The following is a 54,882-nucleotide window of genomic DNA, read 5'->3' as shown; positions in this document are numbered from 1 at the left end:
CCATAGGAGCTGAATATGGGTGGATGGGGCTGTCCTCATGAAAGCAAGGGCCTCTGCGGTCATCTGGATGATCGGCCTTGTGAGCCGGGCATGAAGGGCTGTGTGCTCGCTGGGCGCTTTGTCTTCAGTAACCCGGAAAAGAACACGGCCCGCGCACTGCGGGAAAAGGCCGACGAGGAGCGCCGCCGGAAACTTTCACGTTCCTGAACACCCTGTCGTCGTCGCCCTTTCACGACGCTTGGCGCACCCACCGGTAGAACTCGGGTCAACGCGCCGCAACCGTCAACCAGGAGGTTTCATGAGCGACCATCCGATCGCTACCCGCTCCGGAAGTTTTCAGCAGAACGTGGCCCTGATGCTGGATCGGGCCCTCAAGGAAGTCAAACTGGAGCCCGGCGCTGATCGCGCCCTGAAGACCTGCAACGCCACCCTGCAGGTCTCATTCCCCATCAAGCTACGCGGCGAGGTACGCACCTTCACCGGCTGGCGAGCCGTGCACAGCACGCACCACCTGCCCGCCAAGGGCGGTTTGCGCTTTTCTCCGGCCGTGGATCAGGACGATACAGAGGCCCTGGCTGCACTGATGACCTACAAATGCGCCATCATGGACGTGCCCTTCGGCGGCTCCAAGGGGGGCCTGTGCATTGATCCCAGCCAGTATGATCGGGACGAAATGGAACTGATCACACGGCGCTTCGCCCGGGAGCTGGCACGTCGGGGATTCCTCAGTCCGGCCACCAACGTGCCGGCCCCCGATGTGGGGACTGGACAACGGGAAATGGCCTGGATTCTGGACACCTACAAAAACCTTTATCCGGAAGATATCAACTATATGGGCTGTGTGACCGGCAAGCCCGTGGACCTGGGCGGGATGCCAGGAAGACTGGAGGCCACGGGGCGAGGCATCCAGTACACCCTTCGGGAGTTCTTCCGCCACCCCTCCGAGGTGCAGGAGGCAGGTCTGCAGGGCTCCCTGGAGGGCAAGCGCATCATCGTTCAGGGTCTGGGCAATGTGGGATATCACGCCGCCAGGTTTCTGCAGGAAGAAGACGGTGCCCGCATTATCGGGATCATTGAGCGCGAAGGGGCGCTGGTCAATGAGCGTGGCCTCTCGGTGGAATCGGTGCGCTGCTACATGAACGAGCATGGCACGGTATTGGGTTACCCCAACGCCCGGTTTGTGGATAAAGGGGCGAGCGTGCTGGCGGAGGATTGTGACGTGCTGATCCCCGCCGCCCTGGAAGGGTGATTCACAAGGACAATGCTGAAGGTATCCGCGCTCCCTTGATCATCGAGGCCGCCAATGGCCCCATCACCTATGAGGCCGATGAGATCCTGCGTCGCAAGGGGGCGGTGATCCTGCCGGACATCTACGCCAATGCCGGCGGCGTGGTGGTGTCCTATTTCGAGTGGATCCGTAACCTCTCCCATATGCGTTTCGGTCGCCTGCAACGTCGTCTGGATGAGACACGAGGCGAACACATCGTCTCCGCGCTGGAGACGATGAGTGGTGAAAAGACGCCCACCTGGATGCGTGAGAACCTGATCCGTGGCGCGGAAGAAGTGGACCTGGTGCGCTCCGGCCTGGACGATGCGATGCGGGTGGCGTTCCAGGAAATCGCCCGTTTTCGGCGCGAAGGCGGGCCACACCTGGATCACCGCACCGCCGCCTATGCCCTCGCGGTTTCCCGGATCAATCGCGGTAGTCTGGATCTTGGGGCGTACTGAAGCGCTCCTCCAGCCAGGCGAATACTGCACGCACTCCCAGAGCCTCGCCACCCTTGGGGCGTCCCGGGCGCGCCCGGGTGTTCCAGGCCATCACGTCGAAATGAATCCAGGGTTGGGTCTGAGGCACGAAGGCCTTGAGAAACAGCCCGGCGGTGATTGCCCCCGCGTACGGGGTGCTCCCGCTGTTGGCCAGATCCGCCACGGAACTCTCCAGCAATTCCTGGTAGGGCTCGTGCAGGGGCAGCCGCCAGCAAGGATCTTCCTGTTTCTCGGCATGACGATACAGGCCATGGACCAGCTCACTGGCATCGGTCAGGAAGGCCGCGATCTCCGTGCCCACCGCCACCCGAGCCGCCCCCGTAAGCGTGGCAAAGTCGATGATCAGGGCGGGGGTCTCCTCGCAGGCCTGGGTGAGCAGATCACATAACACCAGGCGACCCTCGGCATCGGTGTTATCCACTTCCACGGTGAGCCCCTTACGGGTGGTGATCACGTCCCCCGGCCGAAAGGCGTTGCCGTCAATGGCGTTATCCACGGCGCCAATCAGCACCCGCAGACGCACCGGCAGGCCCGCGGCCATGATCAAGTGCGCCAGGCCCAGCACATGGGCGGCGCCCCCCATGTCCTTTTTCATGAGACGCATGCCGTTGCTCGGCTTGATATCGAGCCCCCCGGTATCGAAACACACGCCCTTTCCCACCAGAGTCACTTGAGGATGTGCATCATCCCCCCACTGCAGATCGATCACCCTCGGGGCATGATGACTGGCCCGACCCACCCGGTGAATGCTGGGATAATGCGCTTCCAGCAGGTCATCCCCCACCACCTGCCGCACCGTGGCACCGAAAGTCTTGCCCAATTGTTCCGCGGATTCGGCCAGGTGTTCGGGCATCATGTCCTCAGCCGGTGTGTTGATGAGATCTCGCACCAGACCGATGGCAGCGACGGTGTGCTCAACCCGTTTCACCTGATCATTGTCCAGGCCCGCAAGACTCAGGCGCGCACGCGGTGCATCTGAACGGCGATAGCGCTCGAACCGGTAGCTGCCCAGTCCCCACCCGATGGCCGCCTGAACCCGGCGCTCCGGCGTCCAGTCACAGTCCAGGGTGTACACCCCTTCTCTCAGTTTTCCCGGCAGGTCTGCCACTGCCCAGGTAGTGGCCTCCAGGTCGATGCCCACCAGAATCCGCCTTACGCAGCCGTCGGTTTCCGGTAATGCCAGATGGTGGCCCGCCCTGGCCTGAAAGCGAGAGGCCTTCACCCAGTTGCGCATCCGCTCCGGTTGCCGTTCCAGCCAGGCGTCAAAAAGGTTGGCATCCAAAGGGATCAGGGTGGTCGCCTGTGCGGCGTTGTGGAGTTCGAAACAGTCGTTCATGGGTCCGGGTCCAATGAGTGTATCCCGATAATTTATCATCCCGACCCGGGGAAACGGATCTGTTAAAATCCCTGGCTTGCCCATCTCCCGGAGCGGATCACGGATTGCCAATGTCTCACGCCCTGTCCATCCAGCACCTGACCAAGACCTACAAGAACGGATTCGAGGCCCTCAAAGGCATTGATCTGCAGGTGGCACCCGGCGATTTCTACGCCCTGCTCGGCCCCAACGGGGCCGGAAAATCCACCACCATCAGCATTGTGGCCTCCCTGGTGAACAAGTCCGGGGGCAGCGTCTCCATCTTCGGTCACGACCTGGACAAGGACCTCTACGCCGCCAAACGTTGTTTGGGGCTGGTGCCCCAGGAGTTCAACTTCAACGTGTTCGAGCCCGTGGAGGAGATCGTCGTCAATCAGGCCGGGTATTATGGCATTCCCCGCAAGGAGGCCTGGAAACGAGCCGAGAAATATCTGGTGGAGCTGGGCCTGTGGGACAAGCGCAAGGGGATGGCCCGGCTGCTTTCAGGGGGCATGAAACGCCGCCTGATGATTGCTCGTGCCCTGGTGCACGAACCCCGGTTGCTGATCCTGGATGAGCCCACGGCGGGAGTTGATATCGAGATCCGGCGTTCCATGTGGACCTTCCTGCGGGAGATCAACCGTGAGGGCTGCACGATCATCCTCACCACCCACTATCTGGAGGAGGCTGAGAGCCTGTGCCGCAATATCGGCATCATTGACCATGGGCGCATCATCGAGAACACCACCATGAAGGGCCTGCTCCACCAGCTCAACACGGAAACCTTCATCCTGGATCTGAGCCAACCGCTGATGCAGTTGCCCACCCTGCCCCAGCATCGACTGCGCTGGGTGGATGAGCTCACCCTGGAGGCGGATGTGGATCGTGACGTCAGCCTGAATCAACTCTTCGTGGACCTCAATCAGGAGGGTGTTCAAGTGCGCAGCATGCGCAACAAGACCAACCGTCTGGAACAGCTCTTCATGAGCATGGTGGACAAGAGCCGTAACCCGGGAGTGGATACGCAATGAGCGGCTATACCAACTGGGTGGCTTTCAGGACCATCCTCACCAAGGAAATCCTGCGTTTTTCTCGCATCTGGATCCAGACCATCCTGCCTCCGGTGATCACCATGGGGCTGTATTTCATCATCTTCGGCGGGCTGATCGGTTCACGCATCGGGGATATGGAAGGGATTCGCTACATGGACTTCATCGTGCCCGGCCTGATCATGATGGCGGTGATCACCAATGCCTACTCCAATGTGGTGTCCTCTTTCTATAGCGCCAAGTTTCAGCGGCACCTGGAGGAAATGCTGGTCTCACCGGTGCCGAATTATCTGATTATTCTGGGGTTCGTGGGCGGTGGTGTCTGCCGTGGTCTGGCAGTGGGTATCGCTGTGACACTGGTGTCCATGGTCTTCAGCCCGCTGGCCATCCACAACCTGGCGGTCACGCTGTCGGTGGTGGTGCTCACAGCCACACTGTTCGCCCTGGCGGGGCTGATCAATGGCGTCTTCGCCCGCAGTTTCGATGACATCTCCATCATTCCCACGTTCATCCTGACACCCTTGACCTATCTGGGAGGTGTGTTCTATTCGATCACCCTGCTACCGGAGTTCTGGCAGGGCGCCTCCATGCTGAATCCGATCCTGTACATGGTGAATGCCTTTCGCTACGGCTTCCTGGGTGTGGCCGATATCGGTCTGGCGACCTCCTACGGCATCATTATCGGCTTCGTGCTGATCCTGTATGGGGTGGCCCTGTTCCTGCTGAACAAGGGCATTGGTATCAGGAACTGATGCCAATGGGGCTGGCGCCAGAAGCCTGCCAGTAGCGGTTCTTGCCCAGTGACTTGGCCTCGTAAAGGGCCTGGTCCGCCGCCCCCAGCAAGGATTCATAGGTCTCGCCATGGTCGGGGTACACACTGATGCCGATGCTGGTGGTGACCGTGCAGGCACGACCCTTGGCCTGTATTGGTCTGGCAAGCACTTCCAGGATTTTTTCGCCGATGCCCCTGGCCAGTTCCGGGTCCGGCAGGTTTTCCAGCAGGATCACGAATTCATCACCGCCGACCCGGGCCACCGTGTCCGAATCCCGTACCGACTCATTGAGCCGTTGCGCCACTTCGCACAGTACCGTATCCCCGGCATCGTGACCCAGAGCGTCATTGATGGGCTTGAAGTTGTCCAGGTCGATGTACATCACGGCAATCCGACTCTGCTCCCGTCGTGCCTGAGCGATGGCGTGAACCATGCGATCCCTGAGCAGGGTACGATTGGCCAAGCCGGTCAGCGCATCGTGCAGGGCCATGTAGCGCATGTTGTCCTGGGCCTTCTTGCGCTGGGTGATGTTCACGGATAGCCAGATCACTGCCGGGCGACCCATGACGTGTTTCCCCAAGGGGGTGAGGCGTCCCTCGAACCATTGGGTGCCAGCGGGGCCGCTTTCCGGTTCAACGCCGTCCACTTCCTCCACCGAGAGGGGGTATTCAATGGATTGGAGCTTGCCGGTGCGCAGGGTCTCGTGAATTCGGGCCAGGAACAGGTCCGCTTTATCCTGGGGCATGACCTCGTGCAGGGTCCGCCCCACCAGGGCCTGATGACTGGTGTGGTATACGTCGGGGTCATGGCCGCCAAACACTTCCAGGTAACAGCCTTCGGCATCCAGGATGAAGCAGATGTCCGGCATGGCTGCGATAGTGGCCCTGAGGCGCTCGCTGAGGCTTTGATGCGATGCTTGAGAAACTCGAACGCGTTCGGATTGCTGAGCCATGCGCCAGGCCAGGGCACCGGCTGTCAGCACCAAGGCGATCCCGGTGAGATGCCAGGCCAGGGGCCGCGTGGTGACGGCTGCCCATCCTCCCTTGGGTCGACCGGCCAACTCCCAACGCCCGCCCTTGATGATGACCTCCTGGCGCAGGCTGTCTGCGGTAAAAAGTTCCGGGTCACCAAAAAACACGGCACCGGCCGGGCCTCGGCCATCGCGCCCGCGAATGGCGATATCCAGCCGTTCCTCCAGATCGAGCAGGCCCGTGATCTGGTAAATGGCCTCCATGTCGATGGGAATACTGGTCAGCCCCCAGTAGGCCTCGGGATCATACCTGCTACGATCCGAATTCAAGTACACGGGCGTGCGGATGATCAGCCCTTCCCCTCCCTGAACCAGCGTCCAGGGGCCGGCCAGTACCGTATCAGCGGCCTGCATCATCCGATACACCGACTCACCCTGTTCCGGGTGGGTCTCCAGGTTCAATCCCAGGACGGCCCTATTGCCTATTCTCGGGTAAATGAATCGAATGACGTTATCCGGTGCCAGGGTGATGTTGTAAATCATATCGCCCCGTTGACGATAGAGTTCCCTCGCCACCCGTCGGAACTCACTCTCGCCCATGTCGGGATGAATACCCGCGTAGGTGGCCATGACCATGGTGAGATGGATCGTGGCATTGAGCTCGCCTTCCAGACGGGCCCGGACGGTGGAGAGTTCACCAATAACCTGCCCCCGGGCCCGATCTTCCAGGCGCTGCTCCAGCATGTTGTCCACACCGGTAAAGACCGCCACGGCCACTACCATGGCCAGCGCACCTGCCAGCAGGGGGCGTGACCCCAGCCGACCACGCGGTGTGGATTGACGTCGCGCGAGGGCTAGGGTGGGAGGAGTAGGCATCCGGGTTTCGCGATTGGAATGCGTCTAGCCTGCCAAAAGGCAGGTCGCCTTTCAAGATAAAAAAACCCGTGCATTTGGGCACTTGCCGGTGTGACCGGTAGAAACTGGCGGTTAACTTCAGGATAATGCTGGCAAGTCACCGGGCCAGCGCCCGTTTTCATCGCACAACACTTCCCCAAACAGGTTTTATATGGCCCAATATATCTACACCATGAATGGTGTGGGCAAGGTCGTCCCGCCCAAGAAGGAAATCCTCAAGGACATCTCGCTGAATTTCTTCCCGGGCGCCAAGATTGGCGTACTGGGCTACAATGGCGCGGGTAAATCCACCCTACTGCGCATCATGGCAGGACTGGACAACGAGTACATCGGTGAAGCCCGCCCACAGCCGGGCATCCATATCGGCTACCTCTCCCAGGAACCCCACCTGGATCCAGACAAGGATGTGCGCGGCAATGTGGAGGATGGTGTTGGCGAAGTGAAGGCCCTCGTGGATCGCTTCAACGCCATTGCTGAAGAATTTGCCAATCCGGATGCGGATTTCGATACCTTGCTGGCTGAGCAGGCGGAACTTCAGGATCGCATCGATTCCGCCGGTGCCTGGGATCTGGATCGCAAACTGGAAGTGGCCGCCGATGCCCTGCGTCTGCCGCCCTGGGATGCCGACGTCACCAAGCTGTCTGGTGGAGAGCGCCGTCGCGTGGCCCTGTGCCGCTTGCTGCTCTCAGCCCCCGACATGCTGATCCTGGACGAGCCCACCAACCACCTGGATGCCGAATCGGTGGCGTGGCTGGAGCGTTTTCTCTCAGAATTCAGCGGCACCGTGGTGGCGGTGACACACGACCGTTACTTTCTGGATAACGTGGCGGGCTGGATTCTGGAACTGGACCGCGGGCACGGCATCCCCTGGCAGGGTAACTACTCCTCCTGGCTGGAACAAAAGGAGAAGCGCCTGGAAATCGAGGAGAAGCAGGAAAGCGCCCGCCGCAAGAACATGGAATCCGAACTGGAGTGGGTACGCAGCAACCCCAAGGGGCGTTCCGCCAAAAGCAAGGCCCGCCTCAAGCGCTTTGAGGAACTCTCTTCACAGGACTACCAGAAACGCAGTGAGACCAAGGAGATCTATATCCCGCCGGGCCCGCGTCTGGGCGACCTGGTCGTGGAGTTGAACGGTGTAACCAAGTCCTATGGTGATCGGGTGCTTTATGAAGACCTTTCCTTTTCCCTGCCCCGCGGAGGCATCGTCGGCGTCATCGGCCCCAACGGTGTGGGCAAGTCCACCCTGTTCCGCATGATCGTCGGCCAGGAGACGCCGGACTCGGGTGAGATCCGCGTTGGCGAGACCGTGCAGGTGGCCTATGTGGACCAGACACGGGATGCCCTGCAGGATCAGCGCACGGTCTGGGAGGAAGTCTCGGATGGCCAGGACATCATCCATGTGGGCAGTTTCCAGATGCCCTCACGGGCCTATGTGGGCCGCTTCAACTTCAAGGGCAGCGATCAGCAGAAGCTCATGAAGGAACTCTCCGGCGGAGAGCGCAACCGCGTGCATCTGGCCAAGCTGCTGCGCAGCGGTGGCAACCTCCTGCTGCTGGATGAGCCAACCAACGATCTGGATGTGGAAACCCTGCGGGCCCTGGAAGAGGCCATTCTGGACTTCCCCGGCAGCGCCGTGGTGATCTCGCACGATCGTTGGTTCCTGGACCGTATCGCCACCCACATCCTGGCCTTTGAAGAGGATGGCAACGTGGTCTTCTTCGAGGGGAATTACCAGGATTACGAGGAAGATCGCCACAAGCGCCTGGGCAGTGACGCGGATCAGCCCCACCGAGTAAAATATCGTCGTCTGGAGGCTTGAGTCCATCGACACCCAGGACCGCTGCCTTGTCGTCAGGGGTGCTGGGTGGATTGCGGCATATCAGTTCAGGCCTTGGACTGTCCCGTGGCGGCCGCCTGCTTTTCCACATAGCGGGCGGTTGCCTGGTCCATGGTGGCACAGTGACGTTGGTACCAGGGGAGGAATTCATTGAGGAACTTGTCCTTCAAATCCTCCAGTCCAATGACGCCGGAATCCAGATCATCCACGTAGGTGACCAATTCCTCCAGCCGCTGATCGTGCTCGTTCTTGTGGATGTGGAACGGCGGGAAATGCACGGCCTTCATGATCACCTCCTCACGCCGAAAATGCGCGCGGCTGTGCTCGATGAAGTCACGCAGGTCACGGCGCAGACTTTCTGGCGCGGCGTGATCACTCCGGGATGCTTCCAGGGTTTCAACCACGCGGGCCAGAAGGCCCATAGCTTCCTCGTGATCATCGTCCATGAATTCCACACCCACCTGAGGCAAGTCGCCGATTCTGGCATGTTCGCTCATGATGCATTACCTCGCGAAGGGGTATTCATCCGTAACATAGCACAGGATGCATGACCAAACGATTTATGGATATAGTTGATTTCATCTATTGAATACCACTGGAGCAATAATCGTTGTGATCGACCAGACTTCACCCATTGAAATATCTCAAGTCATTCAACTGTCCGTGGCACCCGTTTTCCTTTTGGTGGGCATTGCCGGCTTTGTGAATGCCTTTGTTGCCCGCCTTGGCCGGGTGGTGGATCGCCGCCGGCATCTGGCCCATCTGATGCACGCCCCCGATGCGAGGCGTCGTGAATTAACAGCCCGGGAATTGCGAATTCTGGATGATCGGGCGCGATTGGTCCATTGGGGCATGACGCTGTGCATTACCACGGCGATGCTGGTGTGTCTGACCATTGTCACCGTGTTTCTGGACTTCCTTTTTGAGATGGAACATCCCCGATTGGTGGGCGCCATGTTTGTGCTGGCCATGGTCAGCCTGATCACTGCCCTGGGGCTGTTTTTAAGAGAGGTGTTTCTGGCAGTGGAAAGCCTCACTTTGAGCAATCGCGAAGGCTAGAGGTGCCGAATGCCTGATCGTGCAGACCTGGATGGCGTGCTCCGCCGGGCAGAATCCCTCCTGGAGCGCTTGGAGGGCATGCTGCCGGCACCTGCCCCACCCATTCGGTGGGAGGCGCCGGCCTTTCGTTGGCGCCGGGGCCAGTTACAGCCCATCAACCAGATCACCCCCCTGGCGCTCGATGACCTTTTGCATATCGAGCGCCCTCGCGCGTTGCTGGAGCGTAACACCCGACAGTTCATTGCTGGGCGGCCCGCCAACAATGCCTTGCTCTGGGGTGCCCGGGGCACGGGCAAGTCCTCCTTGATGCGCGCGCTCCTCACCCGGTATGCCAATGAGGGGCTGCGCCTGGTGCAGGTGGATGCCCACGAATTGGTGGACCTGCCCCGCATTGTGGCGCCACTGCGTGACCGGCCGGAGCGCTTCGTGCTGTTTGCCGATGACCTGTCCTTCGAGGCCAACGAACCGGCCTACAAGGCACTGAAGGCGGCACTGGATGGGGATCTGGAGGCCACGCCAGAGAATGTGATCATCTACGCCACCTCCAACCGTCGCCACCTGATGCCCGAGCGCAATGTGGATAACCTGGAAGTGAAGCGTGTGGATGACGAGATCCATCCCGGCGAGGCGGTGGAGGAGAAGGTATCGTTATCCGAGCGGTTCGGGCTTTGGGTGGCCTTTCATCCCTTTTCCCAGGCTCAGTACCTGGAGGTGGTCACCCACTGGCTGGGGCATCTGGGCGGAGGGACATTGACGGAGGCCGCGCAGCGCGAGGCCTTGCAGTATGCCTTGCTGAGGGGATCGCGCAGCGGCCGGGTAGCATGGCAGTTTGCACGGGACTGGACGGGGCGGCTGGGGGAGGTTTGAACGGGCAGTGGGTGGGAGGGTGCCCGCCGCCCCCTCATCCCCAGCCCTTCTCCCCGGAGGGAAGAAGGGAGCCTTAGAGCCCCTCTCCCGCTGGCGGGAGAGGGGTTGGGGTGAGGGTGGGAGCCGCTGCCCCATCACCTCAGTCTATATTCTCCAGAATGGCCCGCTTTACCGACTCCAGGTCCGCCTCCACCGTCTGCGGGGCACGGATGCTCTGCTGGATGGCAATGTCCGGATCCTTCAGGCCGTGACCCGTCAGGGTGCAGACAATGCTGGAGCCTTCCGGGATCTTGCCGGCCTTCACATCCCGCAGGGCGCCGGCCAGCGAGGTGGCGGAAGCCGGCTCGCAGAACACGCCCTCCCGCTCGGCCAGCATTTTTTGAGCCGCCAGGATCTCTTCATCGGCGCATTCATCAAACCAACCACCGGACTCCTCCTTCACCTTCCAGGCATAGTCCCAGGACTGGGGATGACCAATGCGGATGGCGGTGGCCACAGTGTCCGGATCATCGACCATGGCGCCGCGCATGAAGGGGGCACTGCCGCTGGCCTGGTAACCCACCATGCGTGGGCGATTCCCCACAATAGCCCCGCCAGCGTACATGCAACGCCCCTTGCAGAAGCCGCAGGCCTCTGTGACATGATCACCCGAGCCGGACGAATACTCACAATAACCGATCCAGTGGGCGGTGATATTGCCGGCGTTTCCTACCGGAAGGCAGTGGTAATCCGGGGCACGGCCCAGTTCTTCCACAATCTCGAAGGCTGCCGTCTTCTGCCCCTGCAGGCGGTAGGGATTGACCGAGTTGACCACTGTCACCGGTGAGGTTTCGGCGACCTGCTTCACCAGGCGCATCCCATCATCGAAATTGCCCTTGATCTGGATCACCGTGGAGCCATGCATCATGGCCTGGGCCAGCTTGCCCTGGGCAATCTTGCCATCGGGGATCAGCACGAAGGCGGTGATGCCGGCGCGGGCGGCATAAGCGGCCGCTGAGGCAGAGGTGTTGCCGGTAGAGGCACAGATGATGGCGCGGGAACCCTCCTCCACGGCACGGGTGACGGCCATGGTCATGCCCCGGTCCTTGAAGGAACCCGTGGGGTTGAGTCCTTCGAACTTCACGTAGATGTCCACTTCCTTGCCCAGCACCCGAGGGATGTTGTTCAACCGGATCAAGGGCGTATTGCCCTCGCCCAGAGAGATGATGCGGGCATCGTCGTGCACCGGCAGGCGGTCACGATAGCGTTCAATGATGCCGGTGTAACGGGGTCGGAAAGGCATGGTCGGATCTCGGGGTCGGGGCGTCTTGACGCGGTGTTACTTGAGGTTTTCCAGGCGAATGCGGGTCACCGGGGTGATCACGCTATCCAGGCCCTCGATGCGGCCGATGGCCTGATTGAGATTACCCTCACGCACCTGGTGGGTCAGCATGATCACATCGGCCTCGTGGGTGTCTTCATCCGGCTCCTTCTGCATGATGGCCTCGATGCTGATGTCCAGGTCCGCCAGGATGCGGGTGATATCGGCCATCACGCCGGGACGGTCCACCACCCGCAGTCGCAGGTAAAAAGCGGTTTGCACGTCGTCCATGGAGAGAATGGGCACATCCGACAGGGCATCGGCCTGGAATGCCAGGTGCGGAACCCGATTCTCGGGGTCCGTGGTCAGGGCGCGCACCACATCCACCAAGTCGGCCACCACCGCCGAGGCGGTGGGCTCGGAGCCGGCACCGGGGCCGTAATAGAGGGTTGGGCCCACGGCGTCCCCCCAGACCAGCACGGCATTGAGCACACCGTCCACGTTAGCAATCAGCCGGCGTTCCGGGATGAGGGTGGGATGCACTCGCAGTTCGATGCCACCCTTCACCCGGCGGGAAATACCCAGATGCTTGATGCGATAGCCCAGCTCATTGGCGTAGACCACGTCGTCCCGGGAGATGCCGGAGATACCCTCGGTATAAACCCGGTCGAACTGCAGCGGGATGCCAAAGGCGATGGAGGCCAGGATGGTCAGTTTGTGGGCCGCATCCACGCCTTCCACGTCGAAGGTGGGATCCGCCTCAGCGTAGCCCAGACGCTGGGCCTCCGCCAGCACATCAGCGAACTCCCGCCCCTTGTCGCGCATCTCGGTGAGGATGAAGTTACCCGTGCCGTTGATGATGCCAGCCAGCCACTCGATCCGGTTACCGGCCAGGCCCTCGCGAATGGCCTTGATGATGGGGATGCCGCCAGCCACGGCGGCCTCGAAGGCCACCATCACGCCGCGTTCCTGAGCCCGGCTGAAGATCTCGTTGCCGTGAAGGGCAATCAGGGCTTTGTTGGCCGTGACCACATGCTTGCCCTGGTCAATGGCGCGCAGCACCAGTTCCCGGGCCAGCGTTGTGCCCCCGATCAGTTCGACGATCACCTGAACCTGCGGATCGTCCACGACCTCAATGGCTTCTTCGGTCAGGCGCATCCCGCTCACATCCAGGTCGCCCAGGGAGTCCAGATTACGGGCGGCAGCCGCCACGAGTTCAATACCGCGACCAGCGCGGCGGGTGATCTCGTCGCTATTGCGCTTGAGCACTCTGACCGTGCCGCTGCCCACGGTCCCAAGACCCAACAGGCCGACTTTGACGGGTTCCAATGATCTGGCTCCTATGGCGGGGGAAGCCCGACATTATAGCGGAGATGAGCCTTACCCGGGGAGGGGCGCGGAGGGATCAACCGGCTTTTGAAACAGGTTCCGGGAAGCGCTCACGGATGGCCAGGATATCCGGCATCAAGCTGAAGAAGAGTTCCGCCAGGTCCGGGTCGAAATGGTGCCCCACCCCCTTGCGGATCAGGTCCAGGGCATCCTCCACGGTCCAGGCCTCCTTATAAGGTCGCCAGGAGGTCAGGGCGTCAAATACATCCGCCAGGGCACAGATGCGACCGGACATGGGAATATCATGCCCGGCCAGCCCCTTCGGATAGCCACTGCCATCCCATTTTTCGTGGTGCGTGAGGGCGATTTCCCGGGCCATGAGCAGTAAATCGGAATCATCGCCGCTGAGGATATCGGCGCCGATGGTGGCATGGCTCTTCATGATCTCCCACTCCTCGGGGGTCAGCTTGCCCGGCTTGAGCAGGATCCGATCGGGAATGCCGATCTTGCCCACATCGTGCATGGGGCTAGCATGGAGCATGCGTTCACAGTGATCACGATCCCAACCCACGTGTTGGGCCAACAGGGCCGAGATGTGACTCATACGCAGGATATGGCATCCGGTCTCGTTATCCCGGTATTCCGAGGCGCGCCCCAGACGCTGCACCACTTGCAGGCGGGTACGACGAATCTCGTCGGTGCGCTCGTGGACCAGTTGCGCCAGCATGTCCTTCTGGTCATGGGTCATGCGGTGGGCCAGTTGCACGTCCAGCATGTTGCGTACCCGTGCCAGCACCTCGGCCCGGTCAAAGGGCTTGCCGATAAAATCCCGCGCGCCGCTGCTCAGGGCCCGAAGCATGTAATCGCGGCTATGCTGGGCCGTCAGCACCAGGATGGGAGGGACAAGGGGATCTTCCAGTGCGGCGAACTGCTCCATCACTTCGAAGCCGTTCATATGCGGCATCTTGATGTCCAGCAGGATCAGGTCAGTGGGCGCCTGGCGGTAGGAGGCCATCACCTCACGGGGATCCTGCACCAGGACCAGATTGGAATAACCCTCGGTACGCAGCAGGCGATCCATCAGGATCAGGTTGGCCCGCTCATCGTCCACTACCATGATCCGGGCTGCCTTGCGTTCCGGCTCGTGTGGGGTCTTGTTGGAAAGGTTATGGGTATTCACTGGCGCACCTTGGGACCGGGGCGGTTGGCTCGGTCTTGAGACAGAACGTTGCGAATTGTATCAAGCAACTCGCCCAAATTCAGGGGCTTGGTCAGATAGGCATCAAACCCCGCTGCCAGGCCGCGCTGACGATCTGGCTCCGTGGCATTGGCCGTGAGGGCCACAACGGGGATGTGGCGGGTGGTTACATCCTCCCGCAGGCGCTCCAACACCTTGAAGCCATCCAGACGGGCAAGCTGGATATCGAGAATGATCACATCCGGGCAGTGCTCCCGGGCCAGTTCCAGACCGATGTAAGGATCTTCCGTACTGAGGACGCTGAAGTCATCATGACGTTTGAGCAGCCGCTCAAGCAGGCGCAGATTGGCAAAATTGTCCTCAATCTGCAGAATCTTGCGCACCGCATCGGGTTGCCCCGAGGTAGACTCGATCGTGCCTGAAGGGGCCTGCCGCCCGGGCGTTTCGTCGGTCGCGATACTCTGAGGTAATTCCACCCAGAAGGTGCTGCCCTCCCCCACCTGGCTGACGGCCCCCAGGCACCCTCCCATGAGATGCACCAGCCGCTGGGTGATGGCCAGACCAATGCCACTGCCCTCCACCTTGTGCTCATCCTCCAACAACCTCGTGAATGGCTCGAACAGCTTGGTGATGCGCTCGTTCGGAATACCCCGCCCGGTATCGGACACCAGGATGCGCACCCCCGGGTTGACCTCCATGGCCGGCTCCAGGTCCAGAGTCACTCGCCCCTGCGGTCGGTTGTACTTGATGGCGTTGGAGAGCAGATTGATCAGGATCTGTTTCAGACGAACCCGGTCAGCATGCACGTAGTGGTCGGGCAGTGCCTGCCCTATCTGTATCTCCAGGTCCCGCTCCCTGGCCAGGGGTTCAACCAGGGCCACACATTCCTGCAACAGGCCTTGCAATGCCACCGGCTCGGGTGAGAGTTCCACTCGCCCCGATTCCACCTTGGCAAGATCCAGCACCTCATTGATCAGATCCAGGAGGTGCCGGCCGCCGCGGATGATCTCCTCGACGTTTTCTCGCTGTTCGCTGCCCAGGTCCGGGTCAAACTCCAGCAACTGCGCAAATCCCAGCACGGCATTCATCGGGGTGCGCAGTTCGTGGCTCATGCGCGAGAGGAATTCCGACTTGGCCTGGTTGGCCCGGTCGGCGTCCGACTTGGCCTGGCGCAGAGCCTCCATGGTCTGCATGAGTTCCGTCACATCCTGCTGAATCCCCACAAAGTGGGTCACCGCCCCCGCGTCATTTCGCACTGGCGAGATACTGAACTCATTCCAGAATAACTCCCCATTCTTGCGATAATTGCGGATCAACACTTTCGTGGCCCGCCCCTCGACCACGGCATCACGTAATTCACGGATGCCGGGCTGATCCCGGTCATCGCCTTGCAGGAAACGGCAATTGGTACCCAGCACCTCCTCAGCCCGATAACCGGTCATGCGCTCAAAGGCTGGGTTCACATACACCAAGGGGCCATCCGGCTGAGTGGCATCGGCAATGGCAATCCCGTTGACCATGGCCTCCATGGCCTGGGTCTGCCACCGCAGGCGCTCACCCACCGACTCAAGGAATGAACTGTCCTCGTCCTTTAACGACACCGATACACGGCCTCCACCCGGGAGCCTGATTCGTCAAACACCACGGTCTCGCATAGATCGCGCACCAGGGCGATACCCCGGCCCCAGGGGCGGGTGGTGTCCAGCGAAGTCTTTTCCCACTGACTTGCGTCAAAACCCGGGCCGGAATCACTGATTCTGACCCGGAACACGCCGCACGTCCTGTCAGGCTCATAGGTGACGCTCACATCCACACGGCCCTGACAGCCCTCGGCCAGGCGTCTGCCCCGCTCCAGATAATAGCTACAAAACCCCTCCGGGTCGGCCTTCATGCGGGACGACAACTGGAGCACGCCGTGTTCCAGGGCATTGCTGTAGAGCTCGTTGACGATGGTCTCCAGGGGGCCGGCATCTTCCTCCAGGCCATCCAGCAACCCAAGCGGACGCAGGGCAGACTCCAGGGAGGGCAGATCCCCGAGGCGCTCATCCTCCAGCGTCAACGACCAGTTCCAGCCTCCTTGCGGGTGACTTTCGCGACTCACCGGGGGGCGGCTGAAGAGCTCAGGATCCAGAGGGGCCTCCAGAATGGCGATATCATCCTCCGGCTGCTGATCAGCGCAGTGTTTCTCGAGGGCCCGCAACAGCCCGGGGAGCACGGCTTCCCCATGGGACCACGCGTTCAATACCTCCGAAAAGCCATGGTCGATGAACATTTGGCCCTCGGGGTTGCGCGCTTCCAGCAGGCCGTCACTCATCATCAGCAGTCGATCATCACGGCGCACGGCCACGCGTCGGGGGGGGTCCCGATCAGACAATTCCGGCAGGATGCCCAATGGCAATGCATGGGAGGCCAGTTCCTGGAACCCCTCGCGATTGCGTAACCAGGCACTGGGCATGCCGCCGTTCCACCAGCGGATCTCCCGACCAGAACCGGGAAGGGAGATCAGGCAGGCGGCCATGAAGCGTTCCGGCGGCAGCACGCGGTATAGCTTGCGGTTGATCTCGTCCAGCACCTGTTCGTCGTCCACTCCCTTGCGCGTCATGGTGCGAAAGGTCTCGGCTACCGGCAGGGCGCCAATGGCTGCTGCCAGGCCATGGCCGGTGAAATCCCCCAGGAGAATGCGTACCCCCCCATCGGGCAGGTCCTGGGTCAGCACCAGGTCGCCATTGAAAGTGGTCGCGGGTCGCTGCACCAGGCCAAACTGTTCCGTGCGCACATTGCGATCGTTCACGGCCCGATTAAAAACCCGTTCGGCCAGCTTCTGCTCCTGACGGTCCTGTTCCAGGAGGTTTTCCAGTTCCCGGTTCTTGCCGGCAATGATGCGCTGCAGATCACGCACCCGCTCCATGGCGGTGATGCGGGCCTTGAGGATGCTGAAGTTGAAGGGTTTGGTGAGGAAATCATCCCCTCCCGACTCAGTACATTGCACCAAGGACTTTTCATCATGCAGTGCGGTAAGAAAGATCACCGGCACAAAGTCGAATCCCGCCATGGCCTTGATGCGTCGGGTCGCCTCGAAACCGTCCATGCCCGGCATCATCACATCCATGAAAACGATATCCGGCGGCGATTGCTCGAACAGCTCGATCGCCCGGCTGCCGCTTTCGGCCTCCAGGGTCTCGAACCCTTCCTTCTTCAGCATTCTCGCAAGCAGGCGCCGATTGGTGGGCTCATCGTCCACGACCAGCGCCAAACCCCGGCAGTCCACCGGGATGGCAGACGCGGGATTCTCAGGCCCGGGGCTGGAGCGCGGGGGCGCGTCGGGTGACATGGGGTAAGTGGTCACTCCAGATTGAACAGGCGATCGAAATTGGCGATCTTGAGCACGCGGCGCACATCGTCGCTGCAACCGCGCAGACTCACCCGGGCGGTATCCCCCCCAGCATGCTCCCGTAGCAGCAGCAACATGCCCAGGGCCGAACTGTCCAGGTAAGAAGCCTCGCTCAGATCCACCCGATAGCGGGTGCCCTGGGCCGGTAGATCCCGGTAGCTATCCCGGAAGGCCTTGTGCTGGGCGAAATCAAACCGCCCACCGACGGATATCGTCACCAGATTGGTTTTTTCATCGACGTGGCGTTTAATGCTCATGGGGACAAGGCTCCGACGAAAACAGTCATGGAGAAAGCAGGAGAGAATGTGAAGATGATCTCAGATTTTTGGGCATGTGCCCAAACTTTTGAGACTATCAGCGCACGCGGGAGGCCTTCAGCATGGCCTCGGCAATCCGATCCAGTGGCAGCACCTGTGAGGCCGCGCCCCGCTTTACCGCCTCTCCAGGCATCCCCCAGACCACACTGGTCGCCTCGTCCTGAGCAATGGTCTCCACGCCCATATCGTGAAGTTCCTTCAGACCCTGCACACCATCAGCGCCCATGCCGGTGAGCAGGGCAGCACAGGCATTCTTGCCGGCGGCTTGAGCCACGGAACGAAACAGGACGTCCACGCTGGGGCGGTGACGGTTGACCGGTTCGGCCATGCTCAGGCGGCAGACATAGCGTGCGCCATCCCGAGCCACCAGTAGATGCTGGTCTCCAGGCGCCACGTAGGCGTGGCCCGCCATCAGGCGTTCACCTTCCACCGCCTCCTTTACCAACAGCCGACTCTGCCGGTTCATGCGCTGTGCCCAGGCACCGCTGAAACCGACAGGGATATGCTGGGCAATGACCACGGCGGGGCTGTCCGGCGGCAGATCAATGAGGACGTCCTTCACCGCTTCGGTTCCCCCGGTGGAGGCCCCGATGGCCAGCAGACGATCGGTGGTACGCCATTTTCCCACGGCCTTGGAGGGCAGGATCTCATCCACGGAATGCTTCGGTTTCACCGGCGCCAGGGTGCGCACCCTGGCGCCGGCCGCGACCCTGACCTTGGCTGCCAACTCGTCACGATAGGCATTGAGGGTGTTGGCCAGGTCCAGCGAGGGTTTGGTGACGAAATCCACGGCCCCCAGTTCCAGGGCCTGCATGGTCACCTCGGCCCCGCGTTCGGTCAGCGAGGACACCATCACCACAGGCATGGGACGCAGGCGCATCAGGTTGCGCAAAAAGGTCAGGCCATCCATGCGCGGCATCTCCACATCCAGAGTCAACACGTCCGGATTGAGGCTCTTGATGCGCTCGCGTGCCACGTAGGGGTCCTGGGCTGTCCCCACCACCTCAATGCCCCCAGCGGAATTCAGGACCTCCGTAAGGAGCTTGCGCACCAATGCCGAGTCATCGACCACCAGGACACGTATTGGCTTGTCTCTGGCATTGTCACTCATGGTAGAACCGCCTGTTGTGGCCATGGGGATCGCATCAGAAGAGTTCGATGTCACCTTCGTCCATGGATTTTTGTTGAACAGGCCGGTGAGCTGCATCCTGCAATTCCTCACGCAAGGTCTTGAGTCGCCCTCGGGCCTGTTCCAGCTGCTCCTGCGACCTGGCAGGCTCCACCATGGGGAGTTGGCGCAGTTCGGCGACAAAGCGTTCCATGAAATCGATCCGCGTATGGGCCCGATCAAGCACCTGGCCGGCGATATCCTCGAACTGCAACAGTCTGACGGCTGCATCCACGTTCTGCTGCACGCGCTCGGCAACGCCGGACATGTGATCCAGCCCCTGGGACAGGTTTTGATTGAGTTTCTGCAGTTGTTCCATCATGTCGTCCATGCTGCCCTTGGCGCTGATGGAGGTATTCAGGTCCTGCGAGGCCATGCGGCCCACCACTTCCCTGGCGTGGCCAAAGAGTCGATTGGCCTGCTCCACCTGAGAACGAATCTGTTCGTTGAATTGATCCGAATCCTGTGAGAGCTTGCGTACTTCCTGGGCCACCACGGCGAATCCCCGACCCGCCTCCCCGGCCCGGGCCGCCTCGATGGCGGCGTTCAGTGCCAGCAGATTGGTTTGCCCGGCAATATGCTTGGCACTGTCGAGCAAGCTGAAGATCTCATCCATCAAACTGGAAAGATCATCCACCTGGTGGGCCACCTCCACGCTGTGCTTGCCCATGTCGATCAGCATTTGAACGTTCTGTGCCAGCACCTTGCTGTTTTCCTCCATGAACTCGTCCATGTCGATGGCCTCGCTCTCAGAGCCCGCCTGAGTGTCAGTGGACATGCCCCGGATCAGCTTCAGGGCCAGTTCCTGCTGTTCCCTGGAGGTCTGGTTGAGGTTATGAAAGCTCTCTTGCAGGTCACTGACGGCATCCCGGATCAACTGACGGGCCTGTCCCACCAGGGTACGTAATTCGCTTGTCTCCGGCGCGATGAGGGCATCGATCTGGATGACCATATCCCAAAGTTCCCGGTCATTATCCAGTGTGCCCTGTCGTTCATCTGCACGGACCTTGTCTGCTCGCCCGGCACTCGCGGTGCTTCGAGCCTGCCATAGCAGCGAACCCACCCAGATCAGGGCGACCGCCAGCATGCCAAGCCAGGCGGGCAATGACAGCAGCAACCAGGCGACGATCATCGCCCCACTGACCAGCACCGCCGACCCGTGGGGTGCCAGTGCCCGTGTCATTGTCTCCATCCCAAAGCCCTGCATGAGTCGGTCTCCTGTCATACGTCAATCGAACAATTCCACTTCGCCGGATACCTTGGCCTGACGCAGCTTCTGGCTGTAGCTCAGTTCCCGTTCGATGATGGTCTCGTTGTGCAGACTGCGCAGTTTTTTTACGAGCACTCGGCCGGTGGTGGGAAAGAAGTAGATCTTGCGCGGGTGATTACCCAGCAAATCCTGCGCCGCGATGGGAATACCCTCCGTGGCCAGGTAATCGGTCACGAACTGAGCGTTGCGCTCTCCCACGATATTGCTCTTGAAACCTGGCAGCACGTTGCCGGCACCGAAAACCTTGGCCTCCAGGTTCTCCCGGCGCGCCCCCAGTTTGATCAACTGGTTGATCAGGATCTCCATGGCATAGTCCCCGTAGCGCATGGAACTGCCCACGCGGCTGTCTTCGTTGCGCTTGTCATCGGGCAGCATGAAGTGATTGATCCCGCCAATGCCTCTCAGCCGATCCCTCACGCAGGCCCCAACGCAAGAGCCCAGCACGGTCACCATCAGCAGCTCACGGTTGGAGACGTAGTATTCGCCCGGCAGGATCTTGACGGCATCCATGTCGAAGTGCCGGTCATAGTACAGGTTAGGTGCCAATACCTCCTCGAAACCCTCGCTCATGGGCGCCCCCTTGCCACCGGCACGCAGACCGTCTTGCCCTGCAGGCGGAACAGATCGGCGGCATGGGCCAGGCTCTCCGAATGCCCCACGAACAGCAAACCCTCCGGATGCAGCAGGGGATGAAATCTGGACAGCAGCTTGTACTGGGTGGGCTTATCAAAGTAGATCAACACGTTGCGACAGAAGATGGCATCAAAGGGCTCCTTGAGCGGCCAACTCGGCCCCAGCAGGTTCAGCGACTGAAAGGAGATGAGGTCCCGTACCTGCGACCGCACTCTCACCATGCCCTCACGCCCTCCGCGGCCCCGCAGGAAGAAGCGCTTCACATCTTCTCTGGGCATCTTTTCAATGCGCTCCATGGGGTAGATACCTTCAGCTGCATGGCGCACCACCTGGGTATCCAGATCCGTGGCCAGGATCTTCACCGGTGGCGTCCAGCTCCCGAAGGTGTCGATCAGGGTCATGGCAATGGAATAGGGCTCCTCGCCCGTGGAACAACCTGCCGACCAGATCCTTAGTGTGCGTCGATGCCGGCCATGCATATGGCCGGCATGCTCGGAGAGCACCGGAAAATGATGGGCCTCGCGAAAAAAGGAGGTGAGATTCGTGGTCAGCGAATTGACGAAGTGCTGCCACTCTTCCCCATCCACCTCCAGACGGTCCAGATAGGCGTCGAAGGAATTGAGGCCGGCCTGACGCAGACGACGCGCCACGCGGCTGTAGACCATATCCCGTTTACCCGGGTTGAGCGAAATACCGGCGTATTCATAAATCATGCGCCGGATGCGCTCGAAGTCTGCGTCCCTGAAGACGAATTCGCGGTCACGCATGGGCGTGACCGCGGGAGATGGTGGCCCGGTGCATCACATCGGGCCCGAGGACCTTGGTCATGGATGAGCGGCTCCGACGCTGATCAGAACTCTTCCCACTCATCGTCCGAGGACGCATGCGAGTCGGGTCGGCCACCCGGCTTCGCGGCCCCACCCGCCGCCTTGTTCTGCTGGGGTTTGCGGCTGGGCCCGGTGCTCCCCTTGCTGGCCGCTGGACGACTGGACTGCCCCTTACCCGCGGGCAGCGCCCGGCTGGGGGCCTGGGGAGCCGCCGGCAGCGCGCGACCCGCGGAGGCCACGGCACTCTCATCCACCCGGAATACGCTGACCGCGCGGGCCAGACCCTGAGCCTGTTCCTCCAGGGACTCGGCGGCAGCCGCTGCCTCCTCCACCAGCGAGGCATTCTGCTGGGTCACCTCGTCCATCTGGGTCACGGCGCTGTTGACCTGCTCGATACCCGTGCTCTGCTCGTCGGAGGCCGCCGCGATCTCGGCAATGAGATCGGTCACCCGCTTCACCTCGTTGACGATCTCTTCCATGGTCTGCCCGGCTGCAAGTACCTGCTTGCTGCCGGTCTCGATGGTCTCCGCATCCTCGGCAATCAAGGCCTTGATCTCCTTGGCAGCGGCCGCAGACCGCTGTGCCAGGTTGCGCACCTCGCCGGCCACCACGGCAAAACCCCGACCCTGTTCCCCGGCGCGAGCGGCTTCCACCGCTGCGTTCAGTGCCAGGATATTGGTCTGGAAGGCAATGCCGTCGATCACGGTGATAATCTCGCCGATCTTGTCGGCGCTGTCGGTGATGGCCTTCATGGAATCCATCGCCTCCCTGGCCATGTCTCCGCCACGGGAAGCCACATCCCGGGCATTGCTGGAGAGCTGATTGGCCTGGCGGGCGTTGTCGGCCGTCTGTTTCACCGTGGAGGTCAACTCTTCCATGCTGGAAGCGGTCTCCTCCAGGCTGGAGGCCTGCTCCTCGGTGCGCTGGGACAGATCGGTGTTACCCACGGAGATCTCCCGGGCCGCCGTATTGATGGCATCCACGGATTCCTTGATCTGGCCAATGAGTTCCTGCAGTCGAATGGCGGTGGCGTTGGTGTCTTCCTTCAACTGCCCGAAGGTTCCTTCATAATCACCCGTCACGCGCTGGGTCAAATCACCATCCGCAACGGCGTTGAGGACGCGCGCCACCTCACCCAGGCCGGTGGAGGTGCGTTCCACAAGATTATTGATGGCATCACCCAGACGCTTGAAGAAGCCTTCCAGTTCCTCGGTGGCGATGCGCTGGTTGAAATCCCCCTTCACTGCGCCTTCCACCAGGTGTGTCACCTCCCTCTCCACCTTGAGTTCCTCGGTGCGGTCGGCCCATTCGATGACCGTACCCAGGCGCGCGCCTTCATCGTCGAAGATGGGGTTGGCGATCAGCTGGTAGGTGCGACCACCGATGATGATTTCCGACTCATGGGTGGAACGCATGGCGTCCATGGATTGACGCAGATCGGCGGCCTGTCTCTGGAACAGATCCATGCTGCCACCGCGCACCCGATCCGGGTCGAAGTTGGGCATATCCTTGCGGATGTCATTGGCTCCCTTGCGGAACATGCCGATCACCGCGTCGTTGGCATAGATGATCTCGGCTTTAGGATCGGAAACCATGACGTTGGAGGACACACTGTCCAGGGCATAACGAATGCGCAGGTTCTCGGCGCTCACACGCTTGGTTTCGGCGATGTCCGCCTTGAGCTTGGCCTGCATGTCCGCCAGCCCCTTCAGGGCCTTGCCCACCTCGTCCTTGCGAGTCTGCTCGATTTCCTGATCATACTGGCCGGAACCAATGGCATCGAACTTCGCCACCAGGGCCCGCAGCGGTGGCACCATGCTGAAGAAGGTCAGCAACGCCAGGGCCATGGAGAGGGCAATGGCAATGAAGGAGAGCCAGAGTGTAATCCGTATCTCGCTGGCCGCAGCCTGAACATTGTGATTGGCATCGGCCGTGGCCCGGGACAGGTTACCCTCCACCAGTTCCACAAAGGTGGCCCCCATGGTATTGGAGATGGGAATCATGCGTTCCACGGTCTCGGCATACTCCAGCATGTAGGCATCGTACTGCAGGGGATCCTGGGCCCGGATCAGATTATCGATCAAGGCATCCAGTTCCACGTAGATGGCTCGCCAGGCCTGGTATTCACCGCTCAGCCGGTCATACAACCGCTGGCCTGCTTCAGTCAGGCGAGGTATTTCGGCAAACTGAGCCCAGTAGTGGTCAATGGCCTCCCAGGACTGTGCCCGCTCCTGCGCAATGTTCCGCAGCGCGGATTTATCCGTGTAGGCCTCCTCCTGCAGCATCACCTCCACGGTTTGGGCACGGATGGCCATGCGCTCGGTATTCATCTGACCGAGGGCTTCCAGGGAGGGGAGCCGATTGTCACGGACCTGCTGCGAATAATCGGACCACCCCGTAAACCCCTTGTAGGCCTCGAAGACCGCATAGGACAGGGAGAGCAGTAACACGCCGCCAAGCAGCGCAATCTTGACACCTGCCGACAGATTATTGAACCAACGCATGGCCTTGACTCCTTGCTGCTTCTTGAATGGGCCCGTGATTGAACCCGTGCCTCATGGGGATTCGTTCTGAATTCGGTCGACCAGCCCCATGTCACCACTGGTCATGAGTTTTTCGATGTCGACGACGATGACCATGCGTTCATCCAGCGTGGCGAGTCCGTCGATGTAGGCGGTATCCAGCACTGCGCCGAATTCCGGTGCGGGCCGGATCTGGTCCCCCTTGAGGGCCACCACATCCGAGACACCATCCACCACCATGCCGATCACCCGCCCTGAGATGTTGAGGATGATCACCACCGTGAACTGGTTGTACTCCACCTGCCCCAGTTGAAACTTCAGGCGCATATCAATGATGGGCACGATCACCCCGCGCATGTTGATCACACCCTTGATGTAATCCGGCGAGTTGGCGATCTTGGTCACTGCGTCGTAGCCGCGAATCTCCTGGACATTGAGGATGTCGATGCCGTATTCCTCATCGCCCAGGGTGAATGTGAGGTATTCCCGGCTGTCATCGCTGCTGATGACCGCCCGCTCCTTCAGATCTTCACTCATGCCAGATTCCCCTGTTCCGAAGTGCCTGTGCGTTTGGGCTGCATTTCCTGGTTCAAGTGCACCAGCTCATCCACGTCAAGGATCAGAGCCACACGCCCATCCCCCAGGATGGTGGCCCCTGAGACGCCACGCACCTTGCGATAATTGGTTTCCAGGCTCTTGATGACCACCTGCTGCTGAGCCATCAGTTCATCCACCACCAGGGCCATGCGGCCCTCATTGGTATCCACGATCACCACAATGGAGTCCTCAAGGCGCTGGCCGGCCTGCCCCATGTCAAACACGTCCTGGAGCATCACCAGAGGCAGGTATTCCCCGCTGGTATTGAGCACCTTGCCCTTGCCGGAGACTGTCTTGAACTGCTCCCGTTTGGGCTGGATGGATTCACGGATGGCCGTCAGGGGCAGGATGAAGGTCTCGTCGCCCAGGCGCACGGCCATCCCGTCCAGAATGGCCAGGGTCAGAGGCAGCCGGATGGTGATTCGTGTGCCCTGCCCCGGCGCGGAGTCGATCTCGATCCGGCCGTTCATTTGTTCAATGTTGCGGCGGACCACATCCATGCCCACACCCCGTCCGGAGATGTCGGTCACCTTATCCGCAGTGGAAAAGCCGGCCGCAAAGATCAGTTGAAACACTTCCTTGTCCGAGGGGTTATCGGACAAGGGAACACCCCGCTCGGCTGCCTTGGCCAGGAGCTTTTCCCGGTTCAGCCCGGCGCCATCGTCATTCACCTCGATGACGATGTTGCCGCCCTGGTGACTGGCGCGCAGGACAATCTCGCCGGTCTCGGGCTTGCTGGCTGCAAGACGTTTTTCCGGGGATTCAATGCCATGGTCAATGCTATTGCGCACCAGGTGGTTCAGGGGGTCTGCCAGGCGCTCGATGAGACCCTTATCCAACTCCGTCTCCTCACCCACCAGACGCAGGGTGACCTTCTTCTTCAGGTTGGCCGCGGTATCGCGCACCACCCGGGGAAAACGATTGAAAACAAAGCTGATCGGCATCATGCGGATGGACATGACGGACTGCTGCAGGTCCCGTGAGTTGCGTTCCAGATTGGACAGGCCGCTGAAGATCTTCTCGTGAGTGACAGGATCCAGTCGAGACGCAGACTCGGCCAGCATGGCATGGGTGATGACCAGTTCTCCCACCAGATTGATGAGCTGGTCCACCTTTTCGACACTGACACGAATGGACGAATCCCCACCGGGGCCGCGCTTGGGAGATTGGGCTTTGGCCGTTGCTTCCTTGTTGGGCGGGGGGCGGCCCGTGCCCCCCCCCTTTGTCGGTGCTTCGGGTGCTCCGGGGTGTCCATCATCTTCTGAGTGGATAGAGGTGGGATAGCCGGGTGAGGGATCGAACAGGCCGTAACCCTGGGCATCCTCCTCCCGGTCCTGGGCGGCCTGAGAAGCCACCTGCGCCATGCCCGGGCTGTTGCCGAAGAGTCCGTAGCTTCCCGTATCGCTGTCGTGGCAGGCCTCAGCGCCCGGGGCATCCTCAAAAAAACCATAGCTGCTATCGGACTGCTCGCCATGGTGATCCGATGGCGCCGACATGGGGGGGGGCGGTGAATCCGTAAAGAAACCGTATCCCGGATCCTCGGCCTCCTCGGGCTCGGGCGCGCCAGGGGCCTCATCGAAAAACCCAAAGGACTCATCACCGTCATCCGAGGCGGACAGCATACTTTTTGTTGCGCCATCCATGGGCATGATCTGCACCCCCTTGAGGTCGCAGATGAAATCAAAGATGTCCTGAATATCCGCCAGGCTGATGCCATGCCCGGCAAGATGCCAGGTCACCGGACGTCCGGTTGCCTCGGAATGTCGCTTCAGCGTGCCCAGTTCACCCAGGCTGTCGGCCAGGGCATCCAGATGAACATCCGCCTTGAACTCGGGCGCGTGGGGGTCAAAGGTAATCTGCCAGCTGGGCTCGACCGGCCGTTCCCGGGTGGGGGGTGGCTCGGGAGACGCTGGGGGGGCAGCGCTGGGCGATTGTTCACCGTGCGTGAGTCGCTCCAGCCAGGTGCAGACTCGGTCGATGCGCTCATCCTGGTATTCGTCGCCCTCACGATGGGCCTGCAACTGTGCCTTGAGAACATCGCCGGCTTCCAGAAAGGCATCCACCATCTCGGTGATGGGCTGAAGCTCCTGTTTACGAAGGCGGTCGAGCAAGGTTTCCAGGATATGGGTGACCCGGGCCATATCGTTGAAACCGAAGGTGCCGGCACCCCCCTTGATGGAATGGGCGGCACGGAAGATGGCATTGAGCATCTCCAGATCCGGCTGATCGACATCCAGTTCCAGGAGCAGGCTCTCCATATCCGCCAGATGTTCATCGGCCTCGTCGAAGAACACTTGATAGAACTGGGTCATGTCGATGGTCATTCCCGTCCTCCTTCAAGGAATGTCAGGGGTGTGATGATCAGCCGATCACCTTACGCACAACCTCGAGAAGCTTCTGGGGATCGAAAGGTTTCACCAGCCAACCCGTGGCTCCGGCAGAACGTCCCTGGGCCTTCATGGCTTCGCCGGATTCGGTGGTGAGCATCAGAATCGGCACACTCTTGTACTGCGGCAGCGCGCGCAGTTCCTTGATCAGGCTGAGGCCATCCAGCCGAGGCATGTTCTGATCAGTAAAAATCAGATTGAAATTGCCGGAACGGGCCTTGTCCAGACCGTCCTGCCCATCCACCGCCTCGGTGACAGTGTAACCGGCCCCCTTGAGCGTGAAGGACACCATCTGGCGAATCGACGCGGAATCGTCCACCGTAAGAATTGACTTGGCCATGTGGTACGTACTCCCCTTCCCTTAAGACTTGACCTTGAGCGGGCGGGTTATGGCGTGGTCTGCCCCCATACCCCCAATAAAAATGAGAAAAATCATTCACTCCCGGTATTGCGTCCATCTACTTGCATGCTACCTCAGGTGTCCGATATCGGGAACCGTTTTGTGACGGGTTTCTCTCTTGCAATGCAGCATTGAGTGCGGCCAATTTCCGCTCGAACACACGCCAACGCACCGTCCACTGTCTTAGCGGCCGGATGCGGCGAAAATGAAGGGAGAGCCAAACAATCGGGGGGCGGCGGCGCGGCCACTCACCCCCACCGGGCCTGACGCGCTCAGGCGATCTTGGCCGCTCGCTGATCTTCCCGGAACATGGCCTTGATGCCACGCAGGGCCTGGCGGGTACGGTGCTCGTTCTCGATCAGACCGAAGCGCACATGGGTGTCACCCTGACTGCCAAAACCGATGCCCGGCGAGACAGCCACCTTGGCATCACGCAGCAGTTTCTTGCAGAACTCCAGCGACCCCATCTCGCGGTAAGGTTCCGGAATGGGTGCCCAGACGAACATGGTGGCCTTGGGCTTTTCCACTTCCCAGCCCAGGGCATTCAACCCGTCGCAAAGCACATCCCGGCGGCTGAGATAGAGTTGGCGAATCTCCTCCACACAGTCTTGAGGGCCTTCCAGCGCGGCGATGGCCGCCACCTGAATGGGTGTGAAGGTGCCGTAGTCCAGGTAGGACTTGATGCGTCCCAGGGCCGCTACCAGCGTGGGATTGCCACACATGAAACCCACGCGCCAGCCCGGCATGTTATAGCTCTTGGAGAGGGTATAGAACTCCACCGCCAGATCCTTGGCCCCAGGCACCTGTAGAATGGAGGGGGCCTTGTAGCCATCAAAGACAATCTCTGCATAGGCCAGATCATGCACGACCCAGATCTTGTGCTCCCGGGCAATGGCCACCACTCTCTCAAAGAATTCCAGGTCGACACACTGGGTGGTGGGGTTGGCCGGGAAATTCAGGATCAACATCTTTGGTCGCGGCCAGGATTCCTGGATACCTCGCTCCAGTTCCGCGAAGAAATCCACATCCGGTGTCAGGGGCACATGACGGATATCGGCGCCAGCAATGACGCAACCGTAGGGATGAATGGGATAGGCCGGATTAGGCACCAGCACCGCGTCGCCAGGCCCCAGGGTGGCTAGAGCCAGATGGGCCAGGCCCTCCTTGGAGCCGATGGTCACGATGGATTCGGTCTCCGGATCCAGATCCACATCGTAATTGTCCTTGTACCAGTGACAGATGGCCCGCCGCAGACGTGGGATGCCCTTGGACACGGAATAGCGATGGGTGTCGCCTCGGCGGGCCACCTCCACGAGCTTTTCGACGATGTGAGGGGGCGTGGGCTGGTCTGGATTCCCCATACCGAAATCAATCACATCCTCGCCCCGGGCGCGGGCCTTGGCCTTCAGGTCGTTGACAATACCGAAGACATACGGCGGAAGACGCTTGATTCTGGGAAAGTCGTCGATCACGGGTGTTTCCAAGGGCTGGATGGTCGGAAAAAGGGAAACCAGAAACAATAAAGGGGCACCCGGGGGCTGTCAATCAGTACGCTCAGGGCCAGGTAGCACGGCTTGCCAGTGGCCCGGCCGGGTTGTACTTTTCATATCATGAAGATGACGCGTGAGTATGGCGAAGGCCAGAACATCATCACCGCCTATGGAGGCGGTGGTGTGCAGGTGAATCAGGTGGCTCATCACGAGAGCCTGGTGGTACTACCCGACCGGTTGATACCTCGCTGGCCGGTTGCCCGGGTGGAAGATCTGCAGCCCGAGGTCTTCGAGCCCGTGCTGGCCCTGCAGCCGGAGATCGTACTGCTGGGCACAGGCCCTGTCCTGCGCTGGCCACCTCGGGACGTGCTGTTTGCCCTGCGTGATCGAGGCGTCGGTCTGGAGGTGATGGATACATCAGCGGCATGTCGCACCTACAACATCATCATGGGCGAGGGGCGCCGGGTGGCAGCGGCGTTGTTGATCCCGAACTGAATGCTTCAGTTCTGCAGCAGCGTATCCTCCGAGAATCCTCGACTTTCCAGGATCTTCCGCAGCCTTTTCAGGGCATCCATCTGTATCTGCCGCACCCGCTCCCGGGTAACGCCCAGTTCAAAGCCCACCTGCTCCAGGGTGGAACGCTCAAAGCCGTGCAGACCGAAGCGGCGAACGATCACCTCTCGCTGCTTCTCGTCCAGTTCCATGAGCCAGTCATCCACGTACTGCACCACATCCTCGTCCTGGACGAGATCCGCGGGCTCGGGTGTCTGTTCGTCGGGAATCACATCCAGCAAGGGGCGGTCACCGTCCTTGCCAATGGGGAGATCCACGGAGGTCACGCGCTCTGAAAGGGCCAGCATCCGCTTGACGTCCTGCACCGGCTTGTCCAGGTGGCGGGCCACCTCCTCGGCTGTGGGCTCGTGGTCCAGTTCCTGGGCCAGCTTCCGGGCGGCGCGCAGGTAGACATTCAGTTCCTTGATCACGTGGATGGGCAGACGAATGGTGCGGGTCTGGTTCATGATGGCCCGCTCAATGGTCTGCCGGATCCACCAGGTGGCGTAGGTGGAAAAGCGAAAGCCGCGCTCGGGATCGAACTTCTCCACGGCCCGGATCAGACCCAGGTTGCCTTCCTCAATGAGATCCAGCAGCGCCAGTCCCCGATTCATGTAGCGACGGGCAATCTTGACGACAAGGCGCAGATTGCACTCGATCATCTTGCGTCGACCGGTTTCGTCTCCTTTCTGGGCCAGACGGGAGTAATACACCTCCTCCTCTGGTGTCAGCAAAGGAGAGAATTCGATCTCGCTGAGGTACAGTCGAGTGGCGTCCAGATCGGCTCTTGGCGGCTCTCCCGCGGCAAACACGACCTCGTCTTCCTCATTCTCCTCTTCCGCATCATTTTCGGTCGCCGCCCCTACCACCTCGTCCGAAAGTGCCGGCGTGCCATCGCTTTCCTCCGTGTCATCCAGTGACGCCTTCACCCGATCTCCGGATGCCGACAGTCCTTCCTCCTCAACCTTCTCCTCATCATCCTCGTACACGGGGCTCTTATCTCGCCTTCTCGGCATGTGACCTCCTGTGCGGGGCGGCTGCCCCTTAGGTTTTATCGGTCTGGCAAATAGCTTGATGGATCCACGGGCCTCCCGTCTTTTCGAATCTCGAAATGCAGCATGGGGCGATCGGTTCCGGTGTCACCCAGGAGCGCAATCTCCTGCCCCTGAGACACCTCATCCCCTTCATTTACAAGGATTTTCTCATTGTGCGCATAGGCACTGAGATAGGTATCATCATGCTTCACGATGATAAGCTTTCCATATCCGACAAGTCCACTTCCGCTATAGACCACTCGCCCCTTGGCCGCGGCCCGCACCGACTGGCCCGCCTGCCCGGCGATACCGATTCCCCGCTTGCCCGTACCGGAGGCCGGGAATGCACGTATGACCTCGCCATCGGTGGGCCAGCGCCAATCGATGGGGCCGCTGGAGGCAGCACTGCGCTGGGTGGGTGGCGCACTCGTGGGGGGCGGGGAGGGTCGAGCTTGAGGACGATCCCCGGAGGAAGCGGGCGGCCCCGTATCAGCCCGCTGTTCAACCGGGCGGGGCTGTGGTCTTGGTGGAGGTTCGTTGCGGGTCTCGCGGGGCGTTCCACCCCGCTGGGCCGGGGGCGCTTGCGCCACGACAGGTTGACGATCACCGGACGGAGGATTCATGCGCAAACGCTGCCCAGGATAGATGGTGTAGGGCTCGTCGATGTCGTTCCAGCGGGCCAGATCCTGCCATTCAAGGCCATACCGCCATGCGATGGCATACAGGGTCTCGTGATGGCGCACCGTATGCACACCTGAACGGAATCCCAATTCACCTGATCTCTGCAACGTGCCACAGGCGGCCAGCATCAGCAGGATGAACACCCAGGCTGCCACCGCTGCCATGCGCACTGTCTGTTTCTCACCCCTGTAACTGATAAATGATGACCGCCAAAACCAGCAGGACAACCGACGCCCAACCTATCCATTCGATATAGGGGCGCAGGCGCGGTTCCATCCGGGGCCCAAGCCAACCGAGGATGAGGGACACAGCAAAGAAGCGTGCCCCCCGACCCAGGAATGAAGCGACCACGAAGGGTAGCACCGCCATGGACATGGCTCCGGCGGTGATGGTGAAGAGCTTGTAGGGAATGGGTGAAAAACCAGCCACCAGGACCACCCAGACGCCCCACACGGAGAACCACTCCTGTGCCTGGATCAACTCATCCCCATAGCCGGCGCTGATGACCATCGGCTGCAGCAGTTCAAAGGCCAGATAGCCCAGCAGGTACCCGAGCAACCCGCCCAATACGGAAAATACCGTGGTCATCAGGGCCAGGCGCGGACCTCGATCGGGACGCGCGGCCACCATGGGGGCCAACATCACGTCGGGGGGTACGGGAAAAAAAGACGATTCCGCAAAGGACAAGGCCGCCAGGTAACGTGGTGCATGGCGATGCCGCGACCAGGTCATGACCCGATCATACAAGGGACCAAAAAGCCTCATGACACCTCCCCCGGCAACAGCGGCACGAAGCTCACCGGACCCAGGTCCTGTTTAACATAGGCCTCGGGGGTGCGAGTGATGCGCACCAGGGTCTGGGCACCACTTTCCTCACCCACCGGCGCCAGTAACTGCCCCCCCATATTCAGTTGCAGCAGCAAGGTCTCGGGGATCACCCGGGGCGCCGCAGTGAGCAGGATGGCATCATAGGGGGCATTTTCCGGCCAGCCATGATTGCCATCCACATGGCGCAGGCTGATATTCTGCAATCTCATGAGGCTGAGCACCTCACGGGCCTGGCGCTGCAGCGGGCGAATCCTCTCGAGACTGATCACCCGCTCCACCAGTTGCGCCAGCACAGCTGCCTGATACCCGGATCCCGTGCCAATCTCCAGCACCATGTGTGGCGTGGCTTCGGCCAGCAGGGCTTCTGTCATGCGCGCGACGATAAAGGGCTGGGAGATGGTCTGGCCAAAACCGATGGGCAGCGCGGTGTTTTCATAGGCACGATGCGCCAGGGCCTCATCCACGAACAGATGGCGGGGCGTGGCGCGTATGACCTCCAGCACACGGGGATCCTGGATGCCCAGTTCCCGAAGACGCCCGGCCAGGCGATCCCGGGCGCGCTGGGAGGTCATGCCGATTCCGGTCAGATCATGATTCAAGCCTCGCCCTCCGTGAGCCAGCGGCTGACGATGTCCATGGCCTCATAGCGGGTCAGGTCCACCTGAATCGGCGTCACCGAGACGTACCCGGAACGCACGGCATGAAAGTCGGTGCCCAGCCCGGCATCCTGTTCCGGGCCCGAGGGCCCCACCCAGTAAATGGGACGCCCTCGGGGATCGGTGGAGCGGGTCACCGGCTCCGCCTTGTGCCGATGCCCGAGTCGGGTGGCCTGGTAACCCAGTATTTCTTCCCGGGGCAGGTCGGGAACGTTGACATTGAGGATGGTGTCGGAAGGCAAGGGAATGGTCCGCAGTCGATCCAGTAGCTCCAGGACCACCTGAGCAGCCGAATCGTAATGCTTGCATTGCTGCTGACCTGCCAGAGAGACGGCAATGGCCGGGAGCCCCAGAAACCGCCCTTCCATGGCGGCAGCCACCGTGCCGGAATAGAGCACATCGTCACCCAGGTTGGCGCCGGCATTGATGCCGGAGATGACCATGTCCGGCTCTTCGGCCAGCAGTCCGGTCAGAGCCAGGTGCACGCAGTCCGTGGGTGTGCCGTCCACGCGCACATCGCCATTGTCCAGGGTAGTGGCTCGCAGCGGTCGAGACAGCGTGAGTGAGTTGCTGGCGCCGCTTCGATCCCGATCCGGCGCCACCACGGTCACCTGGCCTCGGCCTCGCAGGGTCTTGGCCAGTTGTTGCAGTCCCGGTGCATGGACACCATCGTCATTACTGAGCAGGATACGCATAGTGGGTCACTGTGATGTCAAGTGGCTAATATACTGGAAACCCCGTGTTAGACGCATGTCCCAACGGAGATCTGTCATGCCCCCCAACGACCTGCCGGAGGACGACGACATGGCCCTGTTCCGGGCCGCGGTCGGGCAGGTGCGGCCCGTGCGCAGCGACCGTCAGCCCTTGCAGCGCCGCCCTCCCCCACCGCGACCCCGCCAGGCCGAGGCAGACCGCCGTCGGGTGATCGAGGCCCTGGGGGAGGATCCCTTTGATGGCACCGATGTGCAACCCGGCGACGAACTGATCTACATGGCCGAAGGTCTGCAGCGCCAGGTGTTTCGGAAACTGCGCCGGGCACAGTATCGCATTGCCGATGAACTGGATCTGCATGGTCTGTTCACCCGAGAGGCTCATCAGGCGCTGGCGCTGTTCCTGGCCGAAGCCCGGGAACGGCGTCTGCGCTGCGTGAGAATCATCCATGGCAAGGGGTTACGATCCAGCAACCGGGGGCCCGTGCTCAAGAGTCGTGTAGCCCAATGGCTCAGACAGCGTTCCGAGGTCCTGGCCTACTGCTCGGCTCCACCCAGCCTGGGGGGAACCGGTGCTGTTCTTGTGCTGTTGCGGTTGAAGGACTGACGCCCATCCTAACTTTCATGTATTTCATTATTCCAGTGTGGATTTAATTGCGTAATCTCATGCTAGTATGGCAAGTATCCGTGCCGGGAAAACAGTGAAATCGTGGGGAGGGCTTCACATGAGACGAATGAAATTTCCCAGTCTGGCCTTGGTGACGGTGGCACTGATCCACACACCGGTTTGGGCCCAGAATGATAGCGAGGCCCGGTTGGAACAGGCCCGGGAGGCGGTTCAGCACTTCTCCGAGTCCTTGAAAACTGAACTCAAGACGGCCATTGAAGAAGGGGGGCCGGTACATGCCATCGACGTCTGTCACCAGCGCGCTCCCGAGATTGCCGAGGAAATCTCCACCCGCACCGGCATACAGACCGGTCGCACCAGCCTGCAGCTTCGCAATCCGGACAACGCACCCGACGATTGGGAGCGTGGCGTACTCAATGCCTTCGAGAAGCGCCTGGCTGAGGGTGAGGATCCCAAGACCATGGAGCATTACGAGGTTCGAGAGGAGAATGGAGACCGACAGATCCGCTACATGCGCGCCATCCCTGCCGGCGAGCTCTGCATGACCTGTCATGGCACTGAGGTGCGTTACGATGTGGAGCAGGCACTGTTGCGCAAATACCCCGATGATCAGGCAACGGGTTATTCAGAAGGACAAATTCGTGGAGCCTTCACCCTTGTTCAACCCATGTAACGACATCACCGGGACTGGCCCGGCACTATGAGCATACGAAACAAACCCAACGGGGGCCGGCCACCGGCCCCACTCATGGACAACGACTGCATGCGCTGCCCCGTGCGTGCGGAGAGCCTGTTCGGTGCGCTGCCGGATGACGTGGTCGAAAGACTCAATAATCCGTCCGAGCATCTGGTGATCCCTGCAGGCGAGGTGATCTACCAGGAAAACGCCGAGGCCCTGGCCTCCTATACCCTCAAGGATGGCGTGATCAAGCTCACCCGTACTGCCGTCAATGGCCGTGAGCAGATCCTGCGTCTGCTGACCCAGGGGGATATCATGGGGGTGGAGAGCCTGCTGGGACAGACCTACAACCATACCGCCACGACCCTCACACCCGTGCAGCTTTGTCGATTGCCGTTGAGCGTGCTCAAACGCCTGCAGACGGATCATCCCACCCTGAACAATGCCTTGCTGGCACGATGGGCGGCTGCCCTGCAGCAGGTGGAGACCCTGGCGGTCGAACTGGGCACCAAGAAGGCCAACGAGCGCCTGGCCACCTTTCTGCTGTACTGGGCTGACAAGAACGGCGGCCATGCTCAGGTACCCCTGCCACTTTCACGCACCGAAACAGGCGAACTGCTGGGCCTGACCGTGGAGACGGTGAGTCGCTTCTTTGCGGAGTGGAAGCGTCGCGGCTATGTATCCGAGAAGGCAGGGGTGCTGACACTGCATGACCGTGAGGCACTCAACCGGCTTGGTGGGGGGTATACCGCCACCAAGCTGACCGCACTCACGGGTTCGCCGCGGATCGGCTAAGCCGTATCGGCCACCGCGGCAATGACCGTGGTGGCATAGGCACCAGCAGGCAGTTCAAAGCGCAATTCCAGATCTGCCGCATCAAGCCACGACCAGGACAGCTCATTCACGCGGATGCGCAGGGCACGCCGCTCCTGGGACAAACCGGCGCCCTCGAGGCCACGTGCCAGTTCGATCAGGTCCGTGGCCTCCATGACCTGAGCCTCCAGTTGTGCTGCTGCGCCCTCTGTGATGGCATTCCCCTGCCCCCACAGCGGGCCGGTGGGATGGACCTCGAAGGCGGCCACCCGTGCCGCTACCGTGGGATCCTCCTCCCGATGGATAAAGAAGCTGCGCGAGCCATCCAGTTGCATGGCATCTCCGGGCAGTGCCTGATCCCAGTGATCTTCCTCCACCCGTCTGGCCAAAACCCGATTGAAGATTTCAGAGCGGGCCGCCGAGAGATACAGTCCCCTGAGTTTGCGGTCGCGCACACGGATTTCTTTGGCGAATAAGGCGCGGGCCTTATCCAGATTGCCACGGTCATGGCCAAAACGCTGTTCTCCGAAAAAGTTGGGCAGTCCCCGATGGGCAATGGAAGTCAGCCGCTCCTCCGCCACATGGCGATCTCCCTCACAATCGCGCAGACGAATATGAAAACGATTGCCGCGCAGATGTCCCGTCTGCAGTTTACGGCGGTGCCGCCGGGCGGCGAGGATTTCCACTTCCGGCGGCAGGTGATCAGACCACTGGGGGGCGTCGCACCCGGGCAGATGGACACTGAACCATTGGGTGGTCACGGCCTGGCGATCCTTCAGACCGGCATAACTCACAGCCCGCCGTGGCAAGCCGGCAGCACGAGCCAGCATGCCCGCCAACTGATCCGTATTGAGACCCGTCTTGCGTAATTGCAACCAGACATGTTCACCCTCCCCCTCTGGCGTGGTAATGGGCAGTTCATCCACCAGGAAATCCGCCGGCTGTGCACGCAGGCGTGCCGTGAGCAATGGGGTATTGAGATCGGTAAAGGCATTCATCGCTCTGTATCCTGGGCCGCGCCCACGGTACCGGGTCGCATGACTTGTCGGGGTTTGTTGGCCACCTGATCTCTCAGGTAGACCGGCATGGCCTGATCCGCCGGCACACTTGCGCCGGCGGCCCAATCCCGCACCGCCAGGCGCACCACCTCCGTGGCGCTGGGCAGGCAATCATTCCAGGGTGGCTCGGCTTCCATGTCCAGGCGCTGTGCCAATGCTTCCTGATAGGCGGACCAGCCTCGCCCGACAGGCACCCAGTGCCCTTCCGGAGGTTGAGGCACCGCCAGGGGTGGGCAGACGCCTTCAAGGCCAACGGGATTGGCCAGCCCCTGCACGTCGGCCTTGAAGGCCCCCCAGTACACCTCTCCCATGCGCGCATCCAGGGCCGCCAGCACCTGCCGGGCGCCTGCATCGATCCGTTGCTGGGCCAGTGCTGCCAGCGTGGAGATGGGCACCACCGGCAGATCGGCACCAAAGGCCACACCCTGAATGACACCCGTGGCCACCCGCACCCCGGTAAATGCCCCTGGACCTCGACCGAACGCCAGTGCGTCCAGTTGCCCCAGGGTAATGCCCGCGTCGGCCAGCACAGCTTCCATCATGGGCAGGATCAGCCTCGCGTGGGCCCGTGGCGCCTCCTGAAAACGCCGATGGATCCGACCATCCACCCACAGGGCGGCTGAACAGGCCTCGGTGGAGGTCTCGATGGCCAGCAGTTTGCACAACGTCGGGGGGGTCAATAGGAGCCTCGGTCAGGCAGGGTCTGAAGGGGCGCACCGGACTGAAGGAACTGGATCACCTCCCGTTCGTCGGCAGCCGGCTGCATGGGTGGCAGACTCTTGATGAAGGTCTTGCCATAACTCTTTGAACGAATGCGCGGATCACACAGTACGAGGACGCCATGATCGCTGATGTCCCGGATCAGTCGCCCGGCACCCTGTTTCAAGGTGATGACGGCCTGGGGCAGTTGCAGGTCGCGGAAAGGATTGCCTCCGCCCTGGCGTATTCGGGCAATGCGTGCCTCCAGCACCGGGTCACCGGGCGCCGCGAAGGGCAGACGATCAATGATCACGCAAGTGAGCGCAGTGCCACGCACATCCACTCCCTCCCAGAAACTATGAGAGCCCAGCAGCACGGCGTTACCCGCCCTGCGAAAACGCTCCAGCAACACATTGCGCGAGGCCTCACCCTGAACCAGCAACGGCCGGTCCAGCTGATCACGCAACCGTTGTGCCGCTTCGCGCAGCGCTTTCAGGCTGGTGAACAAGAGGAAGGTGCCGCCGGGATTGTCGCGGATCAGTGGCGCGGCCATGTCCACCAGGGCCCCGGTGAATCGGCCGTCATTGGGTTCGGGCAGACGCGGTGGCAGAAACAGTCGAGCATGGGCCTGATAGTCGAATGGGCTGTCCAGAAGCAGACTGTGTGGATCCTCCAGCCCCATGCGGTGGTTGAAATGATCGAATCCGCCGTCCACCGACAGGGTGGCAGAGGTGAATATCCAGGCACTTTGATAGGCACCGCGATGTTCGTTGAACAGGGCAGCCACATCCAGGGGCGTCACATGCAGACTGAAACTGCGGGTCCAGGCTTCATACCATTGCACGGCGTTGTCCTGGGGGCCGCGGAACAGCGATAGCCGCTCCAGTTGCTCACGGGCGCGACGGGCGCAGGACTCCAGGCCCTTGGCTCGCTCCGCCACGGCCTCCAGGCCATCGGCCAGCGAGGTCAGACGATTTTCCAGTGCATCCAGCCCCTGCTCCACCGCGGGTTTTGCGGACAGCGATACCCAGGGGCCCCGCCCCGAACCTTCTCCCAGTGCCAGACGAAAATCCTTGACCCCCTGGGTGAGGGTGTCGGCCCGATCCCGCAGTTCGCTCATCTCCGGGGCATTGTTGAGCAATTCGGCAATGCTGTCCCGGGCCAGATCCGTCAAGGCCCGTGCACTGAGAGTGACCCCGAAGAAGTTGCCGGCCACATCCGGCAACTGGTGGGCCTCGTCCAGCACGAAGGCATTGGCCGAGGGCAGCAACTCGCCAAAACCTTCGCCACGCAGCGCCAGATCCGCAAACAGCAGATGGTGATTAACCACCACCACTTCGGCTTCCTGCGCACGGCGCCGGGCCTGCACCACATGGCAGGCGTTGTATTCTGGGCAGTCCTGCCCCAGACAGTTGTCCACCGTGGAGGTGACTCGGGGCCAGATCTCCGCATCCTCCCCCAGGTCAGTGAGTTCGGCGATATCACCATGCTGTGTCTTTTCCGCCCAGGCCTGCACCCGGCGCAGAGGCTCCACCAGACGGGGCTCCAGCATGCGCCCCTCCGCCAGAGTCATATTGAGACGATGCGAGCAGAGATAATTGCTCCGACCCTTGAGCAGGGCCGTTCGCGGGGAGACCCCCAGGGCACGCGCCACCAGGGGCAAGTCCTTGTGATAGAGCTGATCCTGCAGATTGCGGGTGCCGGTGGAGATGATCACCTTGCCACCATTAAGCAGTGCAGGCACCAGGTAACCAAAGGTCTTACCCACACCGGTGCCTGCCTCCACCACCAGCGTGGCCTGGGCCTCCATGGCCTCGGCCACGGCCTGAGCCATGTCCTGCTGTGCCTGACGAGGGTGAAAATCCTGAAGCTCCCGGGCCAGGGGGCCATCGTCTCCCAGCATGTGTTTGCAGTCCTGGCTCAACCCAGTTCTCCCGGGGCCAGGGAGCGCGCCCGCTCTTCGGCATCTCGGGCACCAGCGGCATCTCCCATGCGCCGTCGTGCCTCGGCAATGATGCGCCAGTTGCGGGCCTGCAATTCCCGGTCCCCTCGAGCCAGGGCGTTGGACCGACCCGCCAGATTCACGGCCTGATTCGGTTGCCCCTGTTCCAGTCGTACAGCGGCCAGTCGTTGCCACAGACGGGCATCATCAGGAGCGATGCGCAGGGCCCGTTCCAGGGCGGCGGCCGCGCCATCAGCGTCGCCCGCCTGCATGCGATTGTCCGCATCCCTGGCCAGGGCCAGTACGGCCGGTGGCTGCCGTGTCGGGGCCGATTGCGCCTGGGGGGATTCCTGCCGGGCAATGGAGGGGGCCGGTACGCGGCTGGTCTCTGGTGTGGGTTCGGTCCGGGCTTCCGGCTCGGGTACCGGCTCCGGCGTGGGCACCTGAGCTCGGGTATGGGGTTCACTGGGTGTGGGCGCCGGCGGACGCATGTCGGGCATGCCGGCACAGCCGGTGGCCAGTATCACCAGGATCCCTAGCAGCAGAATTGACCGCAAAGGGCTCAAGGTCGTGGTCATGTGGAACACCTCATGGTTGGTCGATTCGGCATGGATCAGCCGGCGGATACCCGGCGCACCGAGAAAACGTTAGCCACTGCACCGATCTTGTCCAGCACCTTGCTCAGTTGCGTGGTGTCGGTGATCTCCAGGGTGAGATCCATGGTGACCGTGTTTTCGGCTGGATCGGTCTGGGTGGCCGCAGAGAGGACATTGATCCGCTCATTGGCCAGTACCTGAGTGATATCCCTGAGCAGCCCCTGACGGTCAAAGGCCTCAACGGTGACCTTGACCGGGTAGGCCTGGGTATCCTCGCCCCAGGTGACCTCCACCAGGCGCGGACGTTCTTCCTCCGACATGCGCAGGATGTGCACGCAGTCGCGGCGATGGATGGTGACCCCCTTGCCACGGGTGATGTAGCCGATCACCCGGTCTCCGGGTACCGGTCGGCAACAACCGGCCATCTGCGTCAACAGGTTGCCCACGCCCCTGATCCGGATGCCCTTATCGGTCGCCTTGTCCGCTGGTGGCGGATGCCGGTGACGGCGCCCCATCAGGGTCTCTTCCGGGGTGAGTTCGATGGGCACCTGCATGGCACCGGCCAATTGCGCGGGAGTGATCTCCCCAGCTCCGATGGCCACGAGCAACTCATCCCGGCCCGGTTGCTTGAAGCGGCGGATCAGTTCGTCCATGTCCGGGGCGTTCACACCCAGGCGCTGGGCCTCTCGCTCCAGAACAGCCCGACCCTCGGAGAGGTTCTTGTCGTGATCCTGCTGCCGGAACCAGCCGCGCGCCTTGGCCCGAGCCCGAGCCGTGCGCAGAAACCCCATATTGGGGTTGATCCAATCCCGACTGGGGCCACCGGACTGGCTGGTAAGAACCTCCACGCGCTCGCCGGAACGTAATTCGTAGGTCAGCGGCACGATACGCCCATTCACCTTGGCGCCCCGGCAGTGGTGCCCCACCTCGGTGTGGATGGTGTAGGCGAAATCCAGGGGTGTGGCTCCTTTGGGCAGGTCGATCACGTCGCCATTGGGCGTGAGCACAAAGACCCGGTCATGAAACAACTCGTAGTGGAAATTATCCAGAAGTTCCCGATCGTTATCCTGGTTTTCCAGAAGTCGTCTAAGGGATGTAATGGCCCGGGACAGGGCCTGATCCTCACGTCCGCCTTCCTTGTAGCGCCAGTGTGCTGCCACCCCCAGTTCGGCAAACTCGTCCATACCCTGGGTCCGGATCTGCACCTCCACCACCTTGCCCTCCGGCCCCAGGACCGCCGTATGTAGGGACTGATAGCCATTGTCCTTGGGATTGGCAATATAGTCGTCGAACTCCTTGGGGATATGGGGCCAGGTGCTGTGCACCACCCCCAGCACCGCGTAGCAGGTGGACAGACGGTCCACAATCACCCGGACGGCCCTGAGGTCGTAAAGATCCTCGAATTCCAGATTTTTGCGCTGCATCTTTTTCCAGATGCTGTAGATATGCTTGGGGCGGCCACGCACATCGGCCTCAACCCGCTCCTGCCGCAATGCCTCTCTCAGGTGATCTGTGAAATCAATGATGTAATGCTCTCTTTCTGTGCGACTTTCTTCCAGGAGCTTCGCGATCCGACGGTATTCCTTGGGCTCCAGGATCCGCAGAGACAGATCCTCCATCTCCCACTTGAGTTGGGCCACCCCCAGGCGGTTGGCCAGGGGAGCGAAGATCTCCAGCGTCTCGCGAGCGATGGCCCGGGCCAGGTCATCCGGCTCGGCGGCCAGCAGGCGCAGATGCTGAAGGCGATAGGCCAGCTTGATGAGCACCGCACGCACATCGTCCACCATGGCCAACAGCATGCGCCGGAGCCGTTCGGCCTGTTCCGGTGTGCTCTCCACCTGGGTGGCGGAACGTTTGAAGGTGGTGAGCAGTTGCACGTTGCGCACCAGGCAGGCCACCGTATCGCCAAAGTGCTCGCGGATATCCTCGTCCTGAAGGGAGCCATCCAGATCTCCATCCAGCAACAGGGCAGCAATCAGGGTGTCGTTATCCACCCCCAGTACGCGCAGATTTTCGGCCACATCCAGACAGTGTGGCTGCGAGCCGACTCGCTGATGATCTCGCAGGGCTTCCGCGATGGCTTCGCCGAGGCGAGCCTCGGGGGCCACGCCATCCGTGGGCGCAAATCTCGCCAGCAGTGCCTCATGGGGCTGCTGAGCGAGCGGAGTCTTGTCGTATTGGGTATGACGCATGGGCGCAGAGTATATCCGGCATTGGGTGCGGCGGGCGATGTTGCCCGCTCACCCCACCTGACGCAGCGTCAGCAACGGAGGCTGCCGCAGGACAGAGCGGGCACCCAGCCAGCCGGCCAGCCCCACGCCAAGGGCACCTCCCCCCACGCCCGCCAACCACAGAATGGGGTTGACTGCGTAGGGTAGATCGAAGATCTCCCGGGCCAGCACCATACCCACGGCACTGGCCCCCGCGCTGGCCAGCAGTCCGGCCAGGGCTCCCATCACCATGAATTCTGCCAGCAGCCCCGCCAGCACCTGCTTACGGCTGGCCCCCAGGGTGCGCAGTATGGCGCTTTCCCGTCGGCGCAGGTCACGGGTGGCATGGATGGCGGCAAACAATACCGTCACCCCAGCAGCCAAAGTGAATAAAAAGACGTATTCCACTGCCAGGCTGGCCCGGTCGATGATGTCCCTCACCTGCTGCATCAAGGCCCTCACGTCCAGCACGGTGACGCTGGGGAACTGCCGCACGGCCTCGGTCAGCATGCGCTGCCCTGCTTCATCCATATGGAAACTGGTGATATAGGTGGCCGGAAAATCCTCCAGTACCCCCGGCGAGGACAGCACGAAGAAGTTCACGTTGAAGGAATCCCATTCCACGCTGCGCAGGTTGGTCACGGGGGCCTGAACCGGTTCACCCGCGATACGAAACTCCAGGGTGTCTCCCAGTTCAATCCCCAGGGTTTCGGCCAGGCCTTCTTCCACCGAGAAGCCCGGTTCCGGATCCTGGGCATTCCACCACTGCCCCGCCACCACGCGGTTGCCGGGTTGAAGATCCCTGGCGAAGGAGAGATTGAATTCCCGTGTCACCAGACGCTCGGCCCGGGGATTGGTGTAGTCTTCCGGGCGAACCGGCGCATCATTCATGGCCGAGAGCCGCCCCCGGATCATGGGATAGTACACCGGCCTTTCCATGTCATGGCGCTCAAACAGGGCCTGAAGGGGCTCCACCTGGTCTGGCTGAACGTTGATCATGAAGTGATTGGGCGCCCCTTCGGGCAAGCTGCCTTCCCATTCCGAGAGCAGGTCCACCCTCACCAGGGCCAGCAGCAGCAAGGCCATGATGCCCAGACCAAAGGCAGACAGTTGCACGGCACTCAAGGCGCCGCGCCGGGAGAGATTGGCCAGGCCAAAGCGCAAAGCCACCCCACCCCGGCTGCGCAGGGGGGTGAGGGCCTTGACCAGGAGTAACGCCGCCACCCACAGCACAGCGACAGTGATGGCCGCGCCACCGAGCACAAAACCGGCCAGACGCACATCACCGGCCTGCCACAGCAGCAGCACGCCCAGCGTGAGCATGGCCAGCCCCAGGACCAGCCACATGGCGGGCGGCGGGGCACCCAGGTCCCGACGCAGGACCCGCAGCGGCGGCACCTGGCCAATGCGCAGCAGGGCCGGCAGGCCAAAACCCAGGGCCGTAATCAATCCGACCCCCATACCCGTGAATATCGGCCACAGGGAGGGCAGGGGCAATTCCGTGGCAAACCAGCCCGACAGCAGCCAGGCCAGTATGCCCTGCGCCCCGAACCCCAACAGCAGACCGATGGCGCTGGCCAGTAAGGCCAGCCAGAGCAAACGCAACGTAAACACCTGCAGGACAAACCGTCGTGAGGCCCCCAGACAACGCATCACGGCGCTGGTGTCCGATTGCCGATCGCTGTAGTGACGTGCTGCCACCGCCACCGCCCCGCCGGCCAGCAGCACGGCCACCAGGGCGGCCAGGCTCAGGAACTGCTCGCCCCGGGCGATGGCATTTCGCAAAGCGGGTTGGGCATCGGCCACGCTCTCCAGGCGTTGATTGTCCCCCAACCGCGGCTCAACCCAGTCCCGATAGCGGTTGATGACGGGCTCATCCCCGGCCACCAGGAAACGATGATTGACCCGGCTGCCGGGCACGATCAGCCCGGTGGCTTCCAGGTCCTCCACATTGAGCAACAGCCGGGGTGCCAACTGGAACAGATCTCCGCCCCGATCCGGCTCGTAAGTCAGCACCCGGGTGATGTTGAGGGAAATCTCGCCCACGTCCAGGCTGTCCCCCACGGACAGATTCAGTAACTGCAGCAAGCGTGCCTCTACCCAGGCCTCGCCGGAGTCGGGCACGGACTGGGTCTCTTGCTCCTCGCCAAAGAGCGTGGTGCTCACACGGGCCGTGCCCCGCAGGGGCCATCGATCGCTCACGGCCTTGAGTTCGGCCAGTTCCGAATCCTCGTCAGACACCACCACGGTGGGGAAGCTCACATAGCGGGCGGTATCCAGGCCCCGCTCCTGAGCTTCCCGGCCGAATTCACCCGGTATGGGCTGGGACGAGGTGATGCTCAGATCCGCCCCCAGTAGTTCAGTGGCCTGCAAGGACATGGCTCGTTGCACCCGGTCGGTGAAAAAGCTCACCGAGGTAACGGCTGCCACGGCGATCACCAGGGCCAGCGCCAGAATGCGCAATTCCCCGGCCCGCCATTCCCGCCCCAGGGAGATCCAGGAGTAACGCAGCGCCTGATTCATGCGGCCCCCAGGACGCCGTCGGTGATGCGATAGCGTCGTTCGCAGCGGCTGGCCAGATCCGGGTCGTGAGTCACCAGCACCAGGGCCGTGCCGTAAGCGGACTTCAGGTTGAACAGCAACTGGATGATCTGCTCGCCGGTCTGCTGATCCAGATTGCCCGTGGGCTCATCGGCAAACAGCACCTGGGGATGGGCGGCGAAGGCCCGGGCGATGGCCACCCGCTGCTGTTCGCCCCCGGAGAGTTGGCTGGGGTAATGGTCCAGGCGGTGACCCAGGCCCACCTGCTCCAGGGCTTCCCGGGCCCCGGCACGGGCGTCGCCATCGTGACCAGAGAGCTCCAGCGTGAGCATCACATTCTCCAGGGCCGTCAGGGCCGGCAGCAGCTGGAAAGACTGGAACACAAAACCGACCCGGCCGGCACGCAACCCGGCGCGTGCATCTTCGCTCAAAACGCCCAGATCCTGGTCCAGCAAGCGAACTTCCCCCCCACTGGGGAGATCCAACCCCGCAAGCAGACCCAGCAGGGTCGACTTGCCCGAGCCGGAGGCACCCAGGATGGCCACGGCCTCAGCGGGCGCCACGTGAAGATCCACACCCTTTAGAATGGATAAACGTCCAGCCGGACCCATAACAGATTTGACGACACCACTCGCGGAGACCACCGGGGCGGGAGAGTGAGAGACCATGAGACCAAGACTCCTTCTGATTATGTTGCTGTTCCTGACGCCGGCTGCGGCCAGCGTGGCGGATGAACGCCCCACCCTGCTGGTGATGGGCGACAGTCTGAGCGCCGCCTACGGCATGCCCACGGAACAGGGCTGGGTCGCCCTGCTGGAATCCCGCCTGGATGCGCAAGGCCGGGATTTTCAGGTGCTCAATGCCAGCATCAGCGGCGAGACCACTCGCGGCGGCCTGACCCGTCTGCCGCGGCTTCTGGAGCGACACGAGCCCGACTGGGTGGTGCTGAGCCTGGGCGGCAACGACGGCTTGCGGCGCATCCCGCTGGAGGAGATGTCCCGCAATCTGCGCGAGATGATTGATCTCAGCCACGATGCCGGGGCCCGGGTCTTGCTGGTGGGCATCCAGATTCCGCCCAATTTGGGCAGACATTTCACTGAGAGGTTCCACCAGATCTATCATGATCTGGCAGCGAATCATGACCTCCCCCTGGTGCCCTTCCTGCTGGAAGGCGTGGTGCTTGAGGAGGGCATGATGCAGTCCGACGGCATCCACCCCACCGCCAAGGCCCAACCGGTGATGCTGGATACCGTCTGGGAGGTGCTGGGGCCGGAACTGGACGGCTGATCAGCGCTCCACTTTTTCCAGTACCTGGGTGATCAGGTCGCCGCGGCGATAGTACGGCGGGGGATTTTGCATGTCTTCAAGGGCCGCATCCCTCTCCCGGGCCGTCTCATACCAGCGGAAATGCTCCCAGCCCTCTCCCAGCAGATGAGATGCCGACATGCTGTCACCCTGGGGCAAGGTAATGCGAATGCCAAATCGCTTCACGAAGCACGCTCCTCGAGGTTGATGGATCCATCTAGCAGCCTTTCCGGCAACTCACCGACGTGGGGCATTTCCAGGTCTGGCCGAGGGCCGCCCGGCCACTTCACCCCGTGGGTGTTCACCCAGGCCGTGTGCATGCCCACTCGTGCCGCGCCCCGCACATCCCGCTCAGGATCATCCCCCACATGCAGGGCTTCGTGAGCGGCCACGGCGGCCTCATCCAGGGCCGCCGTGAAGATCTCGGGCGATGGCTTGGCATGGCCGGCGCTGGCGGCAGTGACCACGAAATCAAAATACTGGCCAATGCCGATGTGATGCACATCCGCGTTGCCGTTGGTAATGGCACCGATGGTGTAATGGTGGCGCAGCCTGTCCAGGGTTTCCAGGACATCATCATAGAGCGATACCTGGTTCCTGGCCTCCCAGAAGACCTGAAAAGCGGGTTCCACCAGGGCCTCATCGCAGCCGTATTCAACCGCCAGGGCCGCCAGCCACTGCTTGCGCAATCCAGTGAGATCATGATGCAGATGCGCACGGGGACGAAACCATCGCTGGCGGTGTTGGATCATGGCCTCCAGATTCATGCGGCGGGTGATACTCGGATAATGGAGGCTCAGCCAATCATGGAAGGTGCGTTCGGCATTCTGGATCACCGGGGCGCAGGCCCACAGGGTGTCATCCAGGTCAAAGGTGATGCAGCGCAGGTTCATGGCACCTCAGTTTACACGGAATCGCTCCATGGCATGACTCAGATCGGCCGCCAACCGTGAGAGTTCCTGGGCAGCACTGGCGATCTCGCCCGAGCCATTGGACACATCGTGCCCCACCTCGCTGATACGTACCACATTGCGGTTGATATCCTCGGCCACAGTGCTTTGCTCCTCGGCGGCGCTGGCAATCTGAGTGCTCATATCGCTAATCGTGCCAACCGCGCTGACAATGGAGGCCATGGAGCGATCCGCCATGGCGGCACCGTTCGAGGTCTCTTCCGCTCGCTTGAGACCTGACTGCATCACGGCCACGGCATTGCGCGTGCCGCCCTGGAGTGCCTTGATCATCTCCTCGATCTCATGGGTGGATTTTTGGGTGCGGCTGGCCAGGGTGCGCACCTCATCGGCCACCACCGCAAATCCCCGGCCCTGCTCCCCCGCCCGGGCCGCCTCGATGGCGGCATTCAGGGCCAGCAGGTTGGTCTGCTCGGCCACGCCCTGGATCACATCCAGCACGGCGCCAATCTTTTCGCTGTCGGCCTCCAACTGCTTGATGACCTCGGCCGCCCGCCGGATTTCATCGGCAAGTTCCTTGATGGCCTCGATCGCCTGCGCGGAGACCTGCTGGGCTTCACCGGCCTCCTGATTCACCTGCTGGGCCGCCTGTGAGGCATCGGCCGCGTTGCGGGCCACCTCCACCACTGTTGTGGTCATCTCGTTCATGGCCGTGGCCACCTGTTCGGTCTGGTTCTGTTGCTGATCGACGCGCTGACGGGTCTCACCCGTCACCGCTGTCAACTCCTCGGCAGCTGACGCCACCTGAGTCGTGGCGCCGGTCACCTGGCCGATGATCCCCCGAACACTCTCCACCATCTGATTGAATCCCCTGGCGACCCGGGTCAGTTCATCCTGTCCGGACTCGGTGACGCTGACCGTGAGATTGCCCTTGGCCATCTCACGACTTGCCTGGTCCAGTTCATCCACCGCACCGGTAATGCGCCGGATGACCATGACGGCCACCGCCGAAGAAATGGCCATCACCAGCAGCAAGCCCGCGATCATGCCATTGCGGGTGTTCTGGTACTGGCTCAGAGCACTCTGGTAGATGTCTTCTGAAACGTTCATCTGCAGGTCCATCAACTGCGCAAGGGTGGCGTTGACAGCCTCAGCCCGGGGGGTCACCTGTTCTCGCAAGAGACTTTCCGCGCGCTCCAGATGAAAGTGGCTCAAGGCCTCCGCCGCGGGTCCCATGGCCTGTTCCTCGAGCCCCTTCATCTGCTCGGCCAGGCGATCCGCCAATTCCTGTTCTCTGGGAGTGAGGTAAGTGTCAAGATAAGCCTGCCAGACCCGGCTCCTCTGCTGATCGTTGGCCTGGATGGCCTCGTTGGCGGCCTCGATATTGTCCAGATTGGGATTATGCAGGGCTATCAGCAGCTGCGCGCGATCATCCGCCAGGGTGTCACCGATCCGGCTCAACTGATCCATGGGGATCACCCGATCCTGGTAGATGGTGCTCAACTGGGCGTGATTCTGGTACATGCCTCCCAGTCCCACTGCAGCCAGGACGACCATGAACACCAGAGCCAGCCCGGTCATCGCCAGCAATTTGATTCGGATGGTCAAAAGCGAGCCCATCTGGACTTCCTCCCTCTGGAGCACCGTTCCTTTCGATCGGTCTCCTGCAAACTGACTTTGGACGGGTTACCCAGTGCCTTGGCACAGGTCGGCGGGGCAAGGCTGCCATGGACACATGAGCCTTGCATGGTTTTATAGCGTCTGTTCGATAGAATGCTTGAATGCCCCGACGTGGGGTCAACTGCTACACTCAGTCGCTCTACAGACGAGACATCGGAGGTACGATTCATGAAAACCATCACCAAAATGCTGATCGCCGGCCTGGCCCTCACCCTGACCACCGGCGCGGTTTCGGCCGCAGATCCCGAGGACGCCATCGACTATCGCAAGGGCGTTTTCCAGGTATTCAAGTGGAATATGGGGCCGCTGGGCGCCATGGCTCAGGGAGACATCCCGTTTGACCGGGAAATGGCTGGCCAGCGCGCCGAGCAGCTGGACCGGGTGGCTGACCTGCCCTGGCAGGGATTCATTGAAGGTTCCGACATGGGCGATACCGACGCCATGCCGGAAGTGTGGATGAATCGGGAGGCCTTCGATGAGGCTGCCTCCGAATTCGAACAAGCCACCGCCCGACTGGCGCAGCTGATCACCGAAGAAGCCAGCGAGCGGGACATCCGTCGTCAGATCGGCGCCGTGGGCCAGAGCTGCAAGGCCTGCCACGACGATTTCCGCGAATGAGGGGTTGATATATCCCCTCATCCCCAGCCCTTCTCCCCAAAGGGGAGAAGGGTGCCTCGGTGAATGGCCCCCTCTCCCCTCTAGGGAGAGGGGTTAGGGCAAAAAGGTCACCGCCCCCCACACGCCCGCTGCCGACACGCCCAGCACCACCAACGCCCACCATAAGCTGGCAAAACGAAAGCCCGACGCCTCGCCGGCGGCCACCCACTTGCGCCCGGTGATCATGGGTCCGACAAGATTGTCGCGTTTGATCAGCCAGTACAGAAACACCGCCAACACGTGGATGCCAATCACAATCAGCAGCAGATCAAAATTGGCCTTGTGCAGGCTGGTCAGGGCATCACTGGTGGATGAGGACACCCTGCGTGCCAAAGGCCCCCGAGTGAAGATCTGATCGTTGGCGAACAAACCACTGAGCCCCTGAAACAGCAGCAAACCCAGCATCAACATCACTGACCACCCACCCAGCGGGTTATGTCCGGTATGGGTCGGGGATTTGCCACTCAACAGGTCACGCAGATAGCGGAAGACGCTCACCGGACCTGCCAGAAAGTGGCTGAATCGGGATGACCGTGTACCCATGACCCCCCAGATGATGCGAAACAGCAGCAAGGCCAGCAGGGTGTAGCCCAACCACATGTGCCAGTTCAGGGTCATGACATCCTGGCTCGTGTACCACAGACCAATCAGTAACGGCACCAATAACCAGTGAAAGATGCGTGTCGGCAGATCCCAGACCGGGATACGTTTTCGGGAAACATCCGGATATTCATGATCCTGCATGGACTTACCTCGACAATTGATCCAGTATCTTCCGCTCAATAAGCGGTCATCTCCACAAAACCGCGTCCGGCGGGTTGGCCTGCCTCGAAGACATCCACCGCCCCCTCCCAGTAACGCACTGTCAGATCCATTTCCTGATCCTCGCGCACCGCACGGATTTCCAGATCCCGATCCTGTTCCGGCAGGCGCAAATGCCAGGCCACGGGATAGGTGCCCCCTTGGGGACTGGTCCAGGTCTGCTTGACCTTCAGTTCAAAGGCATCCTGCGGGATCACCTGATGCCGGCTGTCCGGTTCCACCCACAGACCCTTGCTCAAGGGGTCCACACCACCGTCCTCCAGACGCAGTTCGTAGACCATCACATCATGCCCGTCATCCAGTTGCAGGGAGAACCAATCCCAGCCTACCTGGTTTTCGCCAAGCACACTGGTGCTCCATTCCCGGTCCATCCATGACAGACCAGTCACCGGGTAATCCTGCTCCCCGAGGCGGAGGGTTCCCTCGGTCTTCAGTCGGGTCATGGAAAAATAATACGAGGCATTGCCCGGTTCAGGCGATTTCTGACTCAGCCCGCGGTCCCCCTGGAAGACCTTATCCTTCAGAGGGGTCAGGCGCAGATCCAGGGCAAGATCCCCCTCCGCAGCCAACAGCCGCCAGGGGAAGTCGTTGCCTGATTCGGCCTTGAGTTCCCAGTCATCCAGCCAGACGCGGAACGGGTCCAGCTCCGCCCCGGCCAATCCGGCGCCCCCACGAGAAAAACGTTCCAGGGCCTGATGCCGGTCACCGGCCACGTCGGTCACTGCCAGATGTGCCATCCAGCCCTGATTCGTGGCCCAGGTGGACTCCGATTCCGGCGGTGTGGGGGACAACGCAAACCGGAAGAAGGTCATCTGGAATCCGAAACGTCGACCCTCGGGGTCATCCAGATTCCCGGTCACATACCACCACTCATTACGATACGCCGGGTGGGCCGCATGATCCTCGGGGAATTGAAAATCCCGGGGTGCCAGCGCCCGGGCATAGCCCTCCATGTCATCGCCCCCCAAGGCTTGGGAGACGGCCAGGGCATCGTCACCCTCTTCCGGCCCTTGTTCACCACACCCGGCCAGCAACAGGACCGCTGACAGGGCCAAAGCCCCTCCAGACCACCATCGAATCATGCTCATTCCTCCCTCAGATGTTCCGCCGGCTGGGCCCGTGCCATGCGTAATCCCGGATAGACCCCGGCCAACAGAGCCGCCAGCAGGGCCAGCCACACCCCTTCCATCAGCACCCGCAGTGAGACCTGATGCTGCATGCTCCAGCCAAACGAGCGCAGGTTGATCACCTCGATCAGCATGTGCGACATGATCAGCCCCAGGGGTATGGCCAGGATCCCCGCCGCCAACCCCAGCAGGCCGCTTTGCAAGGTCACCATGCCCCCCAGTTCACGGGGAGTGACGCCCGTTGCCCGCAGCACGGCATTCTCCTTGGAGCGCTCCATCTGCAGGGCCATCAGGGCGCTGAGGATGCCGATGAAGGCCACGCCCACCGTGAGCAGTCGCAGTATGTGGGTGATGGCAAAGGTGCGGTCGAAGATATCCATGGATAGCTCGCGAATCTCACCGCTGGAGGTCACCAATACCGGACTCCCCAGGTCGGACACTGCGGCACGTATCGATCCAAGGGCGGTATCCAGGGGGACGCCATCCCGCAAATGGATACCCAGCGAGGCCACACCCGGGTCGTCCCAGTAACGGTCATACAGCGCCCGATGCACTGTGACCAGACCACGGTCCGAACCGTATTCCTGCACCACGCCGACGATGGTGAACGCCCGCAGGCCTCGATCCGTGCGCAGGGTCAGGGTGTCATGCAGTCCCAGGGACAAGCGCCAGGCCAGGGGCTCGGAAATCAGTACGGCGTCGCGGTTTTCCAAGGATCGCCAGGCAGATGATCCGTCACCGGCCCGATAGCGGTAACTCTCGGGGGTGCGCGGTGCCGGGTCCACCGCCATCATTTCCAGGGTGCCCTGGGGCGAATGCACGTGAACCCGCCGAGCGGTGCTCACGGTCTCTACGGTCTCCAGGGCCTCCAACCGAGCCCGGGCCGCCTCCGGCAAGACCGGATTGATGCCGACGCCGGAGCGTCCTGGAGCACTCACATAGACATCACTCTGCAGGGTCTGACCAAGCCATGCGTCCACCGTGGTGCGAAAGCTTTCCACCATCACCCCCACACCGATGGTGGCCGAAACCGCCAGGGCCAGCGCAGCCGTGGCAGGCCCCGCCCGGCTCATCCCTGCGCTCACGCCGCGAGCCGATAGTCGCCCCATGGCGCCAAAGGCCGACGCCAGGGGGCTGGCCAGGCCCCGGGCCAGGATCAGTAAGGCCGGTGGGATCAACAGGGCATAGCCCAGAATCAGCAGGAACAGGGCTGCAAATCCCAGCAACAGGCTTTGACCGGGCCATTGCAGCAGGAGCCAACTCAGCCCCATCAGGATCAGGCCGACACCGATCAGCCAGGGCATCAGACGCCCCACGCCCCGCTCCAGCGTGGAGCGACGCAGAGCATCCCGGGGCGAGATCCGGGCGGCCTCCCAGGCGGGCCCCAGGGCCGCTGCCAGCGTCGCGGCGATCCCCAGCAGCAGGCCCTTGAGCACTCCCCAGACAGTCAGATGCAACTCCGTTACCGTGAGCACGAAATACATGTCCGAGACCGTGCGCGTGACCATCTGCAGCAGGAATTGCCCGATCAGGGTACCGGCCAGCAGCCCCAGGATCGCGCCAGTCAGGCCCACCATCAGTGCCTCAGTCATGACCAGACGAAACAACTCGGCACCGGTCATACCCTGCATGCGCAGGGTGGCCAGCAGGCGACGACGCCTCAGCACCGAGAAAATCATGGTGTTGTAGATGAGAAAGGCCCCTACCAGCAGGGCCAACAAACTCATGGCGGTGAGATTGATGTGGAAGGCCCGTGACAGCTGCAACGTGGCCTCGTTGCGGCTTTGGGTCGCCATCACCTCGGCCCCCTCGGGTAGCAGGGCCCGCAGGCGCTCCAGGGTATCGTGATCGGGCAGAATGAGATCGATACGGTCCAGGCGCCCCAGCCGCTGCAACAAGACCTGAGCATGGGCAATGTCCGCCAGCATGACACCGTCCAGGCCCGGTTCATCGGTCTCCAATACTGAACGAAGAGTGACTGTTTCCTCCCGTCCCCGAATGGTTATGGTAAAGCGGTCTCCCGGCTCCAGATCCAGTCGTGCGGCGGTTCGGGAGCTCAGCATCACGGCATCGGCATCCGTTATCAGGGCGCTCACGCCCTCCCCGCGGGCACCGTTGGCGTAGTCACGAAAAGGGGCCTCCGCAAAGGGCTCCAGACCCAGCAGGGTGAAGGTTTCGCCGCGGGCCTGGACGTGGCCCTCCACCACCGGAGCGCTCTCCCGGAAGCCCTGTCGGCGCAGCTGGGCATAGAGGCTCTCATCCAGTCCCACCGGTCCACCCAGCACCTGGTGAGTGGCCCGGCCAGTCACGGCTTCCAAAGACAGTTCGAAGGCCCGGGAAGCACTGGAGTTGGCGATATCCACAGCCACCACGATGGCCACACCCAAGGCGACACCCAGGATCGAAAACAGGATATTCCAGGGCCGTTTGCGGTGGTCCCGGATCAACGCTTTAGCCAGCAGCGTCATGGCGTGTTATCCGAGGGGGTGATACGACCTTCGTCCAGGGTCCACACTCGGCTGGCGATGGCGGCCACCTCCTGGCTATGGGTCACCATCACCAGCGTACGGCCCTGATCCCTGACCAGATCCCTTAGCAGCGCGATGATCCGCGCACCGGTCTCCGCATCCAGATTGCCGGTGGGTTCGTCCGCCAGCAACAGGGCCGGCTCGTGGGCGATGGCTCGTACCATGGCAACGCGCTGCTGTTCGCCTCCGGAGAGTTCGTCGGGGAAGGCCTGGGAACGGTTGGCCAGATCCACCAGGTTCAGCAGGTGGTCCACCCGCTCGCCGCGCTCACGGCTGCCAACGCCATTAAGCTCCATGGGCAGGGCCACGTTCTCGGCCACGGTCAAGGTCGGGATGAGATTGAAGAACTGATAAACGAAACCCACTTCGCGGCGACGGAACAGGGTGCGCTCCCGCTCTCCCATCGTGTCCAGCCGGCGACCCCGGATATGGATCTCTCCTGTATCGGGACGATCGATACCCGCCAGCAGATTGAGCAACGTGGACTTGCCGGACCCGGAGCGCCCCACCAGGGCCACGATCTCGCCGGTCTGCACCTGTGCATTGATGCCATCCAGGACCGTGCGGCGCTGGTGGCCTTCGGTGTAGTGCTTGCTCACGTGGGTGAGTTGTAGCAATGGGGGAGAAGCGGCGTGTGATTGGGGTGTATCCATGATCATCCAGGCGTATGTTCTATTCATCCACAAAGGGGCGGGGATGAGGGGGAGGGCTCACCCCCTCACCACGTGTTCCACCACCAGTTGCGCCGTGCAGGCCCCGCGGAACTCATTGGCATCCAGCCGATAGGCCAGATGGACGCGCTCAAGGC

At 61.7% G+C, this 54,882-nt stretch carries 48 protein-coding genes and 1 pseudogene; 12 read left to right on the top strand and 37 right to left on the bottom strand.

Features of this window, described 5'->3' with window-relative positions; genetic code table 11:
- The first annotated feature begins 355 nt into the window (after window positions 1-355).
- A pseudogene (locus LPW29_RS08500) lies at window positions 356-1,728 on the top strand (Glu/Leu/Phe/Val family dehydrogenase).
- Here LPW29_RS08500 and LPW29_RS08495 read toward each other — a convergent pair.
- Entirely contained in the window at window positions 1,694-3,103 is a 1,410-nt protein-coding gene (locus LPW29_RS08495) for a leucyl aminopeptidase family protein (protein ID WP_238627647.1), read from the bottom strand. The pseudogene LPW29_RS08500 and the gene LPW29_RS08495 sit on opposite strands and share 35 nt — an antisense overlap.
- A gap of 110 nt (window positions 3,104-3,213) precedes the next feature.
- Between LPW29_RS08495 and LPW29_RS08490 the strand changes: the two genes are divergently transcribed.
- Both LPW29_RS08490 and LPW29_RS08485 read left to right on the top strand, forming a co-directional pair.
- Window positions 3,214-4,152, top strand: coding sequence for an ABC transporter ATP-binding protein (locus tag LPW29_RS08490; protein WP_090254710.1), 939 nt, complete (start codon window positions 3,214-3,216; stop codon window positions 4,150-4,152).
- On the top strand, window positions 4,149-4,922 hold the full coding sequence (locus LPW29_RS08485; protein ID WP_238627646.1) for an ABC transporter permease: 774 nt from the start codon (window positions 4,149-4,151) through the stop codon (window positions 4,920-4,922). Before LPW29_RS08490 ends, LPW29_RS08485 begins: the two co-directional genes overlap by 4 nt.
- Here the strand turns inward: LPW29_RS08485 and LPW29_RS08480 are convergent.
- Window positions 4,912-6,789, bottom strand: a complete 1,878-nt coding sequence (locus tag LPW29_RS08480; RefSeq protein WP_238627645.1) for a sensor domain-containing diguanylate cyclase — start codon at window positions 6,787-6,789, stop codon at window positions 4,912-4,914. The two genes, LPW29_RS08485 and LPW29_RS08480, sit on opposite strands and share 11 nt — an antisense overlap.
- Before the next feature lie 190 nt (window positions 6,790-6,979).
- Between LPW29_RS08480 and ettA the strand changes: the two genes are divergently transcribed.
- Window positions 6,980-8,647: an energy-dependent translational throttle protein EttA gene (gene ettA, locus LPW29_RS08475; RefSeq protein ID WP_238627644.1), complete on the top strand. Its 1,668-nt coding sequence runs from the start codon at window positions 6,980-6,982 to the stop codon at window positions 8,645-8,647.
- 65 nt (window positions 8,648-8,712) lie between these two features.
- On the opposite strand, the gene LPW29_RS08470 is transcribed toward ettA, so the two are convergent.
- Window positions 8,713-9,162: a bacteriohemerythrin gene (locus LPW29_RS08470; protein WP_238627643.1), complete on the bottom strand. Its 450-nt coding sequence runs from the start codon at window positions 9,160-9,162 to the stop codon at window positions 8,713-8,715.
- 166 nt (window positions 9,163-9,328) lie between these two features.
- On the opposite strand from LPW29_RS08470, the gene LPW29_RS08465 reads away from it, so the two are divergent.
- Both LPW29_RS08465 and LPW29_RS08460 read left to right on the top strand, forming a co-directional pair.
- Window positions 9,329-9,724 (top strand): DUF2721 domain-containing protein, encoded by a 396-nt coding sequence (locus tag LPW29_RS08465; protein ID WP_238627642.1) that lies wholly within the window; start codon window positions 9,329-9,331, stop codon window positions 9,722-9,724.
- A gap of 9 nt (window positions 9,725-9,733) precedes the next feature.
- Entirely contained in the window at window positions 9,734-10,591 is an 858-nt protein-coding gene (locus LPW29_RS08460; RefSeq protein ID WP_238627641.1) for an ATP-binding protein, read from the top strand.
- Window positions 10,592-10,730: 139 nt separating this feature from the next.
- Here LPW29_RS08460 and thrC read toward each other — a convergent pair whose 3' ends face one another.
- The 15 genes from thrC to alaC all read right to left on the bottom strand — a co-directional run bounded on the left by thrC (window position 10,731) and on the right by alaC (window position 29,402).
- Window positions 10,731-11,873, bottom strand: coding sequence for a threonine synthase (thrC, locus tag LPW29_RS08455; protein ID WP_238627640.1), 1,143 nt, complete (start codon window positions 11,871-11,873; stop codon window positions 10,731-10,733).
- 36 nt (window positions 11,874-11,909) lie between these two features.
- Entirely contained in the window at window positions 11,910-13,220 is a 1,311-nt protein-coding gene (locus tag LPW29_RS08450) for a homoserine dehydrogenase (RefSeq protein WP_238627639.1), read from the bottom strand.
- A 76-nt stretch (window positions 13,221-13,296) separates the two neighbouring features.
- The gene (locus LPW29_RS08445) at window positions 13,297-14,337 is read right to left on the bottom strand and encodes an HD-GYP domain-containing protein (protein ID WP_238627650.1); all 1,041 of its coding nucleotides are present in this window, start codon (window positions 14,335-14,337) and stop codon (window positions 13,297-13,299) included.
- Between the two features lie 59 nt (window positions 14,338-14,396).
- The gene (locus tag LPW29_RS08440) at window positions 14,397-16,019 is read right to left on the bottom strand and encodes a hybrid sensor histidine kinase/response regulator (protein ID WP_238627638.1); all 1,623 of its coding nucleotides are present in this window, start codon (window positions 16,017-16,019) and stop codon (window positions 14,397-14,399) included.
- Complete coding sequence (locus tag LPW29_RS08435; RefSeq protein WP_238627637.1) at window positions 16,010-17,749, bottom strand: SpoIIE family protein phosphatase; 1,740 nt, start codon at window positions 17,747-17,749, stop codon at window positions 16,010-16,012. The genes LPW29_RS08440 and LPW29_RS08435 overlap by 10 nt, the downstream gene beginning before the upstream one ends.
- An 11-nt stretch (window positions 17,750-17,760) precedes the next feature.
- Window positions 17,761-18,066, bottom strand: coding sequence for an STAS domain-containing protein (locus LPW29_RS08430; RefSeq protein WP_090254692.1), 306 nt, complete (start codon window positions 18,064-18,066; stop codon window positions 17,761-17,763).
- A 97-nt stretch (window positions 18,067-18,163) separates the two neighbouring features.
- Complete coding sequence (locus LPW29_RS08425; RefSeq protein WP_238627636.1) at window positions 18,164-19,237, bottom strand: protein-glutamate methylesterase/protein-glutamine glutaminase; 1,074 nt, start codon at window positions 19,235-19,237, stop codon at window positions 18,164-18,166.
- Window positions 19,238-19,271: 34 nt separating this feature from the next.
- On the bottom strand, window positions 19,272-20,477 hold the full coding sequence (locus LPW29_RS08420; RefSeq protein WP_238627635.1) for a methyl-accepting chemotaxis protein: 1,206 nt from the start codon (window positions 20,475-20,477) through the stop codon (window positions 19,272-19,274).
- A gap of 45 nt (window positions 20,478-20,522) precedes the next feature.
- Window positions 20,523-21,134 (bottom strand): chemoreceptor glutamine deamidase CheD, encoded by a 612-nt coding sequence (gene cheD / locus LPW29_RS08415; RefSeq protein WP_090254688.1) that lies wholly within the window; start codon window positions 21,132-21,134, stop codon window positions 20,523-20,525.
- A complete protein-coding gene (locus LPW29_RS08410; protein WP_238627634.1) occupies window positions 21,131-21,964 on the bottom strand; it encodes a CheR family methyltransferase in 834 nt (277 codons plus the stop codon). The genes cheD and LPW29_RS08410 overlap by 4 nt, the downstream gene beginning before the upstream one ends.
- A gap of 83 nt (window positions 21,965-22,047) precedes the next feature.
- Window positions 22,048-24,528 (bottom strand): methyl-accepting chemotaxis protein, encoded by a 2,481-nt coding sequence (locus LPW29_RS15500; protein WP_274520320.1) that lies wholly within the window; start codon window positions 24,526-24,528, stop codon window positions 22,048-22,050.
- A gap of 51 nt (window positions 24,529-24,579) precedes the next feature.
- Entirely contained in the window at window positions 24,580-25,083 is a 504-nt protein-coding gene (locus LPW29_RS08395; RefSeq protein ID WP_238627633.1) for a chemotaxis protein CheW, read from the bottom strand.
- Window positions 25,080-27,467, bottom strand: coding sequence for a chemotaxis protein CheW (locus LPW29_RS08390; RefSeq protein WP_238627632.1), 2,388 nt, complete (start codon window positions 27,465-27,467; stop codon window positions 25,080-25,082). The genes LPW29_RS08395 and LPW29_RS08390 overlap by 4 nt, the downstream gene beginning before the upstream one ends.
- 37 nt (window positions 27,468-27,504) lie before the next feature.
- Window positions 27,505-27,870, bottom strand: coding sequence for a response regulator (locus LPW29_RS08385; RefSeq protein WP_090254677.1), 366 nt, complete (start codon window positions 27,868-27,870; stop codon window positions 27,505-27,507).
- Between the two features lie 332 nt (window positions 27,871-28,202).
- Window positions 28,203-29,402, bottom strand: coding sequence for an alanine transaminase (alaC, locus tag LPW29_RS08380; protein WP_238627631.1), 1,200 nt, complete (start codon window positions 29,400-29,402; stop codon window positions 28,203-28,205).
- A 138-nt stretch (window positions 29,403-29,540) separates the two neighbouring features.
- Here alaC and LPW29_RS08375 point away from each other — a divergent pair, with 138 nt between their 5' ends.
- Complete coding sequence (locus LPW29_RS08375; protein ID WP_238627630.1) at window positions 29,541-29,915, top strand: Mth938-like domain-containing protein; 375 nt, start codon at window positions 29,541-29,543, stop codon at window positions 29,913-29,915.
- Between the two features lie 5 nt (window positions 29,916-29,920).
- Here the strand turns inward: LPW29_RS08375 and rpoS are convergent, their stop codons facing one another.
- From rpoS to surE, 5 genes are read right to left on the bottom strand one after another with little or no spacing between them, the layout of a single operon-like run.
- Window positions 29,921-30,988 (bottom strand): RNA polymerase sigma factor RpoS, encoded by a 1,068-nt coding sequence (gene rpoS, locus LPW29_RS08370; RefSeq protein ID WP_238627629.1) that lies wholly within the window; start codon window positions 30,986-30,988, stop codon window positions 29,921-29,923.
- Between the two features lie 35 nt (window positions 30,989-31,023).
- Window positions 31,024-31,851 (bottom strand): peptidoglycan DD-metalloendopeptidase family protein, encoded by an 828-nt coding sequence (locus tag LPW29_RS08365; protein ID WP_238627628.1) that lies wholly within the window; start codon window positions 31,849-31,851, stop codon window positions 31,024-31,026.
- Window positions 31,852-31,867: 16 nt separating this feature from the next.
- Entirely contained in the window at window positions 31,868-32,452 is a 585-nt protein-coding gene (locus tag LPW29_RS08360) for a YqaA family protein (RefSeq protein ID WP_238627627.1), read from the bottom strand.
- Entirely contained in the window at window positions 32,449-33,087 is a 639-nt protein-coding gene (locus LPW29_RS08355; RefSeq protein WP_090254749.1) for a protein-L-isoaspartate(D-aspartate) O-methyltransferase, read from the bottom strand. Before LPW29_RS08355 ends, LPW29_RS08360 begins: the two co-directional genes overlap by 4 nt.
- 23 nt (window positions 33,088-33,110) lie before the next feature.
- Window positions 33,111-33,866 carry a 5'/3'-nucleotidase SurE gene (gene surE / locus LPW29_RS08350; RefSeq protein ID WP_090254669.1) on the bottom strand — a complete coding sequence of 252 codons (756 nt, stop codon included), beginning with the start codon at window positions 33,864-33,866 and terminating at the stop codon, window positions 33,111-33,113.
- A 76-nt stretch (window positions 33,867-33,942) separates the two neighbouring features.
- On the opposite strand from surE, the gene LPW29_RS08345 reads away from it, so the two are divergent.
- The 3 genes from LPW29_RS08345 (at window position 33,943) to LPW29_RS08335 (ending at window position 35,983) form a co-directional block, all read left to right on the top strand.
- Window positions 33,943-34,488: a Smr/MutS family protein gene (locus tag LPW29_RS08345; RefSeq protein ID WP_238627626.1), complete on the top strand. Its 546-nt coding sequence runs from the start codon at window positions 33,943-33,945 to the stop codon at window positions 34,486-34,488.
- A 118-nt stretch (window positions 34,489-34,606) separates the two neighbouring features.
- The gene (locus LPW29_RS08340) at window positions 34,607-35,182 is read left to right on the top strand and encodes a Tll0287-like domain-containing protein (protein ID WP_238627625.1); all 576 of its coding nucleotides are present in this window, start codon (window positions 34,607-34,609) and stop codon (window positions 35,180-35,182) included.
- Window positions 35,183-35,257: 75 nt separating this feature from the next.
- Window positions 35,258-35,983, top strand: a complete 726-nt coding sequence (locus LPW29_RS08335; protein WP_238627624.1) for a Crp/Fnr family transcriptional regulator — start codon at window positions 35,258-35,260, stop codon at window positions 35,981-35,983.
- Here LPW29_RS08335 and truD read toward each other — a convergent pair.
- The 7 genes from truD to LPW29_RS08295 are packed head-to-tail and all read right to left on the bottom strand — an operon-like array spanning window position 35,980 to window position 45,715.
- Window positions 35,980-36,999 (bottom strand): tRNA pseudouridine(13) synthase TruD, encoded by a 1,020-nt coding sequence (gene truD / locus LPW29_RS08330; RefSeq protein ID WP_238627623.1) that lies wholly within the window; start codon window positions 36,997-36,999, stop codon window positions 35,980-35,982. The two genes, LPW29_RS08335 and truD, sit on opposite strands and share 4 nt — an antisense overlap.
- The gene (gene tsaB, locus LPW29_RS08325) at window positions 36,996-37,739 is read right to left on the bottom strand and encodes a tRNA (adenosine(37)-N6)-threonylcarbamoyltransferase complex dimerization subunit type 1 TsaB (protein WP_238627622.1); all 744 of its coding nucleotides are present in this window, start codon (window positions 37,737-37,739) and stop codon (window positions 36,996-36,998) included. Before tsaB ends, truD begins: the two co-directional genes overlap by 4 nt.
- The gene (locus LPW29_RS08320) at window positions 37,736-39,682 is read right to left on the bottom strand and encodes an ATP-dependent DNA helicase (RefSeq protein WP_338018685.1); all 1,947 of its coding nucleotides are present in this window, start codon (window positions 39,680-39,682) and stop codon (window positions 37,736-37,738) included. Before LPW29_RS08320 ends, tsaB begins: the two co-directional genes overlap by 4 nt.
- Complete coding sequence (locus LPW29_RS15495) at window positions 39,679-40,278, bottom strand: tetratricopeptide repeat protein (protein ID WP_274520319.1); 600 nt, start codon at window positions 40,276-40,278, stop codon at window positions 39,679-39,681. The genes LPW29_RS08320 and LPW29_RS15495 overlap by 4 nt, the downstream gene beginning before the upstream one ends.
- A gap of 35 nt (window positions 40,279-40,313) precedes the next feature.
- Window positions 40,314-42,488: a GTP diphosphokinase gene (relA, locus tag LPW29_RS08305; RefSeq protein ID WP_238627621.1), complete on the bottom strand. Its 2,175-nt coding sequence runs from the start codon at window positions 42,486-42,488 to the stop codon at window positions 40,314-40,316.
- Between the two features lie 48 nt (window positions 42,489-42,536).
- Window positions 42,537-45,029, bottom strand: coding sequence for an ABC transporter permease (locus LPW29_RS08300; protein ID WP_238627620.1), 2,493 nt, complete (start codon window positions 45,027-45,029; stop codon window positions 42,537-42,539).
- Window positions 45,026-45,715, bottom strand: coding sequence for an ABC transporter ATP-binding protein (locus LPW29_RS08295; RefSeq protein ID WP_238627619.1), 690 nt, complete (start codon window positions 45,713-45,715; stop codon window positions 45,026-45,028). Before LPW29_RS08295 ends, LPW29_RS08300 begins: the two co-directional genes overlap by 4 nt.
- Between LPW29_RS08295 and LPW29_RS08290 the strand changes: the two genes are divergently transcribed.
- On the top strand, window positions 45,714-46,334 hold the full coding sequence (locus LPW29_RS08290; protein ID WP_238627618.1) for an arylesterase: 621 nt from the start codon (window positions 45,714-45,716) through the stop codon (window positions 46,332-46,334). The genes LPW29_RS08295 and LPW29_RS08290 overlap by 2 nt on opposite strands.
- On the opposite strand, the gene LPW29_RS08285 is transcribed toward LPW29_RS08290, so the two are convergent.
- The 3 genes from LPW29_RS08285 to LPW29_RS08275 are packed head-to-tail and all read right to left on the bottom strand — an operon-like array spanning window position 46,335 to window position 48,880.
- Window positions 46,335-46,538 carry a hypothetical protein gene (locus LPW29_RS08285; RefSeq protein WP_090254648.1) on the bottom strand — a complete coding sequence of 68 codons (204 nt, stop codon included), beginning with the start codon at window positions 46,536-46,538 and terminating at the stop codon, window positions 46,335-46,337.
- Window positions 46,535-47,245, bottom strand: coding sequence for an HAD family hydrolase (locus LPW29_RS08280; RefSeq protein WP_090254647.1), 711 nt, complete (start codon window positions 47,243-47,245; stop codon window positions 46,535-46,537). Before LPW29_RS08280 ends, LPW29_RS08285 begins: the two co-directional genes overlap by 4 nt.
- Window positions 47,246-47,251: 6 nt before the next feature.
- A complete protein-coding gene (locus LPW29_RS08275) occupies window positions 47,252-48,880 on the bottom strand; it encodes a methyl-accepting chemotaxis protein (protein ID WP_238627617.1) in 1,629 nt (542 codons plus the stop codon).
- Between the two features lie 228 nt (window positions 48,881-49,108).
- Between LPW29_RS08275 and LPW29_RS08270 the strand changes: the two genes are divergently transcribed.
- The gene (locus LPW29_RS08270; protein ID WP_238627616.1) at window positions 49,109-49,558 is read left to right on the top strand and encodes a c-type cytochrome; all 450 of its coding nucleotides are present in this window, start codon (window positions 49,109-49,111) and stop codon (window positions 49,556-49,558) included.
- Window positions 49,559-49,651: 93 nt separating this feature from the next.
- Here LPW29_RS08270 and LPW29_RS08265 read toward each other — a convergent pair whose 3' ends face one another.
- The 4 genes from LPW29_RS08265 to LPW29_RS08250 are packed head-to-tail and all read right to left on the bottom strand — an operon-like array spanning window position 49,652 to window position 54,727.
- On the bottom strand, window positions 49,652-50,341 hold the full coding sequence (locus tag LPW29_RS08265) for a cytochrome b/b6 domain-containing protein (RefSeq protein WP_238627615.1): 690 nt from the start codon (window positions 50,339-50,341) through the stop codon (window positions 49,652-49,654).
- 35 nt (window positions 50,342-50,376) lie between these two features.
- Window positions 50,377-51,507 (bottom strand): lipocalin-like domain-containing protein, encoded by a 1,131-nt coding sequence (locus LPW29_RS08260; protein ID WP_238627614.1) that lies wholly within the window; start codon window positions 51,505-51,507, stop codon window positions 50,377-50,379.
- On the bottom strand, window positions 51,504-54,014 hold the full coding sequence (locus LPW29_RS08255) for an FtsX-like permease family protein (protein ID WP_238627613.1): 2,511 nt from the start codon (window positions 54,012-54,014) through the stop codon (window positions 51,504-51,506). Before LPW29_RS08255 ends, LPW29_RS08260 begins: the two co-directional genes overlap by 4 nt.
- The gene (locus tag LPW29_RS08250) at window positions 54,011-54,727 is read right to left on the bottom strand and encodes an ABC transporter ATP-binding protein (RefSeq protein WP_238627612.1); all 717 of its coding nucleotides are present in this window, start codon (window positions 54,725-54,727) and stop codon (window positions 54,011-54,013) included. Before LPW29_RS08250 ends, LPW29_RS08255 begins: the two co-directional genes overlap by 4 nt.
- Between the last annotated feature and the right edge of the window lie 155 nt (window positions 54,728-54,882).

The sequence above is a fragment of the Ectothiorhodospira sp. 9100 genome (genome assembly GCF_022227565.1).
GTDB classification, from domain to species: Bacteria; Pseudomonadota; Gammaproteobacteria; order Ectothiorhodospirales; family Ectothiorhodospiraceae; genus Ectothiorhodospira; species Ectothiorhodospira marina.
The sequence above is the reverse complement of the archived record's forward strand: the minus strand, read 5'-3'. Positions and strand labels throughout refer to the sequence as shown.

Coding starts and splice junctions, on each gene's coding strand:
- LPW29_RS08490 (WP_090254710.1), top strand. CDS start 3,214: ATGTCTCACGCCCTGTCCATCCAGCACCTGACCAAGACCTACAAGAAC.
- LPW29_RS08485 (WP_238627646.1), top strand. CDS start 4,149: ATGAGCGGCTATACCAACTGGGTGGCTTTCAGGACCATCCTCACCAAG.
- LPW29_RS08265 (WP_238627615.1), bottom strand. CDS start 50,341: ATGCAGGATCATGAATATCCGGATGTTTCCCGAAAACGTATCCCGGTC.
- LPW29_RS08355 (WP_090254749.1), bottom strand. CDS start 33,087: ATGACCTCCCAGCGCGCCCGGGATCGCCTGGCCGGGCGTCTTCGGGAA.
- LPW29_RS08480 (WP_238627645.1), bottom strand. CDS start 6,789: ATGCCTACTCCTCCCACCCTAGCCCTCGCGCGACGTCAATCCACACCG.
- LPW29_RS08445 (WP_238627650.1), bottom strand. CDS start 14,337: ATGGTAGTGGACGATGAGCGGGCCAACCTGATCCTGATGGATCGCCTG.
- LPW29_RS08395 (WP_238627633.1), bottom strand. CDS start 25,083: ATGAGTGAAGATCTGAAGGAGCGGGCGGTCATCAGCAGCGATGACAGC.
- LPW29_RS08390 (WP_238627632.1), bottom strand. CDS start 27,467: ATGACCATCGACATGACCCAGTTCTATCAAGTGTTCTTCGACGAGGCC.
- LPW29_RS08275 (WP_238627617.1), bottom strand. CDS start 48,880: ATGGGCTCGCTTTTGACCATCCGAATCAAATTGCTGGCGATGACCGGG.
- rpoS (WP_238627629.1), bottom strand. CDS start 30,988: ATGCCGAGAAGGCGAGATAAGAGCCCCGTGTACGAGGATGATGAGGAG.
- LPW29_RS08295 (WP_238627619.1), bottom strand. CDS start 45,715: ATGGTCTCTCACTCTCCCGCCCCGGTGGTCTCCGCGAGTGGTGTCGTC.
- LPW29_RS08375 (WP_238627630.1), top strand. CDS start 29,541: ATGAAGATGACGCGTGAGTATGGCGAAGGCCAGAACATCATCACCGCC.
- LPW29_RS08335 (WP_238627624.1), top strand. CDS start 35,258: ATGGACAACGACTGCATGCGCTGCCCCGTGCGTGCGGAGAGCCTGTTC.
- LPW29_RS08260 (WP_238627614.1), bottom strand. CDS start 51,507: ATGAGCATGATTCGATGGTGGTCTGGAGGGGCTTTGGCCCTGTCAGCG.
- LPW29_RS08385 (WP_090254677.1), bottom strand. CDS start 27,870: ATGGCCAAGTCAATTCTTACGGTGGACGATTCCGCGTCGATTCGCCAG.
- LPW29_RS08270 (WP_238627616.1), top strand. CDS start 49,109: ATGAAAACCATCACCAAAATGCTGATCGCCGGCCTGGCCCTCACCCTG.
- truD (WP_238627623.1), bottom strand. CDS start 36,999: ATGAATGCCTTTACCGATCTCAATACCCCATTGCTCACGGCACGCCTG.
- LPW29_RS08345 (WP_238627626.1), top strand. CDS start 33,943: ATGCCCCCCAACGACCTGCCGGAGGACGACGACATGGCCCTGTTCCGG.
- LPW29_RS08255 (WP_238627613.1), bottom strand. CDS start 54,014: ATGACGCTGCTGGCTAAAGCGTTGATCCGGGACCACCGCAAACGGCCC.
- LPW29_RS08495 (WP_238627647.1), bottom strand. CDS start 3,103: ATGAACGACTGTTTCGAACTCCACAACGCCGCACAGGCGACCACCCTG.
- LPW29_RS08425 (WP_238627636.1), bottom strand. CDS start 19,237: ATGAGTGACAATGCCAGAGACAAGCCAATACGTGTCCTGGTGGTCGAT.
- LPW29_RS08290 (WP_238627618.1), top strand. CDS start 45,714: ATGAGACCAAGACTCCTTCTGATTATGTTGCTGTTCCTGACGCCGGCT.
- cheD (WP_090254688.1), bottom strand. CDS start 21,134: ATGAGCGAGGGTTTCGAGGAGGTATTGGCACCTAACCTGTACTATGAC.
- LPW29_RS08460 (WP_238627641.1), top strand. CDS start 9,734: ATGCCTGATCGTGCAGACCTGGATGGCGTGCTCCGCCGGGCAGAATCC.
- LPW29_RS08435 (WP_238627637.1), bottom strand. CDS start 17,749: ATGTCACCCGACGCGCCCCCGCGCTCCAGCCCCGGGCCTGAGAATCCC.
- LPW29_RS15495 (WP_274520319.1), bottom strand. CDS start 40,278: ATGACCACGACCTTGAGCCCTTTGCGGTCAATTCTGCTGCTAGGGATC.
- surE (WP_090254669.1), bottom strand. CDS start 33,866: ATGCGTATCCTGCTCAGTAATGACGATGGTGTCCATGCACCGGGACTG.
- LPW29_RS08410 (WP_238627634.1), bottom strand. CDS start 21,964: ATGCGTGACCGCGAATTCGTCTTCAGGGACGCAGACTTCGAGCGCATC.
- LPW29_RS08420 (WP_238627635.1), bottom strand. CDS start 20,477: ATGACACGGGCACTGGCACCCCACGGGTCGGCGGTGCTGGTCAGTGGG.
- LPW29_RS08280 (WP_090254647.1), bottom strand. CDS start 47,245: ATGAACCTGCGCTGCATCACCTTTGACCTGGATGACACCCTGTGGGCC.
- LPW29_RS08470 (WP_238627643.1), bottom strand. CDS start 9,162: ATGAGCGAACATGCCAGAATCGGCGACTTGCCTCAGGTGGGTGTGGAA.
- LPW29_RS15500 (WP_274520320.1), bottom strand. CDS start 24,528: ATGCGTTGGTTCAATAATCTGTCGGCAGGTGTCAAGATTGCGCTGCTT.
- LPW29_RS08250 (WP_238627612.1), bottom strand. CDS start 54,727: ATGGATACACCCCAATCACACGCCGCTTCTCCCCCATTGCTACAACTC.
- thrC (WP_238627640.1), bottom strand. CDS start 11,873: ATGCCTTTCCGACCCCGTTACACCGGCATCATTGAACGCTATCGTGAC.
- ettA (WP_238627644.1), top strand. CDS start 6,980: ATGGCCCAATATATCTACACCATGAATGGTGTGGGCAAGGTCGTCCCG.
- relA (WP_238627621.1), bottom strand. CDS start 42,488: ATGCGTCATACCCAATACGACAAGACTCCGCTCGCTCAGCAGCCCCAT.
- LPW29_RS08360 (WP_238627627.1), bottom strand. CDS start 32,452: ATGAGGCTTTTTGGTCCCTTGTATGATCGGGTCATGACCTGGTCGCGG.
- LPW29_RS08300 (WP_238627620.1), bottom strand. CDS start 45,029: ATGAATCAGGCGCTGCGTTACTCCTGGATCTCCCTGGGGCGGGAATGG.
- LPW29_RS08430 (WP_090254692.1), bottom strand. CDS start 18,066: ATGAGCATTAAACGCCACGTCGATGAAAAAACCAATCTGGTGACGATA.
- LPW29_RS08365 (WP_238627628.1), bottom strand. CDS start 31,851: ATGGCAGCGGTGGCAGCCTGGGTGTTCATCCTGCTGATGCTGGCCGCC.
- LPW29_RS08340 (WP_238627625.1), top strand. CDS start 34,607: ATGAGACGAATGAAATTTCCCAGTCTGGCCTTGGTGACGGTGGCACTG.